Raw genomic sequence first — 56,779 nt, 5'->3', positions numbered from 1 at the left:
GCTTCTTCCAGATAGGAAATGTATTTGGCGTTGTTGACATGACCCATGCTGTCCATGTCGCGCCAGCGCACGCTGATCGGGATGCGTGCCAACACCTTGTGCTCTTCGCTCATCAGCTTGCCTTCTTCTTCGCAGTTTTCTTGGTGGCGGATTTGGCGACTTTCGCCACCTTTTCCGGTTTGATCTTGCGTGGCGGTCGCGCATCGGGCTTGTTGGCCATTGCCGCCGGGCGCGTCTCGCGCGCCTTCACCGACGGCAGCATCTTGGCCAGGAATTGCCCGGTGTAGGACGCCTTGTGTGCAGCCACCTCTTCCGGCGTGCCGGAGACCAGGATGCTGCCACCGCGGTGGCCGCCTTCCGGGCCCAGGTCCACGATCCAGTCGGCGGTCTTGATCACGTCCAGGTTGTGTTCGATCACCACCACCGTATTGCCCTCGTCGCGCAGCTTGTGCAGCACGCCGAGCAGCGCTTCGATGTCGTGGAAGTGCAGGCCGGTGGTCGGCTCGTCGAGGATGTACAAGGTGCGTCCGGTATCGCGACGCGATAGCTCCTTCGACAATTTCACGCGCTGCGCTTCACCGCCGGACAGCGTGGTCGCGCTCTGCCCCAGCTTGATGTAACTCAGGCCGACATCGACCAGCGTTTCCAGCTTGCGCGCGATCGACGGCACCGGCTCGAACAGGCGCAGCGCATCTTCCACGGTCATCTGCAACACGTCGCTGATGTTGTAGCCCTTGTAGCGGATCTCCAGCGTCTCGCGGTTGTAGCGCTTGCCGTGGCAGACATCGCAGGGCACATAGACGTCGGGCAGGAAGTGCATCTCCACCTTGATCAGGCCATCGCCCTGGCAGGCTTCGCAGCGCCCGCCACGCACATTGAAGCTGAAACGGCCCGGCGAATACCCGCGCGCGCGCGATTCCGGCACCTGTGCGAACAACTCGCGCAACGGCGTGAACATGCCGGTGTAGGTAGCCGGATTGGAGCGCGGCGTACGCCCGATCGGCGACTGGTCGATATCCACGACCTTGTCGAACAGATCGAGGTTCTCGACCTCGCGATGCGCGGCCACCGGATGCGAGGCGCCGTTGATCTCGTTGGCCGCTAGCGAAAACAGCGTGTCGTTGATCAGCGTGGACTTGCCCGAGCCGGAGACGCCGGTGATACAGGTCAGCAGGCCGGCCGGAATGTCCAGATCGACATTCTTCAGGTTGTTGCCGGTCGCCCCGCGCAGGTGCAGCATCATCTTCGGGTTGGGCTTGTGGCGCTGCTTGGGAATCTCGATGCGGCGCTTGCCCGACAGGTACTGACCGGTCAGCGAGCGCGGCGCATCCAGAATGTCCTGCAGCGTGCCTTGCGCGCAGATTTCGCCGCCGTGCACGCCGGCGCCGGGGCCGATATCCAGCACGTAATCGGCCAGGCGGATCGCGTCTTCGTCATGCTCGACCACGATCACCGTATTGCCCAGATCGCGCAGCCGCGTCAGCGTGCCGAGCAGGCGTTCGTTGTCGCGCTGATGCAGGCCGATCGAGGGCTCGTCCAGCACATACATCACACCGACCAGGCCGGCGCCGATCTGGCTGGCCAGACGAATGCGTTGCGCCTCGCCACCGGACAAGGTGTCAGCCTTGCGCTCCAGGGTCAGGTAATCCAGGCCCACATCGACCAGGAAGCCCAGCCGCTCGCCGATCTCCTTGACGATCTTGCTGGCAATCTCGCCGCGCCAACCCGGCAACGACAAGCCACGGAAAAAGCTCAGCGCCTCGTTGACCGGCAGCACCACCAACTCGGGCAGCGGGCGGTCGGCGACGAACACGTTGCGCGCGGCACGATTCAGACGCGTGCCGTTACACGCAGGGCAGGGCTGCTGGCTGACGTACTTGGTCAGCTCCTCGCGCACCGCCGGCGATTCGGTCTCGCGGTAGCGCCGTTCCAGGTTCGGCAAAATGCCTTCGAAACGGTGCTTGCGCGTGGTGCGCCCGCCCGCATCGGTGAAGTAGGTGAAGCTGATCACCTCATCGCCGCTGCCGAACAGCACTGCCTGGCGCACCTTGGCCGGCAGCGAGTTCCACACTGCGTCCACGTCGAACTTGTAGTGCTTGGCGAGCGAGGCGATCAGCTGGAAATAATAGGCATTGCGCCGATCCCAACCACGCACCGCACCGGCCGATAGCGACAGTTCCGGATGCACCACGACACGATCGGGGTCGAAGAATTCGGCCACGCCCAGGCCATCGCAACTCGGGCAGGCGCCCACCGGTGCGTTGAACGAAAACAGCCGCGGTTCCAGCTCGGGCAGCGAGTAATCGCAGACCGGGCAGCTGTACTTGGACGAGAATAGATGCGGCGCGGCGGCCGCATCGTCCAGCGACTGCACTGCGACCATGCCTTCGCCAAGCTTGAGCGCGGTCTCGAAACTTTCCGCCAGCCGCTGCTTGATGTCTTCGCGCGGACGAAAGCGGTCGATCACCGCTTCGATGGTGTGCTTCTGGCGCAGCGCCAAGGCCGGCACTGCATCGATCTCGTACAACTCGCCGTCCACGCGCACGCGCACGAAGCCCTGCGCACGCAGTTGCTCGAACACCTGCGCATGCTCGCCCTTGCGGTCGCGGATCACTGGCGCCAGCAGCATGTAGCGCTGCTCCTGGTCCTGGTTGAGCATGTGGTCGACCATCTGGCTGACCGTCTGCGCCTCCAGCGGGAAGCCGTGGTCCGGGCAGCGTGGCTGGCCGACGCGTGCGTACAGCAGACGCAGGTAGTCATAGATCTCGGTGATCGTGCCAACCGTGGAGCGCGGGTTGTGCGAGGTCGATTTTTGTTCGATCGAAATCGCCGGGGACAGACCTTCGATATGGTCCAGGTCCGGCTTTTCCATCACGCTGAGGAACTGGCGCGCATACGCCGACAGCGACTCGACGTAGCGGCGCTGGCCCTCCGCATAAATGGTGTCGAACGCCAACGACGACTTGCCCGAGCCGGACAGGCCGGTGATCACGATCAGTTTGTCGCGAGGCAGGTCGAGGTCGATGTTCTTGAGGTTGTGCGTCCGCGCGCCGCGGATGCGGATGAAATCCATCGCCATGGGGGATCCGATGTCGGGCCGGCGAACCGGCGGTGGTGCGAGCGTGCTCAGCAGGAATGAGTGGCAGTCGATCAGCCTACCCGCCGACCTAGGTGAGGGCAATTGCCCGAAATGCCAGTCTGACCGGAGCGCTGTGGCGGCCGGATGATGCGTTGCATGGAGCCGGATCGATGTCGCCTGCGGCAGGTCGACGTGCCGCCGATCGGAAACCGGCCGGCGCCCGGCTTGCGGGTTGACCCAAAACCCGATAGGCCAGTACAATCCCGCTCCTGTCTGCCCTAGGGCACGTCAGTGCGACCATAATAACTACAGAGGAAAACCTGGTCATGTACGCAGTTCTGGTAACCGGCGGTAAGCAATACCGCGTCGCGCAGGGCGAAACGCTCCGCGTGGAAAAGCTCGAAGTCGAAGCTGGCGACGAGATCAAGTTCGACACCGTCCTGATGTTGGGCGATAGCGATGGCATCAAGCTGGGCGATGCGCTGAAGGGCGCTTCGGTCACCGCAAAGGTTGTGGCCCATGGCCGCGCCGACAAGGTGCGCATCATCAAGTTCCGTCGCCGCAAGCACCACATGAAGCGTCAGGGACACCGTCAGTACTACACCGAAATCGAGATCACCGGCATTGCCGGTGGCGATAAGAAGTAAGGAGAACCAGTCATGGCACATAAAAAAGGCGTAGGTTCCTCGCGCAATGGTCGCGATTCCAACCCGAAGTACCTGGGTGTGAAGATCTTCGGTGGTCAGGCCATCGATGCCGGCAACATCATCGTGCGTCAGCGCGGCACCCAGTTCCACCCGGGTAGCGGCGTCGGCCTCGGCCGTGACCACACCCTGTTCGCCCTGGTGAACGGCAAGGTGGAGTTCTCGGTCAAGGGTGCGAAGAAGCGTCGTACCGTCAGCGTGGTTGTCGAGGCGTAATCGCCCGCTCCATGCAGGCCAGTCCGCCAGGCACCGATGCCTGACGGACGAGACGGAAAGCCCCGCTTTTGCGGGGTTTTTCGTTTGACGGCCGGGGGTGGGGATTCGGGAGTTGGGATTCGCAACGGCGGATTTCGATAGTCCCGATACCGTCGCTTCCTGCTGTTTCCGCGGCCGCCAAGCGGCGTCCTGCGGTGGTGTTACCAATCCCAAATTACGAATCCCAAATCTCATGAAGTTAGTCGACGAAGCGGAAATCCTGGTCAGTGCCGGCAATGGCGGCAATGGCTGTGTCGGCTTTCGCCGCGAGAAGTTCATCCCGCTCGGTGGGCCGGATGGTGGTGATGGCGGCAGTGGCGGCAGCGTGTGGATCGTGGCCGACGAGAACGTCAACACGCTGGTCGACTTCCGGCATGAGCGCACCTTCAAGGCGCAGCGCGGCGAGAATGGCATGGGCCGTCAGGCCTACGGCAAGGGCGGCGAAGACCGCATCATCGTGGTGCCGGTCGGCACCGTCGTGATGAATGTGCAGACCGATGAAATCATCGGCGACCTGACCCAGAACGGCGATCGTCTGCTGGTGGCCAAGGGCGGCAAGGGCGGCCTGGGCAACATGCATTTCAAGAGCTCGATCAATCGCGCCCCGCGCCAGTCCACCACCGGCGAAGAGGGCGAGGAGCGTCTGCTCAAGCTGGAGTTGAAGCTGCTGGCCGACGTCGGCCTGCTGGGCTTCCCCAATGCCGGCAAGAGCACGTTGATCCGAGCGGTGTCTTCGGCAACGCCGAAGGTGGCCGATTACCCGTTTACGACCCTGTATCCGAATCTGGGCGTGGTCAGTGTCGAGGCCTATCGCAGCTTCGTCATCGCCGACGTGCCGGGCCTGATCGAGGGCGCGGCCGATGGTGCGGGGCTAGGCACGCAGTTCCTGCGCCATCTGCAGCGCACGCGTTTGCTGCTGCACCTCGTAGACATCTCGCCCATGGAAGGTGGTGTGGATGGTGTGTCGCCGGCCGATCAGGTGCGCACCCTCGAGCGCGAGCTGGAGCGGCACGATCCGGAGTTGCTAGCCAAGCCGCGTTGGCTGGTGCTCAACAAGGCCGACTTGATGTTCGAGGACGAGGCGCGTACGGCGGCAGAGGCGATCGTGGCCGAACTTGGCTGGACCTCGCCGTGGTATCTGGTCTCGGCGTTGGGCCGCGATGGCACCTTCCCGATCATGAAGGACATCATGGCGTTCTTCGACCGTCAGCGTGAGGACGAGCTCGAGGCGCGCAATGCCGGCTGAGTGCATTCGCAGGCACACAAAAAACCCGGCCAAGGCCGGGTTTTTCTGTTCCACCGAAAGCCAGGCTTCCGGTAGTGCCGAAACCGATCGCTTACGCGGCCTTGATGGCCTTGATGCGAGCGGTCAGACGGCTCTTGTGACGCGCAGCCTTGTTCTTGTGAATCAGGCCACGGGCGCTGAAACGGTCGAGGATGGGCTGAGCAACGGCGAAAGCAGCTTCGGCGCCTGCAGCATCGTTGGCGTCAAGGGCCTTGATCACCTTCTTGACGGCGGTGCGCAGCATCGAACGCTGGCCCGTGTTGCGCTCATTGCGCACGACGGTCTGCTTGGCGCGCTTCTTGGCGGACTTGATATTGGCCACGGTGGTGGGTTCCTGAAAAATCGGTATGGTGGAAAAAGCAAGCGCGAAAGTATGATGGACCTAGTTATGTACGTCAAGTCAGATGTCAAGAGGGAGGCTGCGTGAGCAAGCCCGGTATGTTGAGAGGCCTGCTCTCGTTCAGCAGTATGACCATGGTGTCGCGGGTATTGGGGCTGGTGCGCGACCAGGTCATCACCACCACCTTCGGCACCAATGCGGTGACCGATGCGTTCTGGACGGCCTTCCGGGTCCCCAATTTCCTGCGTCGGCTATTTGCCGAAGGGTCCTTCGCCACCGCCTTCGTGCCGGTGTTCACCGAGGTCAAGGAAACCCGGCCGCATGCCGATCTGCGCGAACTGATGTCGCGCGTGGCCGGTACCCTAGGAGGAGTGCTGCTGCTGGTCACCGCACTGGCGCTGATCTTCGCGCCGCAGTTGGCCACGCTGTTCTCCAGCGGCGTGGACACCGACCCGGCCAAGCATGGCCTGCTGGTGGACCTGTTCCGTCTGACCTTCCCATTCCTGCTGTTCGTCTCGCTGACCGCGCTGGCTGGCGGGGCACTGAATAGCTTCCAGAAGTTCGCCATGCCGGCGCTGACCCCGGTGATCCTCAACCTGTGCATGATCGCCGGCGCCGTGTGGCTGGCGCCGAAGCTGGGCGGCACTCCGGAAAAGCAGATCCTCGCGCTGGGCTGGGCGGTGCTGGCGGCAGGCATGCTGCAGTTGCTGTTCCAGCTGCCTTCGCTGAAAGGCATCAACCTGCTGACCCTGCCGCGCTGGGGCTGGCAACATCCAGGCGTGCGCAAGGTGCTGACCCTGATGGTGCCGACCCTGTTCGGCTCATCGATCGCGCAGATCAACCTGCTGCTGGACACCGTCATCGCCGCCAGGCTGACCGATGGCTCGCAGTCGTGGCTGTCGCTGGCCGACCGGTTCCTGGAGCTGCCGCTGGGTGTATTCGGGGTGGCGCTGGGCACGGTGATCCTGCCGGCGCTGGCGCGCCATCACGTCAAGACCGACCGCAGCGCGTTTTCCGGTGCGCTGGATTGGGGCTTCCGCACCACGTTGTTGATCTCAGTGCCGGCAATGCTCGGCTTGCTGCTGCTGGCCGAGCCGCTGGTGGCGACGTTGTTCCAGTACGGCCAGTTCACCGCCTTCGATACGCGGATGACCGCGATGTCGGTCTACGGCCTGAGCTTCGGCCTGCCGGCCTACGCCATGCTCAAGGTGCTGCTGCCGGCGTTCTACGCCCGTCAGGACACCCGCACGCCGGTGCGCGCGGGCGTGGCGGCGCTGATCGCCAACATGGTATTCAACTTCGCGCTGCTGGCGGTGGTCTACCAGATCATGGTGCCGCCCGAGCTCAAGGCGCAGGGCGTGATGCAGGCGCTGGGCAAGCAGCCGGGCCTGCATCTGGCGCTGGGGATTGCCAGTGCGTTGTCGAGTTATCTCAACCTGGGCTTGCTGTGGTACTGGTTGGGCAAGTCCGGCGTGTACCAGCGGCGGCCGGGCTGGGGCGGCTATGCACTGCGCCTGCTGCTGGCATGTGCGGCGATGGTGGTGGTGCTGTTGGGCCTGCTGTGGTGGTTGCCCTCGTTCACCGTGATGGATAAATGGGATCGCATCGGCTGGCTGGCAGTGCTGGTCGGCAGCGGTGGGGCGACCTATCTGGTGGCGCAGCTGGCATTGGGGCTGCGGCCGCGGCATCTGCGCGAAGGGTAAGAGACTTGCGGATCTAGCCGAGCGCGCTGCAGGGCCGCCTGTGCTGTGCGGAGTTCTGACTTCGCGCAGCTGGAATGCGCGTTGCGATCAGCCAAGCGCTGCCCTGCTGGGTACTCGCCCATGCGGGTTGACAGGCACGGCTATACTTGCAGGTTATGTATCAGTGAGGGTCGGCCCGCAGGCCGGCATCTGTTTGGATCGAGGAATGAGCAGGCTGTTTAGAGACGTCGAGGGCGGGACGCTGTTCCCGCACGGAAGCGTGGTCTGCATCGGCGCCTTCGATGGCCTGCATCTGGGGCATCGGGCATTGGTGCAGCACGCGGTCGAACGCGCGCGCGCGCTGGGCGTGCCGGCAGTGGCAGTGAGCTTCGAGCCGTTGCCGCGCGAATTTTTTGCTCCGGCAGCGCCGCCGCCGCGGTTGACGCTGGCCCGCGCCAAGATCGAAGGTCTGTACGGCCTGGGCGCCGACAGCGTGGGCATGATTCGTTTCGACGGCCGCTTGGCGGCAATGAGCGCCGAGGATTTCGTACGGCTGGCATTGGTTGGCCGGTTGTGCGCCAAAGAGGTGTGGATCGGCCCGGAGTTCCGCTTCGGCCATCGGCGTGGCGGTGATATCGGCCTGCTGCGCGCGCTCGGTGAGCAGTACGGCTTCGCGGCCGGCGAGATCGCCCCGGTGCATCTGCGCGGCGAGCGTATTTCTGCCACGCGCATTCGCGAGCTGCTGGGCACGGGCGAGTTTGCGCATGCCGGCGAACTGCTCGGCCGCCCGTATGCCATCGGCGGGCGGGTGGTGCGCGGCAAGCAACTCGGCCGCACGCTGGGTTACCCCACTGCCAACTTGCGCTTTCCGCGCACGCCGGCGCTGTCGGGTATCTACGCGACCTGGGTGCATGGTGTGGCCGATCAGCCGTGGCCGTCGGTCTCGAGCTTTGGCACGCGACCGACGGTTGCTGGTGTGGAACCGCTGCTGGAAGCGCATCTGTTCGATTTTCAGGGCGATTTGTACGGCCGCCACATCGAGGTCGAATTCGTCGCCAAGCTGCGCGACGAAGAAAAGTTCGATGGCCTGGAGGCGTTGACCGTGCAGATGCATCGCGATGCCGAGCAGGCGCGTGCGGTACTTAATGCGAGTCCCTCGCAAGAACCCGCACCTCCATGTGCGGACAATAAACATGCGAGCTCCTCGCAAACGTCTGCACATGCAAGTGCAGACGCTTCAGACAACGCAGCGCAACGGTAGAGACCTGTGACCCACGACTACAAAGCCACTCTCCATCTGCCCGCGACGGAATTTCCGATGCGCGGCGACCTGCCCAAGCGCGAGCCGGCGATGCTGGAACGCTGGGAGCGCGAGGGGCTGTATGCGCAACTGCGCGCCAACGCGGCCGGGCGCCCGCTGTTCGTGCTGCACGACGGCCCGCCGTATGCCAACGGTCAGATCCATCTGGGCCATGCGGTCAACAAGATCCTCAAGGACATCATCGTCAAGTCGAAGTATCTGGCTGGCTTCGATGCGCCGTACATCCCGGGCTGGGACTGCCACGGCCTGCCGATCGAGATCGCGATCGAGAAGAAGTACGGCAAGGTCGGCGTCAAGCTGGATGCGGCGCAGTTCCGCCAGAAGTGCCGCGAATACGCCACCGAGCAGATCGATCTGCAGCGGCGCGACTTCAAGCGCCTGGGCGTGATCGGCGATTGGGACAACCCGTACAAGACGCTGGATTTCCGCTTCGAAGCCAATGAAATCCGCGCGCTGGCCAAGGTGGTCGACAACGGCCATCTGACCCGCGGCGTGAAGCCTGTGCACTGGTGCTTCGATTGCGGCTCGGCCTTGGCCGAGGCCGAGATCGAATACGCCGACAAGGTGTCGCCGACGGTGGATATCGCCTATCCGGCGCGCGATCCGGCGGCCGTCGCTGCCGCCTTCGGCGCGAGCCTGCCGGCCGGCGTGGGCGTGGCGGTGCCGATCTGGACCACCACCCCGTGGACGCTGCCGGCTTCGCTGGCGGTGAGCCTGGGCGCGGACCTGGATTACGTGCTGGTCGAAGGCCCGGCCGATCGCGGCCAGCCGCGCTGGTTGGTGATTGCCGAGGCGTTGGCCGGCAAGGCTCTGCTGCGTTATGGCGTGGAAACGGTGGTGGTGCACGGTCATGCCAAGGGCGCGGCGCTGGAACAGATGCTGCTGAACCACCCGTTCTATGCCGAGCGCGAGATTCCGCTGCTGCTGGGCGATCACGTGTCCGCCGAAGACGGTACCGGCGCTGTACATACCGCACCCGGTCATGGTCAGGAGGACTATCAGGTCTCCAAGCAGTATGGGTTGCTGGAGCGCTACGGCGCTGCGCAGATCAATCCGGTGGATGGGCGCGGCGTGTATCTGCCGTCGACGCCGCCGCTAGGCGACACCGTGTTGGCTGGGCTGCATATCTGGAAGGCCAACGACATCATCATCGATGCGTTGCGCGACACCGGCGTGCTGCTGGCCGCCAGCAAGATGGAGCACAGCTATCCGCATTGCTGGCGCCACAAGACGCCGATCGCGTTCCGTGCCACGCCGCAGTGGTTCATCTCGATGGAGCAGGCCAGCCTGCGCGCCGATGCGCTCAAGGCGATCGAAAACGTGCATTGGTATCCGTCCTGGGGCCAGGCGCGTATCGCCGGCATGGTCGATGGGCGTCCGGACTGGACGATTTCGCGCCAGCGCACCTGGGGCGTGCCGATCGCCTTGTTCGTGCATCGCGAAACCGGCGAGCCGCATCCGCGCAGTACCGAGTTGCTGCGCCAGGTGGCCGACCGCGTGGAACTGGGCGGCGTGGACGTGTGGTACACGCTGGACGCGGCCGAACTGCTGGGCGATGAGGCGGCCGATTACGACAAGATCACCGACATCCTGGACGTGTGGTTCGACTCCGGCGTGACCCATGAAACAGTGCTGGTGGATCGCGGCCTGCCCAAGCCGGCCGACCTGTATCTGGAAGGCTCCGATCAGCACCGTGGCTGGTTCCAGTCCTCGCTGCTGACCGGCGTGGCGATGGACAAGGCCGCACCGTACAAGCAGTGCCTGACCCACGGCTTCACCGTGGACGAGCACGGCCGCAAGATGTCCAAGTCGCTGGGCAACGGCATCGAGCCGCAGGACATCATGAAGACCCTGGGCGCGGACATCCTGCGCCTGTGGATCGCCTCGGCCGATTACAGCAACGAGATGTCGCTGTCGCAGGAGATCCTCAAGCGCAACGCCGATGCGTATCGCCGCCTGCGCAATACCGCGCGCTTTCTGCTCGGCAATCTGCATGGATTCGATCCGTTGCAGCATCTGGTGGCGCTGGACGACATGGTGCTGCTGGACCGCTGGATCGTGCATCGCGCGCACGAGCTGCAGGAAAAGATCGCCGCCGCGTATGCGCGCTACGACTTCGCCGAGATCGTGCAGGCGCTGCTGAATTTCTGCAGCGTGGACCTGGGTTCGCTGTATCTGGATGTGACCAAGGACCGTCTGTACACGATGGCCGAGGATGCGCGCGGCCGTCGTTCGGCGCAGAGCGCGATGTATCACGTGGCCGAGGCGTTCGTGCGCTGGATCGCGCCGGTGCTGAGCTTCACTGCCGAAGAACTGTGGGGCTATCTGCCGGGCAAGCACACCGACAACGTGCTGTTCGCCACTTGGTACGACGGCCTGGCGCCACTGCCGGCCGATGCCGCGTTGACCAGTGCCGACTTCGACAAATTGCTGGCCTTGCGCGAGCAGGTGGCCAAGGTGCTGGAGCCGATGCGTGCCAACGGGGCGATCGGTGCGGCGCTGGAAGCGGAGATCACCGTCGCCGCCGATGCGCAGACCGCTGCGCGCTGGCAGCCGCTGGCCGAGGAGCTGCGCTTTTTGTTCATCAGTGGCGATGTGACCGTCACCGCAGCCAGCACCGACGACATCTTCGTCAGCGCGCAGCCGACCACCAAGGCCAAGTGCGTGCGTTGTTGGCACCACCAGGCCAGCGTGGGCAGCGATCCGCGTCACCCGGAACTGTGCAGCCGCTGCGTGAGCAATCTCGAAGGCCCGGGCGAGCTGCGTCGCTGGTTCTGATGCGGGGCATCGACGGCACTACGCGGCGGAAGATTCCGCGGCGTAGTGCCGATGTTTTTCGTAGAACGTGCTGCGCTGGAACGGGCCGCTGCTTTATTTACAGGCTGCTGCGCTGCGCCACACGCTTACGCGGCGCTGACCGCTACGCCTGATGCGTTGTGACGCTTGCTGAAGCTCGCGCTTGCGCCAGAGCGGGGCATGGCAGCTGGCTGAAGCGTCCATGCCATCCTCGCTTGCCTGTCATCCAGCTTTGGTCATCGTTGTTTAGTTTTCGCCATCTCCAACGCCATCCAGGCATCTTCTCCGGCGTCGGAGAAATCACAACCAATTGCGACCTCTCGACATGAGTCAACGCCCCAAACCCTCCGCCCTGATCTGGTTGCTGTTGTCTGCGCTCGTGGTCGGGCTGGACCAGTGGAGCAAGGCCTGGGTGCTGTCCAGCCTGCCCGAGTACACCGCCGTGCCGGTCATCGACGGCTTCTGGAACTGGTACCGCACCTATAACACCGGCGCGGCCTTCAGCTTTCTGAGCGATGCCGGCGGCTGGCAGCTGTGGTTCTTCACCGCGCTGGCGGTGGGCATCAGCGGGCTGCTGGCGTTCTGGCTGTCGCGCACCGCGCGCGGCGAGTGGCGTAGCGCGCTGCCGTATGCGCTGGTGATCGGCGGGGCGATCGGCAACGTGATCGACCGCCTGATGCATGGCCACGTGGTCGATTTCATCCAGTGGTACATCGGCAGCCACACCTGGCCGTCGTTCAATATCGCCGACTCGGCGATCGTGGGCGGCGCCATCGGCATCGCGGTATTCGGTCTGTTCGACAAGTCTGGCAAGCGGGAGTCAGGGATCAAAAATTAGCAATCGAGGCTGAAGTGTTCCTGCGGGCGCACGCCGCCCGGTCCGATTCCTGATTCCCCATTCCCGTAGAATGCCCGCCATGGAAGTCCTGCTCGCCAATCCCCGTGGTTTTTGTGCCGGCGTCGACCGTGCGATCGAGATCGTCAAGCGTGCGATCGAGACGCTAGGCGCGCCGATCTATGTGCGCCATGAAGTCGTGCACAACCGTTTCGTGGTCGACGACCTCAAGCAGCGCGGCGCGGTCTTCGTCGAAGAACTCGACGAGGTGCCCGACAACGCCACGGTGATCTTCAGCGCACACGGCGTCTCGCAGGCGGTGCGCCTGGAGGCCGAGCGCCGCGGGCTCAAGGTGTTCGACGCGACCTGTCCGCTGGTGACCAAGGTGCACTTCGAGGTGGCGCGGCACTGCCGGGCCGGCCGCGATGTGGTGCTGATCGGCCATGCCGGGCATCCGGAAGTGGAAGGCACGATGGGGCAGTGGAGCCGTGAGCGCGGCCCGGGCACGATCTATCTGGTCGAAGACATCGAGCAGGTGGCCACGCTGCAGATCCGCCAGCCCGAAAACCTCGCCTATACCACCCAGACCACGCTGTCGGTGGACGACACCATGGGCATCATCGAGGCCCTGCGTGCACGCTTCCCGGCGATGCAGGGACCGCGCCACGACGATATCTGTTACGCCACCCAGAACCGCCAGGACGCGGTGCGCGATCTCGCGCGCCAATGCGATCTGGTGCTGGTGGTCGGTTCGCCCAATAGCTCCAACTCCAACCGTCTTAGCGAGCTGGCACGGCGCGACGGGGTGGAGTCTTACCTGATCGATAACGCCAGCGAGATCGACCCGTCCTGGATCGTCGGCAAGCAGCACATCGGCCTGACCGCCGGCGCTTCCGCGCCGCAGGTGCTGGTGGATGGGGTGCTGGCGCGGCTGCGCGAACTGGGTGCCGAGAGCGTCTCCGAGCTGGAAGGCGAGCCGGAATCGATGGTGTTCGCGCTACCCAAGGAACTGCGGTTGCGTTTGGTTAGCTGAAGCAGGGGCTTGTAAATGGGCTTGGCGAGTAGTGATTCGGTTTGGCGCGTGTGGGGTGCCTTTCAGTTGTCAGCTGACTGACCTTCTCCAGTCGCAACCCGGCGCATGACGTCGCAATGCCCGGCCCGCTCCAGCAGCGGCGATTGACCGCAGACTGGCTCCGCTCCTACAATTCACGGCTCGCCGGAATAGCTCAGTTGGTAGAGCGGCGCATTCGTAATGCGTAGGTCGTAGGTTCGATTCCTATTTCCGGCACCAAAATAAGCTAACAACAATGCAGTAAGATCAAGGGGTTGGCCGGTTTTCCGTCCAGCCCCTTTTTCATGTCGACCAACCCTCTCCCGGTAAAAACAGGGATTTCCAGGGATCTTTTTTCCCATCATTTTCCCCGCCTATGACCGGAATGCTGCCCATCCTGCGCGTAATGTTCCCCGACAAGCCGCTTTTGTCGGTCGAGGACGTAGCGCGTGTTCTCAACAAGACGGGGGCGGGCGGTTACGAACAAACCCGAGAACAGCTGGCCGCCGGCGTCATCGTTCCAGGTCTGCGCAAGCTCGGTGGCAGTTGGTTGGTGCCGGTGACGGCACTTGCTGATGCGCTGGACGGCTTGGTGGACGCAAATACTGCTGGGTTGGCTATCCCCAAGCCGTTGCCCACAAGACACACGGTCACCCGGGCCAACCCCATCGTTCCCCGCAAGGGCGGACGGGTTCCCGATCGGACCAAGTCCATGGCGCTGGCCGACATGACGTCCCTTTCCCTCGCGATGGCCACCCATCAATCGATCGCGTTCTGGCGCGAGGTGCTGGGTTTCTTGGAATACCCCACGCAGCAGCAGGCTGCGCTGATCCTCGCGCCGAGCGATGTCTTCGCCGAGCCCCAACCATGGGTGCGGCAGAACGCGCGAGTGGTGGGGCACGCGCACCTCCTGCTGGTGGAAGAGCGGGACCAGGCGTTGGATACGGGCGAGGTCTGGGAAGCGATCTTGGCTGACGCCTTGCTGGAGCCGTGGATCAGTGTCGAGGCGCGCGATCCCTTCGATGACGCCATGAAGGACGCGCTAGCTGCCTTTCAGGGCGCCCAGGACCACGCACGCAACCAAGACCGCGCTAGAGGGCTGGAGGACAGGCTGCCGCCGCCCACGGCGCCAGAGAGCACGCGCAAGCCGTTCCGGTTCTGATCGCCTACCATCAGGTTTCCTCTTGGTGGCAAGCCCACATGTCTCTTGATTCCAAGCAAGAAGTCCTCGTCAAACTGATCGAGCGTTACCGCGAGACCTACGCCCCCGGGAACCCTGAGTTCATGAGCGGCAAGGGCGTGTCATGGGCGCGCCTAAAGCGGGATGTGGAGAAAGAAGCAGTCGCTGATCACCAGGCACGCGCGGCCGCTAGAGCCGGACGCACGCGTCCGAGCGAGTCGAGGCCTTGGACGTCCGCAGAAGCGGCGGGGCTGCTTAACCTATCGCAAAAGGCTTTCCGCGAGTTGGCCAAGAGCGACAGTCCGCCGGGTCCCCTGTTGGTAGACGACGGCACGCACACCGCCGTTCCCATATCTCGGTTGCTGGAATGGGCCGATGCCCACCCCCGTGTCCGACGGTGGCGGGAAAGCCGAGAAGATGGCGAGGTGCTAGGACGGAAGGCCCCAATGCCTCCAAGCGCGCGATTCAAGGTCCTTAAGGAGGGCAAGGTCAACATCACGTTGATCGAGGGCAGGGTTTCGTCGCTGAACCTGGCGGGATGGAGCGCGGAGGAGCGTGAGGCCCTCCTGGATTTGTTCCGAGCGAAAGGCGGCGCTCTGCGGGAAGATAGCCGAGGGATCGTGATGCTTCAGCAGGCCACACTGCCCGAGGCGTTCAAGTTGCCTTGGGCCGACCTGACACTCAAAAATGAGTGGGTGAGCCAATACATAGGAGGTCTGGAAGGCATTAGAAGTGAGCTCCAAGAGCACTTGCAGCGTGTCCAGAACGTGATCCCCAATCTCACACCGGAGGAGGACAAGGTGGATGCCCAGGACGCCCACAAAGCGTTGGTGGAGCAATGGGCCGAAGAAAGCCGAGCGTTAGAGATGCAGGTCAGTGAGGTGCGCGGCGCGATCCTGGACGTGACCCTTCCGCCCGCAGGGCCTCCCATCGAGCGGCCACCGTTTCGGTTCTAAGGCAGAGGCGATCGTTGGAGCGAACGTGCGGCGGCTGCTCGCCGCCGAAGAGCGTAGGGGAAGAAGAGGCAGGGAGGCGCCAGCTTCCGCCGCCGCCAGGTCGACCTATCCAAGCCCCGGCTCACGTCCGGGGCTTTTTTGTGCCCGTCGTCAAGCCAAAGGGGCAACCGCCCCTTTCCGCCAGACGCGATTGGCGGTTCAAAGGATGCTATTCCCACACCAACACGGACCCGCCGACATGCTTCCGATCATCCTCCAGCTTGATCCCGCCGCCGCTCGTCATCACCGGGCCGCGCTCACGCCTCAGGCCCTGGCTGACGTCCTCGCCGACGCGCTTCCCCAGGCCTTGGCCCAGTTCGATGCCGGTATGGCCCAGTCGGTCATGGTGGCCTGCGGGGACATGACGGCGCTTCAGGCCCACCAGGTTCTCACCCTGCAGATCGCCACCCTGGAGCGCTTCCTTGACGTCCAGGACGCCGCCAACGACTGATGGCCTGACACGCCTGAAGTAGTCCGGGCCAAGCTTGGCCCAACCCCCAACCCTTTCGCGAACGCGGCCAGCCAGCCGTGCTGGCGGAGCTTTGCCCAACCACCAATCAAAACCGGAGATTTACCGATGAATGCTGCAAACGTCCTCGCTGATCACAACGCCCTGTCGCTGCCCAAGGCCCGCAGGAACACCTCCTCCCCACGGGCAACCAAGCTCGCGTCCGCCATGGTCGGTTACGACCGCCTGCCGGCAGCGCAGACCACGGACACGTGGCTCACGCCGCCGGAGCTGATCTGGGGCAATCCGCGCGCAGGCCACACCGGGCTGGGGCCCTTTGCTTTGGATCCTTGCACCCCCCAAGAGGGCATGCCCTGGCCGACTGCGAGCGTGATGCTCAGGCCCAGCGATGACGGCTTGGCAACGCATTGGCCTGAAGCTGCTCTGGTTTTCATGAACCCACCATTCGGTCGGGGGCAGCAAGCCTGGATGCAGAAGCTGGCCACCCACCCGGGCGGTGGCATCGCGCTGGTGTTTTCCCGGACTGACACGGCTTGGTTCCAGGACCACGTGCTCAACCACCCTGCCACGAGCGCCATCGTGTTCCAGCGGGGGAGGCTGAAGTTTTGCCGTCAGGACGGAACACCTGGGGACGCGCCGCCCTGCGGCCCGGTGTTCGTGGCTTATGGGGAGGAGGCGGCACGCCGGCTTCGCCTGGCGGTTAGCGAAGGGCAGATCCCGGGCGGTTACCTGGACATGGCCCGCGTGGGCGTGGTGGCCGGCGCTGCAGCGGCCGCCAACGGTGAGTAAGCACAGCGTCTGGGAGGAAAAAAGGCCGAAGGCATCGGCCTTTCTCTTCCGGACGCTTTTGCTTTGAGCTGCTTTTTCTTTTGTTTCTCCCGCAAGTGACAGGCGCTTATTACCAGCCACTCATTGGCAAAACCATACGGAAAAGAATCCATCCGTATCCATGTTGTTAGCGTTTCCTGCTGGTTAACGCCTCTGCTGGTTAACGCTCAAATCATAAACCAGCAGCTAAACCAGCAGCTAAAGCCTTACGGGACAAGGTTTTCAAGCTTCTGCTGGTTTGCTGGTTTATTTTTTCAAATTTCTTCTAGCGATGAAAAAAGTGAAGTAGTTCGAAAAGTATCAAACTCTCGTGAGACGCAGTGCGTGCGTAAAAGCTATTTTTTAACCAGCAAACCAGCAGTTGGCTTATTTTTTGAACAAAAATAATAAATATCAATCACTTGAAGTGTTTTTAGTTGCTGGTTTGGGTGCTGGTTTAAGAAAAAGCAGAAAACCAGCAGCAGAGTTAACCAGCAACTAAAAACTTTCTTTTCGCTTTGGGCTTGACGTTGTTCGGAAACCTGCTTTCTTGGATGTATTACACAAGCAATACGGAGATTCCATGCAGCCGCAGAAAACCCCTCAGTCCTCGATTCGAAAGGCCCCGTTCAATGCCCGAATGGAACAGGTGCTGATTGAACGGCTGAAAGCCGACGCCAAGCGTTCGGGGATTTCTCCCAGTGAAAAGCTGCGGCGCATCCTCGACAACGCCTTGCCGCAAGTCGCCTAACCCCACAAATGCGAAACCCCCGCCTGGCAGGGCGAGGGTTCGTTGGAGCTAACTACAATGTCTAAACTTAATGTGGCCGAAGATCCGTCGGCCGTCAAGCCCGCAAACGTTCATTTCCTGATCGAAAAGCACTGGGAGAAGAATCGCGAGGAGTTCTCCAGCAACCTGAAGGTGGAGCACCGGGCACTGGATCGGCACAAACAGGCCAAGCTCAACAAAGGCGAGTTGCGCCCGGAAAGCTTGGACTATCTCTACGCTCGCCACCTCCAGCTTGGCCTGGACGGCAACCTCTGGGCAAGCGTCCGCGACGAGTGGGCAACCCAGTCCACGCTGATCTATCGTTGGGAAGCCAACCACTGGTCCATGGTCCATGGCGGCAAAGGGCAGGGCCTGGCGTCCGATTGGCTGGACACCAACATCCCCGCCAAGGCCTGCGACAAGACCGCCGCCGGGCTCTGGGCCTACGCACGCACCCGGTTGGGCCAGCAAGCGCCCTTGCCGCAACTGGAAGGCCGCTCGTTGGTGCCGTGTCAGGACGCTTACCTGGAGATCAGCAAAGACAGCATCCAGGCACTGGCCCCAGCGCCACGCTATGGCATGACTCACGCGATCAACATCACCACCAACGCCGCGCATGGCCAGGCTTACACTCCCAAGCCCCTGCCTGCCGACAGCCTGCTGGCGACGTTTCTGGCCCGGGCTCTGCCTGACGAAGGCGTTCGGGACCTGGTGCAGGAACAGTGCGGCATGACGTTGCTGCCGGGCAGCTATCAGATGGCAGCCTGGTGGCACGGCGCGGCGGGCTCCGGCAAAAGCAGCCTGGCCGAAGCGGTGGAAGGCATGCACAACAAGGTAGCCCGCCTGGATCTGGCGACGTTGAGCGACGTGTTCGCGCTGGAGCACATCATCGGCGCGAACCTGATCTTGGTCGATGAGGTGGAATGCGACCGCTGGAAGGAAGGCACGTTCAAGACCCTGGTCAGTGGCAACGGCATCGGGATCAACCGCAAGCACTTGTCCGTTCTGAACTACCACTCCAAAGCGAAGTGGATCATCACGTCGAACTCCGCGCCGTTCTTCCGTGACAAGTCCGGCGGCGTGGCCCGACGCCTCTCCGTCGTGGAATGGGCACACGCGATCCCCGAGTCCGAGCGGATCCCAGACTTCCACAAAAAACTGCTTGCCGAGGAAGGACAGCTGTTCCTCGATTGGATGCTGGAAGGCGCCCGCCGGGTCGTGGCACGCGGCCGTTTCATGGCCGACCACGAGCTGCCGGAGGCTGCTCGTGCTTACAAACAAGCCGTGATCCACAACGCCGATTCCATCGCCAGTTGGGTGCATTCGGACCGAGTGTCGTTTGGCGAAGCCGCAGGCAGCGGCCATTGGAGCAGCATCAAGGCCATGCACACCCGCTACGTGTCCTGGTGCCAAAAGAAGGGCTTTGAGGCCGAGGAAATCCTCTCGCAACGCCAGTTCACCCGCGGTCTGAAGACCGCCGGGCACCTGCGCGGGCGGCCCTCCAATCGCCGGATCAACGGAGAGCAGGCCGATTGCTTCCTCTGCATCTGGCAGGGGGAGCAAACCGACCAAGAGCGTGCGGAGGAAGCCGCCCAGAAGCGCCTGGCCTCTATGACCCCCGAGCAGCGGCAGGCCGAGGTAAGCGCCATGCGCGCCGCCAACGATGAATCCAACCAGGCCAGCGTGGCCCGGGCTGAAGCCCTGTCAAAAAAGGACTGGGAGGAAACACCATCGGAGATCCGCGAGATTTTTGGGTTCAGCGCGACCACGCCGTATGAGCAGGTTCAGGCCGAACGCCGCGAGACCCGCGCAAGGCAGGCGAAGGAGGCTGCAGGTTGGGTGTCCCAGGACAAACGCGAGACGGAGGCACGGGAATGCCGCAAGGCCGAGGGCGCTAAAAAGAAAGCGGCAGGAGAGTAAGGGCGGAGGCCTTTACTTTTCCCCAGGCTGCGGTATTGCAAAGGGGTGTCCCAGCAAAGGAGCCCTAACCATGCCATCGCCCAACCCAATTCCCGAAGACGCTTTCCTGGAAGAGGCCATCGGTCTGTCCGATCTGGAAGGCCCCGAGGTTGATCCGCAGTTCCTCCTGATTCGTTCCGCATTTGGTTTGCACATCAAGCAAGGCAAGCCGGGCGACGACGGATTACGCAGCGAAAACGACATCGCCGACTTGGTGCGTCGTCTGCTGGACCAGCGTAAATCCGTAGATCTGCACTTCGAGTTCTAAACCCAACCACCCACAAGCACCTGCTTAAGAGGCGCAGGCGTTTGAAAAAGATTTGAGGCACCACCCTATGTCCAAGTATTCCGATCTCATCCAAGCCACCGCCGAGCGCATGCTCCAACTCATGCAGCAGGGCACCATTCCTTGGCGCCGGCCCTGGAACGACGCCAGCGCCCCGCAGAACGGCAGCATCAACGGGCCATACAACCCGAGCACTGGCAAAGCCTACCGCGGCTCGAACACCCTGATCTTGCGTGGAGCCCAACTGGTGCACGGATACAAGGACAACCGATGGTTGACCTTCAAGCAGGGGCTTTCCGTCGGCGCTCAGGTAAGGCGCGGCGAAAAGGGACAGCAGATCGCTTACTGGGATTTTTCGAAGACTGGCAGGGCACAGCCAGGCGAGCAACCCGAGCCATCGGAGGGCGAGGGCAAGGGCTATCAGGGCCCGTCCGTGTTCGTGGCTACCGTCTTCAACGGCTCGCAAATCGACGGCTTGTCGCCACTCCCGCCTCCGTTCGTCATGCCCGAGTCGATCCGCAACCTCCGGGTTCGAGAGCTGCTGGACCAGCACCAGCCCAAGCTCCACCACGACGGCGGCAACCGGGCGTTCTACTCAATCGTCGCAGACTCGATTCACCTGCCCAAGCGCCACGCTTTCAGCGACGAGGCGAGTTATCAGTCAACGATGCTCCACGAGCTCGCCCATTGGACCGGCGCAAAGCACCGGCTCGACCGCGACCAGTCCGGGAGGTTCGGCAGCCAAGATTATGCCAAGGAGGAGCTGGTAGCCGAGCTGTGCAGTCTCTTCATTTCCGAGCGCTTGGGCATCGCGCTGGGCAAAGAACACGAAGAGCAGCATGCCGCCTACCTGCAGTCCTGGATGAAGGCCTTGGCTGACGACCCCAGGACCCTGTTTCGCGCGGCCAGTCAGGCAGAGAAGGTCATGACGTTTCTCGACGTCCAGGCATTCGAACGCGAACCGCTACCGCAGATCATGACGGCGCAGGACACGGAGCAGAGACGCGTCAAGGGCTCCAATGAGGCGGGGAGAAGCTCCCGCATACCAGATAACGAGTGCCGGGTGGCTACTACCTGCATGGATTTCCCGTGAAGGGCTGCAGGCGGCAAGTCGTGCTTTAGCTCAGCTCTACCGCTCAGCTGGTGCCAAAGAATTGACGTCGGATGACTAGGGCTGGAGCATAAAATCCGGCCCAGATATCGGCTAGTATCCAAGAATACTCAGGGAAGAATGGCGGCCAAACGCATGAGCAATGGTGATCCTTTCCATGGAGTGGATTATGTGCTTAGCCTGGGTCAGTCCGTCGATGGTCACTCCCGTGGCGAGCACCCCGAGCATACCCTCGCGCGGCTGAGGCACGAAGAAGAACTTAGAAAGATAAACGCTCGCATGTTAGAGCTGGCGGGGCAGATTGGTGCCACCGGAGGCGGGCATGATCTCGGCAAGGGCTTTCTCGCTGGGCTCGGTGAGTTCTTGCGTGTGGCGTTTAAAGTGTCGGCCGTTTCCACTGCGGTCCTTGCGGTGGTCTTGTCTGTTCTCGTTGCAATGCCTGCGACTCGCTATCACACGCTCTGGGTGATGTCCGAACTGGTCCGAGTCCCCCTGGATGCATTTCCTGCCCATTCTCGCTATGTCTCACCAATAGAGGTGGTGTCCGAGGGACTTTCTATCAATCCCACCAAGACGCGGTTGACGGTCCATCAGTTGCGTCGTTTTGACCTCAACGTTCTCAAGGCGGGAAAGCGCTGGAAGCAGATGAGTGTTCAAGAACGCCGCATGTTGCTGGCGGCTTATCGCGGCAAGACCGCATTTGACTCCGGCGAGGAGTTCTTGTTCTTGCGTAAAGATGAAAGAGCACGGTTTGATGAGGCCTTCTCCGAGATGATCAATGATGCTGCTACACAAAGTCAGGCCGTGGCCGACCGGGCTACCCGGCTGCTGAGCGGAATCGGCGATCTGGACGATGCTGCATGGGCTCGCCTAGGGAGGACGTCCTTCTCGGGAAATTGGCGGTCTCGGATTCAATGGCTTTCGAATCAGTTGATGTTCGAAGCGGAACGCGCCAGAAGGATGCAGGGATACCTCAGTATCTCTTTTTAGTCATGAGCTCAATATTTAAGGAGTGATAAATGAAATGGATTCTGGGTTTTCCCTTATTGGTTTTGCTTCGCTGGCCTCCGGCGCCGAGCCGAAGTGGGTGAGGATATTCACGCCTGCACTGAGTGCGCCCGAAGTTTTCTACTCCCCAGCAACCGCTCGCATTGAAAGCGATCGCGGGACGAAGGTGCGGGCTGTCGACGTAAAATGCGGTTGCCGTTGATGGCCAAGAGCATCGTGAGACCTGGAAAGTCGTGGATGCAGAGTGATCATGGCCCAGCGCCATGGGTAAGCCGGAAGATGGTCTTGGCCTGGGTGCTCCACCAAGACGGGGTCATTGCCTATCCCTAAGGCCGGCACCCAGACCCCCCGTATAGGAGAACGTGGCGGCGCTGGACCTGGTGTTGTCGCACGAGGAAATTGTTGAACTGGACAAGGCTTTCCCAGCACCAAGCCGAAGGACCGCTGGAGATGATCAGACCTTCAGCGGCGCAACTACTACCTGGCCTTGTCCACCAGCCACTCAACAAAGCCAAGCTTAACGATCAGCTCTGCGAGACGATCTCGACCGATGATGTAGACGTTTGGTATCTCTGTCTGAAGATCCTGAGCAGAGTTGTGGATGTAAAACATCTTTACGCCTTCGCGCTGGGCCATTTGCTCTATGTAGCTGTCCAGTTCGGCTTGTTTAGACTTGGCTTTGATCTGGGCAAAAGCGATTTCGCCAGTCAGCGGTAGCTCGAGATCTAGATCAATGGTTTTTTCGCCGCCTCCGCGCTGATTGTTTCGACGCCACCCGCTTGCCGTGGTGATGAGGTCGGCAAGGACTTCGAAGTCCTGCCAGGTGAGTTCGCCGATCAGCGGTTTGACGGATTCAACCAGCGCCTTGTAGGCGATTTCTGCGTCTTCGACGGCCTTGGGGCTCTGGCCATTCAGACGCTGCAAGAGCTGCTTGTGGGCAGACAGCAGGTGGGTTGTGCCTTGGACCCGCGACGCAGCGTTGATGGCACCCGATAAGTTACGGCGGTTGAGGACGTTGCCTTTGCAGTCCTTGTTGGACCAGGCGCCGCGAACTTTGCGGAAACTGTAGCCTTCGGCGCTGTCAGGCAACGGCACGGGCTCTCCGGGTTCTAGGAAGCACCAATAGAGGTCCCCTGCAAAGAAGGTCACCCACAAGGTGGTGCCATCGTCTTGGAAGTAGGCCTTCAATGCGTTGGTCACGTAGGTAGGAAACCCAGCGCCCCGGTTCTCATCGAGCCAGCCATTTCTGACCCCGACCCAATCGCCGTCCCTCATCTTCTGTAGTTGCTCGGGGTCCGAGGAATCAAAGCCGAAGCACAAGATCTGTCGCTCCTTGATGCTCAGTTGCTCCCACTGGCCTCCTTTGCCAAGCTTAATGAAGCGAACGCTTGATGGCTGGATAGGGAAGGTGGGTCCGGTCATGAGGTTCAACGTCTACTTTCTGGGGCCAACAATAGCTCATGGGCAGTGCTTGTGCGCCGGACTACGAGGTTCAGCGGACCGAGGGAAGGGGAGGGAGGGATGGCGGCGAAAGCCGCCGGTTATCGCTCTGCTTCTGGCCAAAAGTCCGATGCGATCAAAGCCACGCTGGACCAAGGCTTAACTCCCCTGCGGTGGCTCGCCGTATTGGCATAGATCCGAGTGCGGGTTACAGGTTTTGCAAACGTGCATGCCTATCTATCGCTACCAAACCCCAGTCCACTGTAAGCACTCCACGGCTCCCGACGATGCGCCTCTGAAAAGGAGTCCTGGCTCCGCTTCCTAGCCCGCAAGCCTGCGGCTCCTCCTCCCCGTTTCGGCCCACCTGCGCGCGGCTGACGCGGCGCTGACTCCAGGTGCTGTTGGTCAGATCGCTCCGCTGACCGGTTCTCCCGAGGCGCATCCAGCGCCGGGAGCCAAGCGATGAAGCGCAACCTCAACGACACCTGGGCCCAGTATCAACTGCTGATGGACAAGGACGGCATCCTTCTCGCTGCGGAAGAAATCCTGCACCGCCTGGAACGCCGACGCACCATCGAATCACCGACAGAGGTCATCAGCTACCTGGCCGCCCGCTGCGCCCACTTGCCGCACGAAGTCTTTGGCCGCATGTGGCTGGATACGCGCCACCGGGTCATATTTGTTCACCGGCACCGTCGACAGCTGCGAGGTTCATCCACGCATCTTCGCCAAGCGTGCCCTGGAGCTCAACGCCGCCGCCATGGTTCTATTCCACAACCACCCCTCAGGCAACCCCGAGCCCAGCGCTGCAGTCCGCGCCATCACTGCCAAGCTCAAGCAGCTGCTGGACCTGCTGAACGTGCGGGTTTTGGACCACGTCGTCCTGGGTGGGACCCACGCCGAGAGTCTGGCGGCCAGGGGGGGGCCTCCAGATACAACAAAGCCCGCAAAACCGGGCTTGTGTTGCTGGCCCTGAGGGCCATGAACTCCCATGTCTGGAGCCCTTTATGCAGTAGCTGCTACACCGGTAACGGTGCCGATAGCGAGGTCGTATACAACAGGCAGTACGGAGCGCATTGCCTTGCCTAAGGTGGTCGACTGGATGTCCGAGGAACGACTGTTGTTGCGGTTCGAGGTGTTGGATTTCTTCATGTTCTTACTCCTAGTGGTTGATGACTTCTTCTTCCATGCCCCCATGCCGCGATTGACCAGATTCTCAATGAAACGTAAAGCCACGGCTCCTACCGAACCCACTATCAGCACCGCCGTTGTTTCGAGCAACGGCAGCTGTGCCAATGATGTGATGGTATCAAAAACCGGTCCTTAAGTCAAGCAAGTCATTGAATAGTATAATTAAAATAGATTTTTGGACGGTTGGTGTCGGCCGAGTGGCTGGCGAGGGTAAGCTGTCCCAGCAAGCGGAGACCTACCCCAGATGGACGGGACAGCAGGCATGGAATCGGCAGGACTCAACAAGCCCCGGGCAGGGGATTCTTCATCCTCGAAGCTGTAAGGGCCTAGTCGCAGCCCATGGTCTCGCCCCGTGCGACAAAGAAAGGGCAATCTAAACAGTGAGATAGGTGCAGCCAGTTGCCAGAGTGCTGGCAGCAGTAGCTGCGCCTGGCCGATACTTGGCCGCTGTATTTGGGGATGTGTTAGATGCCGCTACTGTCTTGGTTCAATCGCGACGAGGATCTCACCCGCGCCGCCGGAGCTCCGTATCGCTTGTTGGAGCCGCTTAACAGCCTGTCGTATGGCGAAGCGGACTCTCCTAACATGCTCATCCATGGCAACAACCTGGATGCGTTGAAAGCCCTGCTGCCTTACTACGCTGGGCAGGTGAAGTGCATCTTCATCGATCCGCCCTACAACACCAAAAGCGCGTTTGCCCAATACGATGACAACTTGGAGCACTCCAAGTGGCTGTCGATGATGTATCCCCAGCTGGAGCTGTTGAAAGAGCTGCTCGCTGACGATGGGTCGCTTTGGGTTTCCTTGGACGACAACGAAGCGCACTACTTCAAGGTCATCGCCGACGAGGTGTTCGGTCGAAAGAACTTCATTGCGACCATTGCCTGGCGCAAGCGCGATGGCGCGCCCAACGACCGAAAGATCGGCAGCGTCCACGACCACGTGATGGTGTGGGGCAAGTCCAAGAGCCCCACGGCCAAAGCGACGTTGGCCGAGCTGAACTTCAATCTCATGCCACGCACCGACAAGGCCAACGCCCAATACCGGGTGTTTGCAGAGCCGGATGGTCCAGACGAGCGCGGCGCCTTCCGCAAGATCGACACGACGGCCAACGGCAAAGGTGGTCGATTCGTGCAAAGCCTGTTCTACGGCATCACCAACCCCTACACCGGGGAAGAGGTATGGCCGCGTAAGGGAACCTGCTGGCGGCATTCCAAAGCCGACATGGAAGCCCTGCAGAAGGACCGGCGCCTTTACTGGGGCGTGGACGGCAAGGCCGGAACTCCAATGCGCAAGCTCTTCTTGGAAGAAGCGAAGAAGGGCATGACCACCCCGACGATGTGGGAAGACACGGGCCTCAACCAGCACGCCAGCCGAGAGATGGAGTTGCTGTTCGGCGAGAAGGCCGCGTTTGAGACCCCTAAGCCTGAAGCGCTGCTCCACCGGATCATCCATGTCGCCAGCAACCCTGGCGATATTGTGCTGGACAGTTTCCTGGGCAGCGGCACCACAACGGCAGTGGCCCACAAGATGAACCGCCGTTGGATTGGCGTGGAGTTTGGCGACCACGTTCGCACCCTCTGTCACGAGCGCATGAAGAAGGTGGTGGACGGGGAGCAGGGCGGTGCGTCGGAGCTGGTGGGTTGGGAAGGTGGCGGTGGCTTCCGCTTTTACAAACTGGGCGCTCCTGTGTTCGATGAGAACGGCCACATCCGTGAGGACATCCGGTTCGAGCACCTCGCGGCCCACGTCTGGTTTGCCGAAACAGGCTGCGCGCGTTCCAGCCGCGCTCCCAAGGTTCCGTTCTTGGGGGCGCATGGTGGTGTGGGTTACTACCTGCTGTTCAACGGGATCCTGGGCGACGAAAGCAAGACGGGGGGCAACGTGCTGACCAAGCGCGTGCTGCGCTCCCTGGAGAAGTTCGAAGGACCGAAGGTGATCTACGGCGAGTCTTGTGCGCTGTCCGACGAGCAACTGCATGAACTGGAAATCACGTTCAAGCAGACCCCTTACGACATCAAGGCCCGCTGAAGATGACGCTTGCCCTTAAGACCTATCAAACCCGTTCGCTGAACCGCCTGTCACTGTTTTTCAAGGCAGCACGGCTGGACGGCCCTGCCGATGCCTTTGCAGCATCGGTGGACGACGGGCTGATTGATACCTACAAGCCCATGCCCGGCTTGCCCGAAGTGCCCTACGTCTGCCTGCGTATTCCCACAGGTGGCGGCAAGACGGTGATGGGTGCTCACGTCATCAACACCGCGGGCACGGACTACTTGGAACGCAAGTTGCCGGTGGTCATGTGGATGGTGCCCACCACCCAGATCAAGACCCAGACCCTGGATGCCTTTCGCAACCCCAGGCACCCCTACCGTCAGGAGCTGGACAAAGCCTTTGGCGGCCAGGTCGTCGTGTTCGACGTGGCCGACTTTGCCCAAATCCGCCCGGCTGATCTGCTGACCAAGTGTTGCATCGTGGTCGCCACCGTGGCTGCGCTGCGCGTGGAGAAGACGGAAGGGCGCAAGGTCTACGACCACCACGAGGACTTGGAGCCCCATTTCGTTGGAGGCGTTGCAGACCTTCCTTATCTTGAGCGCAACGACAAGGGCAAGGTGGTGGCGTCCTTTGCCAACCTCTTGAAGCTTCATGGCCCGCTTGTGGTGATGGATGAAGCCCACAACGCCACCACCCCGTTGAGCTACGAGGTCTATGTTCGCCTGGGCCCGCGCGCGGTGGTTGAAATGACCGCCACCCCCGATATGAAGAGCTCCAACGTGCTGGTGTCGGTTTCTGCCTTTGAACTGAAGGCCGAGAACATGATCAAGTTCCCGGTGGTGTTGAAAGAGCACGAAAGCGATTGGCCCGTAGCCATCAGCAGCGCGGTGGCACGGCGCAAGGCGCTGTCGAAAATCGCTACCAACGAGCCGGACTACATTCGTCCCATCTTGCTCATCCAGGCCGAAAGCGCCAAGGGCGTCGCCACCGTCGAAGAGGTGCTCAAGCACTTGGAGGAGGTAGAGAAACTTCCCAATGACTCTGTGGCCGTTGCTACAGGCGATCACCGTGGGATTGAAGGCAAGGATCTCTTTGCCAAGGACTGCCCGATTGAGGTCATCGTCACCAAGCAGGCGCTGAAAGAAGGCTGGGATTGCAGCTTCGCTTATGTCTTTTGCTCGGTAGCCCAGGTGAAGTCCGACAAGGACATTCAGCAGTTGCTGGGGCGCGTGTTGCGCATGCCTTATGCGACTCGCCGCAAGCAAGACGAAATGAACAAGGCTTATGCCCATGTCACCACTACGAGCTTTGGCAAAGCGGCGGGAGAGCTCACCCAGTCGCTGGTGAACATTGGTTTCAACCCCTTGGAAGCCGCTGCTGCTATCCGCGGGTCCAAAACTGATGGCGGACCTCTGGAGCTCACGGGTGGGTCGATGAACACCCCAACCTTGCCAGTGACCCGGATCGAGTTGGAGAAAGCCCCCGATCTGTCCAGTGCTCCAGAGCGCGATCACGAGCGAGTGGTGTTTAAGCTGACGCAGGAAGGCGATGGAAACAGTGGTGTGGTGGAGTTGACCAACGATCTGGACGATTCCACAGTCGCGGCCATCCTCAAGTCGGTGCCGGCCAAGCGGCGCGAAGAGGTCGCTGCCCAGGTCGAACGCCACCAGATGCTCACGGCAGCCGCCAAGGCGCCCAGCGAGCACGGCATCCCGTTCCGAGTCCCACGCCTTTACACAGTAGAGCAAGGCGAGCTGGAGCTGGTTGATCGCAGCGTCGTGACCCAGGGTCTGAAATGGAACCTGGGCGATTACCCTGCGGACCTTTCCAGCTTCCACTTTGACAACGATTCGATGACCTTCGAGGTGGATCTTGAGAAAGGCAGCGTGGTCTACCACTCGATCAAGGACGACGTCGGGACTTACCTGCCAGGGTTTGCCGAGAACAAAACGGCCAACGACCTCATCGGCTTTCTGGATGGAAAGATCCGCGACATCCACATCCGGCAGCCCGAGGTGCGGGAGTGGGTGCGGGTGGCCATCGAGGGGCTCATGAACGACCGGGGTTTCTCACTGGCGCAGCTACTCCGCGGCCAGTTCGTGCTCCAGCGCAAGTTTTCCGAGCTCCTTCAGTCCACCAAAGCTGCTGTCTTGGCCAAGGGGTTTCAGCAAGCCTTGTTTGAAAGCGGCATGGAGCTGGTGGTGGACGATGGCCCGGACCACGCGTTCGAGTATCCGGCCGACATGACGAAATACCCGGCGCGGTTCTCTTACCAGGGGCCCTACCGGTTTTCCAAGCACTACTACCCGGTGCCAGGGGATCTGACCTGGAAGACGACGAAGGGCGAAGGCGAGGAATACGAGTGCGCAAAGGCCATCGACTTGCTGCCGGAGGTGGAGTTCTGGGTGCGCAACTTGGCTCACCCCTCCCAGTTCTGGATGCCCACCTCGCGCCAGCGCACCTACCCGGATTTCGTGGCGCGGTTAAAGGATCAGCGCCTCTTGGTTGTTGAATACAAGGGCAGCGATCGGTTTACCGCTGACCAAGAAAAAGAGAAGCGGATGGTCGGAGACCTTTGGGCAGCGAAGAGCAAGGGCAAAGGCGTCTACATCATGGCCGTCAAGGAGCAACATGGCCCCAGCGTCACTGATCAGATCAAGGCTGCGATCAACAAGAAGTCATAGGAAGGCACCCGCATTGGGTGCTATGGAATAAAGGAAACAGGGGGGGGCTGTGAAGATCTTTGAAGTGGTTGCCGACTCGGCAGATGGAATCGCAAACATCCGTGTTGACTCGGATGTGTTCAGGGCTTACCCGGCGATAGAGCGCTCGGCGAAGGTCATGGAGGCTTCGGAGGCGAAGAAGATTTTTGATGACTATTTGGCCGCGTTCAAGGTGGGCAAGGTGGGGGCGATGGCTTCGATGTTGCCCGTCTTAGGAGGGGTGGCTCAGATGACGACCGCACTGAGTGCTGTATATCGAACCTCAAAGCTTCAGGAAACCCCGCAAGCCATTTACAAGGCGTTGTGGGCGGACTTCCAGGCTTTTGCAAAGGAGTTCGATAAAGCCGCAGTGCCCATCCAGCGAGCAGCGGTGAACGCTCGGTTTCCGGGTAGTGCCGGCATCGGTCTGGGTTTTTACACGGTGCACCCCATGGCGGACGACCGCCTGGTCCCCGTGGAAGACTTCCACGTCGCACTGAAGGATGAAAAGGATTCCGAACTGATGGACCTGATGCGCGTCATGGGCGCCACGTCTATTTCCATCATCGACCGCATAAGCAATGAAGCAGGCGGTTCTGCGGGCGTTGCCGAAGCAACTTCCGGAGTGGGTGGCACGTTCGGTGGCGGAAGCAAGTCAGGGAACGAGTCTGTGACGAAAGCCACCATGTCTGGCCATGACGGCCCGGTGCCGGATGACCTGGTGGAGAAGTCCATTTGGTTTCGTAACGATCCGAAGGTGCAGTCCATCTTCAAGGGCAGAAAAGATGGGAATCGAATCCACAGCTTTACGCTCCAGAACACTTATACGCAGTCATTCGGGTTCGATTTCGACATGGCGCTCAAAGTGACCAAGATCGACTTGAAGGCCAAGTTTGAGAAGCTTCGCCGAGTTGAGCGTGTCTTCGAGGTTTCGTTTACTTGATCTTGCGGGTAGCAATGTGTCGGCTCGCAAGTGGTCGCAACGGAAGGTGGAGGAACAGTGTTAGGAAAATTCTGCAGCATCTCCTGCTGGCGAAAGAGGAAAGTGCTGGCCGTTCTGACGGCTTTTTCTGTCCTTGGAGGCTGGGCATGTCTGGCTCAAGCCAAGCCCAAGTGCGAGGCCGATACCTTCACCGGCAAGAAGGGCTGCGTTTACGGCACCGGCACGATTGGCATGGCTGGCGTTGGCAATCAGATCATCACTGCTGACGGGCAAATGGGATTTCAACGTGCTGTTATGTTCGTATACAAGCCTTTGGATGTCAGCTCGATTCTCTTCCGTGTCGACGGACGCCGCACCATTCGATTGAGTGCTAAAAACACCAGTCGGCCGGATGTGCGTTGTTCTGGCCAGCTTTGCACGTGGTCATGGACCGTGCTCGCGCCGATCTCTGGAGACTTTCTTAAGGAGTTGGCGAGCGCCGATGACTTGATCATGGTGATGGTGTCGGATGACCACCAGCGCAGCGAGGAAATGACGATGAAGAAGGGCGGGAAAATTTTTCGCAAGTTCCTGGAGGACATCCAGGCCAACGAGCCATCGGTCCTGGAAACCTCGAAAGCAGAGGCGTTTGTCCAAGTCGGTTCGGACCTACAGCCCTACGGTCCACACGCTTCGCCTTAAGGATTCAACGTGAGCCAGACGCCAAAGACGTTGGGGGTCCCAGTCACGCGCAGACGCAGAGGCATTTTCTGCTTCATGGCTGAAGAGATTGCATTGCAGGTCAAAGAGCAACGCTTTTACCTGGTGGAGTCCAAGGCTCGGCTCCTGCCGCCGTTTGCTTCGATTGAAGCGGAGGCGGACGCGAAGGAGAAGGAATGCAGGGAGATCCCGCCAGAATATTTCGATCCTGAAGACGGGGACATGTCCATGGTCTACGAGGCGGCGTTCCATCGCGGCCTTGAGCACTACGATCTGCTCCAGGAGATGCGCCAGCGCACCATCCTGGGCATCGCTGCCGGCATGTATCACCACTTCGACAAGAGCCTTCGCGTCCGTGTGGCGCGTGAGCTGCGCCAGTCTGGCTGGGTAGTGGGCGAAAAGACCCGCGATCAGATCTGGCGGTCGGATTGGAGCAACCTAGAATCGCTGCTTGTTGCATTGGGTTGGGACGTCCCGTCAGCGACTGGTTACCAAGACCTGGAAGCATTGCGACTGGTCGTGAACGCGTTTAAGCATGGGGAGGGCCAGTCCTTTGAGGACCTCAAGAAGTGCTTTCCCCGGTTTATCCCAACGCTAACGTCGGGGAGCCCCTGGGCATACGTGGACTACACGCACTTGTGCGTCACCGAAGACCATCTAGACGCGTTCTCCCAGGCTATTGAGAGCTTTTGGAAGGACATCCCACTCACGTTGTCCGTCAGGGAAGGTGTTGTTTTGTTGGAGCTGCCTGCGTTTTACGCGAAGGCGATGCAGAAGGATGGGGTCCCCGTCGTGATGGCCAGTCCGGGCGCTTCTACTTCACCCTGACGAGTTGATCCCACCGAGTCGTGTAGGCCGGAGACAACGCGGCCTGGTTCATCGCCCAGACCTGCTTGCGCTGCTCACCACCTCGCACCCGCTTGGCCGACGAGGCAAAGGCCATCGAGCCGCGCCCAAACTTCGCGTTGGCGCGATCCATGACCTCCATGAGCGCTTTGCTCCGTGGATCAACCCTCGAGAAGAGATCGCCCTGGTGCAAGTCGCCCGCGGTCAGGTCCAGCAGTCCGATGCCGGCCTTTTTGTAGCGGTAGCCCGGTTTCCACATCGCCTTGGTCAGCCCTTGAACGACCTTCAGCAATTCACGTGTGTCCACGGTTGGGGCCACGAAGTTGAATGCTTTGCTGGGGTGGTATTGCGGAGCACCAGGCTTGAAAGGGTTGGTGTGGAGAAACACCCAGACGCCGCCGGCCTGGAGCGTTCGACCTCGCAGCTTTTCGCAGGCCCTTTGCGCAAAGGTGGCCACCGCCTGCTGAAGGTCCTCGATGGTCGTGACCTCGCGCCCAAATGACCTGGACACCACGATCTGCTGTCGATCCGGCTCGACCTCTTCCAACCCCGAGCACGCGATGCCCTGGAGCTCGCGCTGGGTGCGGGCGAGGGTCACGCCATACCGCGACCGCAAGGTTTCAGTGTCCGCCCGGGCCAGGTCCGCGGCGGTCAAAATCCCTTCGATGTCGAGCTTGGCCCGGGTGCGATGGCCCACGCCCCACACGTCTTCCACCTCGAAGCGCTCCAGCAAAAGAGAGCCGGGCAGGGCAGTCATGACCCCAAGCACGGTCTTCTTGGCCGCCTTGTTGCCCAGCTTCGCCAACGTCTTCGTGGGCCCGATGCCGACGCAGCAGGGAATGCCGGTCCACTTCAAGATCCTGGCCCGGGCCTCCGTCGCCACGCGCTCGTGATCGCGCTCCGGGATGCCGTCGAAGGACACGAACGACTCGTCGATGGAGTAGACCTCAACCTGCGAGAAGAGTTCCCGCAAGACCGACACCACACGCCCGGACAGGTCTCCATACAGGCCGAAGTTGGCCGATAGGACCTTGAGCTGACGGCGGACCTCGGGCGGGACCTGGTGGATCGGTTGCCCCATGCCCACGCCCAAGTCCTTGGCTTCCTGACTCCGGGCACCGCGCAGCCGTCGTTGTTGGACAGCACGACGACCGGCCGCCCACTCAACGAGGGGTTGAACACCCGTTCGCAAGAGGCGTAAAAGTTGTTTCCGTCAACAAGGCCAAGCATGGAGTTCACGTGGGAAAGGAAACCAAGAAGTCATCAGCAGAGTTGGAGATTGGGAGTGACGCATGGAATGACGCGCGTTTGCGCGAGCAAGACCCAGATACATGGGCGGCAAACAAGTCGCCAAAAGCTGGCAATAGCATCCTGTATGACAGCACTCCCGCGGTAACCAAGCCCTCGACGGCAGGAGATCGGCGTATCTAGCTTCTTACCGCCTCAACTGCTTTCGAAAGCTCCAGGTCACGACTCCCCAGACATCCAGGCCCACGTCTTCCCCAACCAGGATCGGGCCGTTGGCCGGGTTGCCGGAGTGGAGCTCGAAGCGACCACCGCGTCGGCGAAGCTGCTTGATCATGAAGCCGCCCTCCCAGTTCACCATGATGATGTCGCCGTGCTTGGCTTCCAGCGAGCGGTCCACCACCAAGGTGTCGCCCGGGAAGATCCCGAAATCGACCATCGACGTGCCGGTGTCGGCTTCCACAAAAGAGGTGGCGACCGGGTTGCTGACCACGCGCTGGTTGATGTCCAGCACGTCGGACATGTAGTCCTCGGCCGGGCTTGGAAAGCCACACGTGACACGGAAGCCAAGCAACGGGAGCGGCATCTGCAATGCGCGCAGGTCTGCAGCGCCAAGAAAGCCGGGTGGGGTGTGAGCGGGGTTGAGCATGGCGGCAAGTCTCCGGGGAGTTCGGATCACCCGGTGAGACGCAACCGGTGGAACAGGCTACGACCAAGCCCGGACCCCCGCTATTAGTATTTCCCTGAACGAGCCAAGCCCCCCCCCCGCCGCTGCAAGCAGAACTCAGGCGTGGAACGCGCGCGGCGACATCTCTTGTAACGTTTCACGCGCTATCAACCCAGGAGAATCGAATGAGTTTGACGGACCGAATCATTGAAATGCAGAGCCGACCGCCTGAGCCAGACCCCGCCGCATTCTCAGATATGGCTACCCGGGAAGTGGATGACGGGTGGCTGGCCACTGCCCCTCCAAGTGAGCAGACGAAGGCAATGCGGCTTTGGTTCCTTGAGCGCTATTGCGACCCCCAGATTGAAACGCCTTACAACTCTGATGCTGGCGCCTACTTCTTCCTGCGAGGCGGTCCCCACGATCCGAACGATGTCCTCCAAGAGCGCTTTGACGACGTGGTGACCTACGAGGTGATTGCAGAGCTTGTGAATGAACTTCATCAGGAGGTAGGTGACGAGTGGGCGCCAACGGAGCTCACTGCGGAGGACGAGTGGGACGATGTCTTCGTTGATCGGCCTGACGGCCCTATTCAGCGATTGGAAGAACGGTTGGCCGAACTTCGAACGATGACCGAGCTGAATGGTCCTCCCATGACTCGAATCCTTTTGCGTCAGCTGGTGTATGCGGCAGTCATTACTACTCTGGAAACGTTTCTCTGGGAGCAGGCGGCGTATTGGTTGGAACAGGATGCTTCAGCGATAGGCCGGCTCATTCAACGAGATCCGCACACGCAACAGCGGCTGGCTCAACTGGGTGATGACAGCGAGGGCAACAGGGCCACGATTGTCGTAGAACTCAACCAGGGGTTGAAGACGAAGGTCTGGCACCGCTGGGAGAAGAACGGACGTTTTTTAGGGCATTTGCTTGGTATCACCATGCCATCGTATGCGGCCCTTGAAGCCCCCACCAAGATTCGCCATGACATAGCGCACCGCGGCGGAAAAGACACTGAGCACAACCCTCACAACATCAGCCAAGAACATGTCGATGAACTGATAGCAGTGGTCACTTCATACGCCCAAGAAGTCCAGAGGGGGATAGACGGGCGAGGAACTTGATTAAGTGAAAAGCACTGGGGGATCCACATCGCCACACTGCGCTGCTAAGGTTCAAGGGCCGCCAGGAAGGCGGCCTACAGGGGACTACCCATGAGCTTAAAAAAGATTTGCGTTGCCGCAGCACTGCTGGCCCTCTCCGCCCCCGCCTTCGCCAAGCAAGGGGAGGTGTGTTCTTCTCCAGCCCAGGTCGGCACGATGAAGCCCCTGGACAGCACCACGACGTTTCAATGCAAGGCTGGCACCCTGACCATCGCCCAGCTCTACGAGAAGGGCTGGAAAGTGGTGTCGGTGTTCAGCCAGGCCACCATGAACCCCACCAACCCCACGCAGGGCGGGTTCTTCTGGACGGTGCTCGTCGAGAAGGATTGAGCGAAATCTTTTTCAAACTCATGGCCTGACACGGGTCGGGGCAGGGTGCGCGATCACCCTGCCACCGGCGCCAGCCCATGCTTGACCTCACGACGACTGTCTGGACGCGCGCTAGGAATCCCTGCCCACCCTACGTGCGCAGGCCTGGGACGAGAGGGCGTTGCAGATGGAGTTTGCGGCCGGCGGATGTGCTTGAGGACTCCGCAAGGGCCCCACGCCTCTCGTGGCCCAGCGACTGCAGGAATGCTGATCGCCGCTGCGTTGCCTTTGGAAGAGGACATCGAGGACGTGTTGTAGTCTCAAGAACCTAACGACAGGAGTCGTGATGCTGGCCCATGACCTACTGTCAAAAGCCATTAAAACTGCCACGCCAGGCCTAGATGAAGTGCGCTCGAAGGATTTGGCGAAAGGGCTTGAGAAAGAGATCCAGTTAGGGATTTTGAAAGAGCTGAAGAAAAAGTTTGGGGATGAGGCCATGAAAGAGAAATGGCTTCACGATTACCGCGGAGAAACGGTGCTTTTTGACACCGTAAAGTCACGTATCGACATCGTCTATCCCGGAAAAACAGCGAGCCGTGTGGTGGAGATCAAGGTGGTCCGTCTCCCTCGTCTGAAAGTTGGTCAGCTGTATGACTGGGGACAAATGACGGCAGACTATGCCCGCACTCGAATGGCCAAAGGCCTTGAAGGAGGCGAGCTCGTTGCTCTGCTTTACGGGCCAATAGTAGAGGCACTAGAGGAGGCCGACTTGGCTCGGGCTTTCCACAATCACATGTTTATCGACTACGAATCCTCGAGGCGTGGTGGTGATTTGGATCCCGAGCGCGCCGGGGAGGGGACGGAGGCGTATCGAAAGATGCGCAAGATCCAGAAGAAAGCGGGAAAGCAGTTGGGATGGGATCGCCCTTACAGGAGGGGAGATAAAGCGACGGTCGCAAAGGTGGGTCGATACGCCATCGTGAGTATTCCAATCCCCGGTTCATGATCGGGATAACGGAGCCGCGTATCGCAAGCTTCAGATCGACGAATTCTGCCAGCCCACTCCTCGGCTTGCTTCACTGAGCTGGTAAATGGGAGCACTAGCGCCTTTGCGAAGCTGCATCGGCAGCTCGCGGAAGCTTTTCCTGATGGCCGAGCACAGCGACCATGCGCTGCCATGGTTGTGGTCAAGGTTTTCTGTTGTTTTGCTACCTGAGTGAATAAAGAAGTCCCCATGCTCCGAGATGATGTGGCTGGCCGCGTCCTGAAGTCGGAACCTCCTGTGCTTCGGGTGCCAGTCGCAAGCATGTGGGTAGTTCGGCGGAAATAGTATTCGAGGCAGTAATGATGGCTTGCGATTCTTGTGGGATCGCAGTGGCTCTCCCCTGTTTTATTCGCAGCAGCACCTCAAAACGGTGTGCGTATTTTTGTTAAAAGAGTAATATTGCACAAGTAGTAAACGTCAAACGCTCAAGGGGGAATCTGATGTCTGCACGCACGTTAATTTTTCTGTTCGGTTTCATGCTCCTGCCATTCTCCGTGGCTGGATCACAGTTATTTGCTGTAACTCCGAGCGGGACGCCCGAGGCGGTGTTCTTGGGTAAGGCGTCTGCGGCGGCTTCCCGCTTGTCCAGCAAGTGCATGGACGTCCAATGGACGGTCGTAAGCAGCAGCGATACAGAGGTCGTCTGCGAGTCGCCGTTGAGCGCCGGGCAGTCCATCATGGGGCAGATGCTGCTCGGGAATAGCTATTCCACGCCTCCTCGGCGCTTCTTTCGCTTCAATGTGAGTGAATTGTCCGGCCTTTCACGCGTGCAGGTGTCAGGCTGGATGGAGACGCAGATGGCCTTCGGTCAGATGCAGCGCGCCCCGTTCTCGGGGGCGGATTTCCACAATAGCATCATGAGCTTCCTGATCAGTGCGGGAGGCTCATTTCCGGCGGGAACGACGTTTCCCAACCACGCTGTGCTCGGAGTTCTGGGTAGGGTTGTTCCGGGTGGTAGAAACGCTATCTATGAGGTGGCTGAGGTTACGCCCGGTGCAGCTGCGGACCGAGCAGGCCTCAAGGCAGGGGATACCATTACTTCGGTTGCCGGAAAGAAATTCAAGACCGATAGCGACTTTTTGGACTGCTTGGCTAAAGCCACTAAGGCGCCGACCTATCCACTCGACGTGACGCGCAATGGCTCTGCGCTGGCACTCACCGTTGAACGTGACTACCGACCCGCTGCCACTCAGGTCGCTACCGTCGCTGAGGACTCAACCACAGTGACCACCCCCGTAGCTCAAGCCGTTTCGGTTGCCGATGAGTTGACCAAGCTTCTGAAGCTCAAGGAGCAGGGTATCCTCACGCAGACCGAGTTCGATTCGCAGAAGAGCAAGCTGTTGAACCAATGAGCATTCCGTCCGCCACGTTCCGTGGCCCGGACTGGACGGTTGTTTCGATCATTAGAAGATCCCTGACACGAAGCGATGGACCATTTTGAAGGCGTGGTGCTGGACTACTTACGGGCTGATCGTGCGCTGTTCGTCAACAGCCAGTGCTGCATCCAGCTCAACGAAGGCGCCAACCCGGACACCAGCGGGCCGCACTGGTATTGCGATGCGGTGGCGGTGAGCTTCAAGGAGCAGGCCACCTATCTCTGCGAAATCACCTACGCCGCACGCGCGCCGTCGCTCTTGGCGCGTCTGCGGGCCTGGGACGAGCATTGGCCAGGGGTCAGGGCAGCGCTGGCCAGGGACAGCGGTGTGCCCCTGGATTGGAGCGCCAGACCTTGGCTGTTTGTCCCCGAGGCCAACGCCAAGGGCCTCCAATACGCCATCGGCGGTTTGAAAAACCTCCCCAGCCCCCGCGTCACGTTCTTGGAGGACGTGGTGCCGTGGCGCTACCGCTCTTGGGATCGCGGTGTCTACAAGGACGTATCCCATGACTGATCTCAACATCGCGGCCACCAGCTACGCCCTACTGCAGGGCGAAACCACCTGCTGGAAGTGTTCGGCAACCATCCCCGTAACCGCGCTTTGGGTGCCAGGGTTCATCGACAACGAAGACGAGGAATACCCGCAAGAGGGCGGGCCTTCGCTGCTGAAATACATCAGCGAGCTGGACGTGGGAACGATGGCCCGGGTCCAGGTCGAGGCTCCCTGGCTCAAGCCCAATTACTCGCAAACGGCTGACCGGACCTACTTGGCCAACCACTGCCAGGCCTGCGACGCGCTGCAGGGCGATCACTTCGTCTACGGCCCAGATGGCCCGTTCTTCCCGCAAGACCGGGCCGGCGTGGACCAGCTGAAAGTCATCCCTGGTCACGGGGCCGTGATGGCGAGCGCCTCCACGGCACAGTCGGGCTGGATTGCGTGGATCGCAATCCGATTACACGGAGGGCAATGAACATGTGGGAGTGGCGTCAACGATGCGCGTGGGGCACCGAAAGAATGCGGCAAGAGCTACGAACGCGGTTCTTACACTACGCGCGAACCTTTGGAAGCCAGCGTGGGCTGGAACACTTCGAAAATGCTACCGAGCAATCGCCCAATCTCTACGTCTATTTCGCAGGGCGACATGCCGGCTACGTCCACGAATGGGTGCTGAGAGGCGCGGCGGCTACGGTCGGGCATTTTGCGGTGGCGCGGGAGCTGGAGGGAAAGGGATTTGGCGAGCCGCTGCTTCGGGGCTTTGCTGAATCAATCCAGCGTGAACTGGGGGTCGCGCGGATCGTTTTTCGTGTCCGCAAGTTTTCGCCAGCGTATCAACAGCTGTTTCAGCGAGTGGGTGCAATCGCTACCGGACGCATGGTCGATGGCATCCCCGAGTGGGAATGGTGCTTCCCCAAGCCCTAGGCGTCGCGGCTGCTGAGACATCGCTGGGGCATGGTGGCCGGGCTACTACCCTTGGAGTTGTTGTCATGGCCTTCGATGTTGAAAAGTTGAACCTGTTAGAGAAAGTTCGGGATTTTCGCTTTGCTCTCGCATTGTTGGCGTTTGCAGCGCTGGCGGATGTGCTCCTGGTGTTGATGACGGGATCCAACCTGTGGGCCTTTAAGTGGAACGACATCGCCTCGCGCCCAGGTCCCTGGTTGTTGTTGGTCCTTGCTTACAGCGTGATGATGACCCTAGGCGCTGGGTTGATTTCTTCCTTCGCAATGGCCGTGCTGGAACTGTTTGTGCCCAAGATTCAGCACTGGCTGGCAACCCCTATCCCACCGCAGAACCCGGACCCGACGCGTTACGTCCATCGGTGGGAGGCCGAGAAGGCGTTGGCCCAAGTGGCCGAGTCGGCTCGCCCGAAGGCGGTGGAGAAACAACTCGCGGAGCGCGCGATTGACGAGGGGAGGTGGCAGGCCCTGGTGGGAGCGGGCTGGGTCGGGGTGGCGTTGGTGGCATTGGACTGGAACATGGCTGGCTCCGGCATCGCGGCTCTTTCGCAATGGCATGCATGGACGCCTTGGCTGGTTTTAGCCATCCCTGCACTGCCGTGCGTCTACCATGCATGGGTTGGCGTTCCGGTGCACGACTTAATTGAGTGGCCCCAGGTGGCGGAAGACCTCTATCAAAAGAGGTCCGCTGCCCTCGTTGCTATGCAGACCTCATGAGCGCCAGCGTTCTGGCCTGGCACGGGCTACAAGGCTCGGACGGCCAAGGCTGAGTTGGCGTTGGTTACTACCAGTTCTCCCCAGTAGAACCGCCGATAGTCCGACCCACTTCGCCCTCCTGCGGTAGATGAGAGCCTGAGTTGTCCCTTTGGTTCGGAAGCTCTTAAAGGTGTGGTCGACTATCTGCGTGCTTTCAGCTACGCAGACGCCGCTCGGTGCGGATGGTTCTGATCCCCCGGGCGGATGCGGACATGCGAGGCATGCTTGCCTTAAAAGCGAATATCCACCGGTCCAGGGCGGCCTTCAGCCGTTCATTTCACATGTCGCGGTGCCAGTCCGGAGATGCCTCGAGTGTCCCACAGCGTGGCGACATTTCGTTGATATGCACGCCTCAGCTACTGCGTCAGAAATGCGCTCAGTAGGAGTGATTTTGTGGACAGACGCTCAAGGCTGCTGGTGCTGACAACGGGTCGCAAACGGCGGGGTGCTGGCAAGCGGAGACAAGGTTAGTGCAGCAGATGGCAACGGCACGCGAGCAGCATCCGGCCCACCCTTGGCTTTTCGACCATTGGCAAGGGAGTCGCACATCACCACTCTCCACCAGCGCTGGGCCTCTTGAAGGGAATCTTGGCTTCGCTGTCCCGACCTCAAGGGCGAGCCTCCTCCTCGACGCTGGCGCTCTGTTGCGGCCCTCCGTTGCGCGCCGCTTGCGCGGTGCTTACTCCCGGGTGCGGTAGGGCCGGACGCTTCGCCTGTCGGTTCCCACGAGGCGCACAACGCGCTGGTGGAGACAAATCGATGAAGCGCACCCAAGACCTGAAGGCTCAATACCAACTCCAGATGGACGAGGAGGGCATCTTGCTCGCAGCAGCCAGCATCTTGGAGCAGCGCCTCCAGCGGCTGGGCCACATCCACAGCCCCGAGCAGGCCGGCAGCTACCTGGTCGCCCGCTGCGCCCACCTGCCGCACGAAGTCTTCGGCGTCGTCTTCCTCGACACCAAGCACCACATCCTGGCCGTCGAGCACCTGTTCACTGGAACCGTAGACGGATGCGAAGTCCACAACCGAGTGGTCGCCAAGCGCGCGCTGGAGCTCAACGCAGTCGCGCTCATCCTTTTCCACAATCACCCAAGCGGAAATCCCGAGCCCAGCCAAGCCGACCGCCAAGTCACTGAGCGACTGCAGCAAGCGCTGGCGCTTCTCGACATCCGAGTTCTCGACCATCTGGTCATCGGTGGACGGCAGCACGTCAGCCTGGCCAGTAGGGGGTGGGCATAGCCCACCCTTCACCTCTCCGGTCTGCCGACGCTAGACTGCCGAGGTAAATCCACATCCATGGAGCAGGAATGAAGGCGTTCCGCGTGCGAGGAATTGTGTGGGAGACCGATGGCAAGCGTCCTGCGTTGCCGGCCGAAGCCACGGTTGAATGCGATAGCCAAGACGGTATAGCCAACGCCCTCAGTGACGCCTTTGGTTGGCTTGTAAGCGACTTTACCGTCGTAGAAGAACTTGAAGAATTAGAGTCTATTGACTGGGCGCAACGTAGGAATACGACAATGATCAATGAACCCAAGAAAGGGGCGTTCTTCCAAGTGCAGCCAGACGCTCGGCGTGGAGGAAAAGGTCATGGGGTGGTCTTTGAAAACGAGAAGGTTCTGCGAACACCCCCGCGCCTGATCGTAAAGCCAAAGGAGGGCGGGTTCCCGCCGTTGCGCGAAACCCCGCGCCTCGTTTACCACCCGAGTGAGGGTGTATTGCCTGAAGACCTAGAGGGAGGCTTCAGCGGCTATTGGTTGGTTTCCGAACGGCTGCGCCGTGTGATGGAGTCAGTGGATGCGGAAGCGTTCGCCTTCGCTGAAGCTGACTATCGTTTGGCCGATGGTTCCAAAGGTCCGACCGTCTTCCTCTGCGATGTCGTCCGCACATTGGATGCCTTGGACGAAGATGCCTCTGAGCTCAACATCGAGATCAGTGACGACTTCGAAGCGGGAAAATACTACGACCTCACAGGCGATATCCGGCTGGCCTTCCGGCGAGAGGTGCTGGGTTCTGCACACGTTTTCAGGTTGTCTTTCCATGGCGGCGTCTTCTGCGATAGAGCGTTCAAGGAGGCCGTTGAGGCGGCGGGTATTGTCACGCCCAGAAAATCCAATGGGCTTTGGTTTTATGACGTTGTGAACTGCTGATTTGCGAACACGGGCAGCAAGGAAGGAGCCTGATCTATGGCGAACTATCGGACACTTTTCCAAGACCATCACAACATCGAACAGCAGACGCTGAAGAACAGCGAGTTGTTGGCAAGGTTGCAAGAGGTCGGGAAGTTTCATATTCATGCGCCTGAGAACCGCTTGTTCCTGCCGGCTAGTCCTCAACTGGCTGACGCGCTTGGGGTGACGCCGCACAGCGGCGGCCCTTTAGCGGAATACCAAAAGGGCATGCTTGAACGGTTGAATCGCATTCAATTGACGCGGGACGGTCAGGCAGCTCTGGAAGGCGACACGGCGGCGATGGATCGGGTTGCTAAGCGCGTGGAGCAGCTGCGCGATACAGTCAAGGTCGGATTGATCAACAATGACTTAAACACCAACACGCCATTAGGTGAGGTTCCGGCGCAAACCAACCAGAGAGTTCGCCAGTTCTTTCGTGATATCCCTGCTTACTACCAAGCCCACGCCCAGCAAATCGAGGCTTTGAAGGGCTTCACGGGGGTGGACCACGGATGGGGAGCTGTTGCGCATTCCGAGTCGCGCATCGTCACCACGCTCAGCCAGATACAGGTCAGTAACACCGCCATCATTCGAGGCGGGGACATCGAGCTTCAGCGCAGCGGATTGTCGCTCGCCATCGCAAATGCTCACCACGATGGGCGCGTGGTCTTGTCTGAGCAGGGCATCCTCAAGGTCGAGCAGGTTCTCGGTGCGGAAGCCGCACATAACCTGCGCGTGCCTCGTGGCCAACGTGGCGAAGCCGCCATGGAGTTGTTGATGGGAGAGGCATCTGCTCGGGGGCTGACCCGTGCGGGTGGGCTTCTGACCACTGGCGCAGATGCGGTCATGACCGCACGCACGGCGTCGGCGTTGTTGGAGCAAGGCAACGCCACCGCCGCGCAATCCGAGGTCACCCATGCCTTGGCCCGCAACGTCGGCGGTTGGGCCGGTGGCGCGTCCACCGCAGCAGCGCTGGGCGGCAGCGGCTTCGTGCCTGCGGCCTTGGTGGTCGGCGACGCGCTGTTGATGAGCAAGGCGTTCGACAAAGGCGCCGATTTGCTGGACAACCGCGCCATCTACCACCAGACCGACAAAGCGGACGTGGAGTGGAATTTCAACGGTCGCAACTTCCAGCGCGAAGCCGCCATTGACCTCGCCCAGGATGGCCGCCGCACGTCGGGCGAGCAGCCCGTGGTTGCAAGCTATGAGAAATCGCAGGAGCTGGGTGCCCTGGCCAACGCGAAGGCGGTGGAGCTGGCGTTGGGCAAAGCACCGCCGCCCCAGAACCCGTTCAACCTCCCCGCACGGGCAAGCGACCAAGTGGGATTGGACAACCAGAATTGGGAGCGCAATCCCGAGCGTCAGACTTGGGAGCGCCAAGTCAGGACCGCCGCGTCCGGCACCGATGAGATTGGCAGTTACGCACTCCAACTCGCGCCCCCGGAACGCGTGCAGCAACTCAACCAGGAGGCGTTGGCACGCATCGAGAGCAACATCTCCACGGGGCGCGAAGCCATTGCCGCCGCTTACCTGGAAAACCACGCCGCGCAGCGCGCCGGCGACTATGGAGTGGAGGTGCCGGCGGCGGTGCGAGCTGCCCAGGCCAAGCCGGACCGGGTTCAAGGCCACGATGGTCAGGCCTACCAGCGCAACGAGGCTAGGCAGTGGCTTGGAAAGGAAGGGCTGGCGACCGGCAACCTGGCGGTGGAGCTGGAGCTCACCAACCAGATGCGCCAGCCTTCGCTGGAGCGCGCTCAGGAGACCCTGGCGGCGATTGAAGCGCGTCCCGCGCCTACGGCGGCGCAGATGGAGCAGAACGAGCTGCTGCACCGCTACCGGGCCGCAGGCGTTGATTTGAACGTCAACCCGCAGACCCAGCAGGCCGTGGAGCTGGCCGCGCAGCGGACCAGGGACGACAACGGCATCACCGGGCTGACCATGCAGCAGTTGCAGCGCAACGAGGCCGGGCAATACGGCTATGACAGCCCCATCGCACACCTGCAGCAAGGGCCCGATGGCATCGCACGCGTGGTGGCTGTCACCAGCAGCGATGACATTCGGCAGGCGCTGAGTGAGACGCAAGGCAATCGGCGAGAATCGCCGACCGTTGGGCGCGTGCTTGAGGGAACGGCAGACGCGGACACCTCGACCTCCGAGTCGTCCAATCCGCAGCAAGTGCTGGATATCCAGACACGCATGCAAGCCTCTGTCGCGGCGCAGGCGCGGCAAGAACGCGAACAGCAAGATCGCCTCGCGCAAGAGCAACACACAGCGCAGGTGCGCGAGCACCTCCAGCAGGCACAGCCTGAGCACGAAGACAGGTCACAAAGCGAACAAGCGGTCCAGGCGCACGCGGTGCTGGAAGGTCAACGCCAAGCGGAGCAGCAACGCGAACAAGAAGAGCGCCAGGTGCAGGAGCGCCAAGCGCAGACCAGCCAACAGCGCGAACTGCAGGAACATGAGGAAAGGGACGTCCAGCAACGTCAGGCGCAAGAGCGCCAGGCTCAGGACAACCAAGAGCGCGAGCAGCAGCAATACCGCCAGGTTCAAGAAGCAACGCGAATTGAGTTCCAGGAACGTCAGGCTCAGCAAGCGCAGGGGCAGGACGAATTTCAGCAAGCCTCGCAGCAACCAGACTCTCAGCTGAATGCTCAAGATGCCGCGCTGGCTCACCAAGTAACGAGTCCTCAGTCGCAACAGGAAGACGCGCGCCAGCGGCCAGAGACACAGAACCAACAGACAGGCGAAAACCTGGCGCACGACACACCTGACCCACTGAAGCAGACGCCCGGTCCAGGTGACGCGCAGCCGCATCAAGCACAAGAGGCAGAGCGCGCGCTGGAAATGCAGGCAATGGAGAGCCGCGCCGCCGCGCGCGTCCAAGTGTCTTCCTCCGAAGGCCCGGAGCCTGACAGTCAATCTTCTCAGAGCGCGCAGGCCGATGCGGGGACGTCAGCGCTGCATCACTACGGGCAAACGCCGCAAGGAGAGATGGAGCAAGCGTCGGTCCGCCAGCAAAACGCGACGCGAGAGCAGGAGGCAGCGTCGGTTCGCGTCATAGCCCCAACGGCGCCTGCGACAGCAGAACCGTTGATTGCATCGCTTTCCACAGCGTCTACCACGCCTGAGCGAGAAGCCGAGGCAGAACAGCGCCGTCCTTCAAACGCCTTGCTCGCTGATCATGGCGCGCCGGTGCTGCCCCCAGAACACCTCGCGCAAGCGCGTGAGCAATCCTTGGAAGCCAGTGCAGAGAATCGATTGCCCGTCGGATCGGCGGAAGCCGAAGACCTGCGCACCCCATCGCCCCCGGCGCAGGACCGCAGCGCCGCAGACCCGGGTGGCGCCCTGTTCCTGGAAGAGACCATGCGCTCGCTGCGCCAGCTGCAACAAGAGATTGAGGCGGCCGATCGGGAAGACGAACGCTTTCACCAGGAGTGGAAGGAGTATCGCGACCGTGGAGAACCCTATCCCTTCGTTCGCGACGACACACGAAGCGCGCAAGGCGCAAGCCTTGATGGGTTCCCGCAGCACGAGCAAGCACGACGCTCTCCCAGTGAAGCGGTCGAGCAAACCGATGCCTTCCCACCTCTAGCCCAGCGTTCTATCGGGTCAGGGGGAAGGGATGCGCCACACGACTCTTCGCAGCCTGAGCGGAAATCCATCACGGGCGACCCGGACGTGGACGAGGTGCTCTATGCGCTCGACAGCAAAAACGAGTTGGCGATCGAGCAGGCCTTGAATCGGGTGGCCAACAGCGCAGCAACGCAGGCGCTGATCAAAAGAGGCAATGAGTTCCTGGAGGCGCAGGCCCAGCAGGAGGCCCAAGAGCACGTCGCCACGCGCCAAGCGCTGGGGATGGATGTCTCAGCAGAGATCAACACCAGCCGCGGGCCGGTGATGGTGATGACCTTGCCCGAGTTTGCCAAGGGGCCGATGCAGAGCGGTCCGCAAGGGGACGGCGGTGGAGGCGGAGACGGCGGCGGTGGTGGTGGTGGGGGCGGCGGTTAGTCAAAATCGCTTCCGTGACCAGCCGAGCTCAGGAGACCTCATGGACAGGCAAGACGTCGCCGCAATGGCGGAAATGATGGCCACGTTGAATGCATCGAACGCCTCGTTGCAGGAAACGGTCAAAGTGCTGACGACGCTGGTGGCATCCACGCAGCAGCGCGAACAACGGTTGCGCGAGGTGGTCGCCGAGCAACTCCAGGTGCTCCAGCACGCGGCCAGCAGCGCCGATGCCAAGGTCAATCGGGTATTGGACAACGCACTGCCGAGGCTGACGCAGCTGACCAATCAGGCGTTGACGCAGACGCTGGAACCGGCCGCCAAGCGGTTCAACAAAGAGATGGCCCATGCGGACGAGACGTTGCAGCAAGCCACTCGACGTTATGCGCAGGCCCAGCAGTCCTTGGAGACAAGGATCACGCGGCGCATGGGCATTGCATCCGCCACGATGCTCGTGGCCGGCGTGTTGGGCCTAGGGGCGGTGGCCTACTCGGTGGGCATCATCAACGAAAAGCGAACCGAACTTGCACAGCTTCGAGCGTCCATCGATTACCTGGATCGCGTGTCGCGTGCGGACGTAGCTCCCTGTGGGGAAGGAAGGCTTTGCGCCACGCTTGAGAAGAACGGGCCGCGTTACGGCAACCAGAGGCAATACAGAGCGATCAACCTACGCACCGCATCAGACGCGCGATGATGCCCGTTTCATCCATAGCCAACGAAACTGCTTGCCCCTTCGGTTGCCGATTGGCGGCAACTCCTGGCGCCCGTGCTTGGCCTGTTCGACCAGCACTTTGCGGGTGCGTTGCGGTAGGCCAGCGTCCACACTCTTGAATAGTCAGTGGAGGGGCTTGGTCGCTTCACCAGTCTTTTACTTCATCTCCATCGCGCTTCGCGCATGGTTGGGCATCGACTACGCCTTTCGTTTCAAGGTGCTATTGGGATCCAGTGTCGCCCAGTAGTGCTCTCCATTCAGTCCACGAAGGGCGTCTTCAAAGGAGGCCAGAAGCAGTGGGTCGCTTGCCAGCTGAGCATGGGCCTTCGACAAAAAGGCGTCGCGCTCTTTCCGCAGTTCGTTCACCTTAGCCGCGATAGCCAGTCGAATATCAGGATCAGCGTGACTGCCTATGCGCTCAAAGTTCGGCAGCAGGTGACGCTCCATTGGTGTCCCGTCCGATGTTGATGGGTCGGAAAGGATGGCCTGGAGCTGGGCATACGATTTTTCATACTGTGCTCGATACTTCGGTCCCTTGGCCGCAAGACTTTTCTCTAATTCCACGGATTGCTGAGCGGACTTGAGCGCCGCGTCTAAGACGGTCTCCTCGACCATGAGCTCCCGTGATAGGTCCATCGTCGCCGATTGCAGCGCGTGTGCCCTGTCAAATTTTTGCGAGAGCCCTTCCAGGGCGTTGTTAATCTTGTTCAAGGGCGGCCTCGGGGATTTTTTCGCGGACTTTGGGGGTTTTGCTGGGTTGAAGAGGTGCGTGGCGGGGTTGCCAGATTGGGTGCGGCTGACGCTGTTGAACGTGAGCCGTTACGGGGCCGCGCCTGCATGGACGTGGTGGTGTGTTGTTTAGCGACAGAAGGCACTTCCTCGCCGCGCGCCTTCGGTTTGTAGTTGCACACAGGGAAGTTGGAGCACGAGCGGAACTCTCCATACGGACCCGTGCGCAGCACCAGAACGCCTTGCTTGCAAGCGGGGCAGGACGCTTCCTTGATAGCCTGGCCGTCGGTGTCTGTAATGACCACCGCTCGGTCATTTTCCAGTTCACGAAGGAAGGTCGAGCATTGGCCCCGAACAGTGAACATGGCCACGGAACGCCGGGCGCGGGTCAGGGCCACGTAGAACAGTCGGCGCTCTTCGCCCAGCGGGAACGTGTCTCCCTCGGGCATCGCCAGTGCCAACACCGGATCATCGGCCCGGGTGTTGGGGAAGCTTCGCCGACGTGGGGCGCTGATCATTTCCGGAAGGATGACGTAGTCCGCTTCGCTGCCCTTGGAGCGGTGGATGGTCAAGAAGGAGACGTCCACCCAGCGGTTAAACCGGTTCTGCCTTATGGGCACATACTGCCGGTCGGCGTTGTAGCGGCCCAGGATGTAAACCGACAACTTGCCGTTGCGCCCCGGAAGGCTCGTGCCATCGCGCACTCCCTCGGCCAATGTCACTACGAAGCGGTCGATCGCGTCGGCCAACTGTTCCTTGCTATCCACCTGGAATGCCTGAAGCACTGGGCCTTGAGCCGGGGTGGCCGAATGCACGCGCTTGGCGATCTGCCCGCGGTTTTTGGACACAAACGCACTAGAGACGTCGCACAGCGCCTGCGGGCAGCGGAACGTTTGCTCCAGCTTGAGCACCTGGCCATGGCCAAACCACTGGCGAAAGCTGGTCATCACCGACACGTCCGCGCCGGCAAACCGGTTGATCGACTGCCAGTCGTCGCCCACGGCAAAGAAGAAGCGGCCCTTGTCCTGGACCAATGCGCGGCACAATCGGGCCCGGGCGCGCGAGGCATCCTGGAACTCGTCGGCCATTACCAAGTCGTAGGGCGATTCCACGCGGCCGCTTTCCAGGTGGGCGGCGGCGAGGTTGACCATGTCCTCAAAGTCAATCCCATCCTCGGCCGCCAAGGCTTGGTCCCACGCCGCCATCACCGGAACGGCGATGTCCAGGAACGCCTGATGGCGCAGCTTGAAGGTGGCGGTGGGCATCGCGTCCAACCGTGTCTGTAGATCCGAGGCATTCAAGCCGTTGCTCTTGGCGTGGCTCATGAAAGTGCGCACCAACCCGATCAGCTCGATGGCCTCCATGGGCTTCTGGCCCTCGCTGGGGATCTGCCGGTCTGGGTTGGGATCGAGCACCAAGCCACGAGCGGTCAGTTCGCGACGCAGGCGGTCCAAATCGTCTCCGCAGCGCAACCCGTGGCTGGTGGTCTCAAACAGCGCGGTGCCTTTGTCCGCGTGGAGCTGTCGCTTCCAAATCACCCCGTCCAAGTAACCCTCGAAGTGCGTTGGCGGCATGCCGTCGGCGTCGAGCGCGAAGTGTTCGTGGAACAGGTCCAGATCGGGATAGTAAAAATCGGGCTTGTATTGCCGGTGCGTTTCGTCAGCGGTGCGATGGGGGTAGGGGTCCTCGTAGCGGTAATCGACCCCGTTCAAGAAGAGCAGGTTGGCGATCATCACCTCTTCCACGCTCTTCACCCGTTCGCCGCGGTTGGTCACCAGGGCGCCCTTGCCTTGTGCGTCCCATACGTCTGTCGGCTCCGATGCGCCGAAGGCTGGGAGGTCCCTTCCAAAGACAAAGCGGAATAGGTCCCATTGATGGCGGAATGTGAGCGAACGATCTTTCAAGTCGTCCACTATCTCGGTGAGCTTTCGCACCCCTTGGGCTGCCTCAGTGGCCCACTCAGGGATGTCTGGCTTTTCCCCAGTGGCTTTCCCGATGAGGCTTAGTCCCAAGGCATGGAAGGTAGATGCTTCCACTTGCACGTCCGTCATTCCTAAGCGCCCGAAGGCCTGAGTCGCACGCTCCTTGAGTTCCTCCGCAGCTGGCTTATTGAAGGCGAGTAAGACGACGCGTTTGGGATCAACGAAGCCACGGTGAATCGCGTAGGCCGCCTTGGCCACCATGGTGGAGGTCTTGCCCGAACCGGCCGAAGCCACCACCTGCACGCGGTTGTCGAAGCACACCACGGCCCGTGCCTGTTCCGGGGTGAGCGGTTTGCTCTCCACCCGGTCCAGCAAGTCCTTGCTGGCTACCAACTCGCGTTCCACATGGGCGGCGTTGAGCGCGGCCCAGGCTGGGCGGTGGTCGTCTTCCCACGCAGCCAACGAGCGTTCGATTGCCTGGGCCGCCGCTCCCAGCCGGGCCGCCACGCCCGGCTTCTTCAAACGGGCCCGAAGGGCGGCAGGATCAACCTGAGCGCGGGCAGCCAGGACGTCGGCTTGCTGCTCGTGGGTGAACCAGCGGCGTTGCTCCGAACAAGCCCGTTCTTGTTTTGCCTTGTGGTCCAGCCACGTGTCGATCGTGCGTTGCTCTCCCTTGAGGAACGTCACGTCCTCGCGCAGACGCTTTTCCGCCAACGCAACGCTCAACGCTTGGACCAAGGCAGCGCCTCGGGCGTTGGGCAACCCATCGGCCTTCACTTCCCGGTTCTGCCCCGGGTAGAACGTGATGTCGGTCCAGAAGGTGCCGGCGTTGACGCGGTAACTGGCTTCGTCCTCGACGTTGACCCGGTGGGTGCGGTCCTCCAACGCCAAGGCGAGCTCCAGGCCCTCCAAGCGCAAGCGCCACTCCGATGATCCCGTTACGTGGTGGCCCATCCACGACGGGACCCATTCCTTTGCCATTTCTTATCCCGCATGTCCCCTGGAAATGCCGGTGGGGATGCGTCACCGCACCGACGGTTCCATGGTAATCGCTTGGGCATGGCCGGAGACGGCCAATCGGGGGCGGGGAAAGTGCCACTTTCCCTTTGCCATCCGTTTCTGGACGTGGATGCGATACACCTCCGGTGAGGGAGCTGGGGTGGGGCGCTTGTGACGGCGCTGATTGCAGAGGTGGCAAGCGGCCACGATATTGCCCGCCACGCCCTTCCCGCCGTCCTGGCGAGCCAGCAGGTGTTCGGCCGTGCATCGGAAAGGGGCGACCGAACGGGGGCGCAAGCCCAGCTCGTGAGGCGAGGCGAGCCACATTGAGAGGCCGCAATAGAAACAGCAGCCCGACTGGGCGTGAAAAGCACGGATACGAAGAGATTTGAGGCGCTTGTTGCTCATAGAAGGCTCCGGAATCAAAGGACGATTCCCGTGCCTCTAGAAGAGAACTTCGGGCACCCGGAGCCTAGTGGCTATGCGGGCACAACACCTGGGCTTTAGCCGAGCAGGCAAGTGCTTTGTAGCGCAAGCCGAATCCGACCGCAAGTTAGGAAAAATCCGAGCCTCTGTCGTGCTTGAGTCCGATAGCGGAGCGGATCGGCAGTGTTCAATCTATCCATGTCGTCCAGACCACCAGCACCCAAGCAACGGATAGAACGAATAAGAACGGAACCCCTCACGAAACCTTCGGTCACGTGAGCCGGGAAGGGGGGCGGGGGAGTAACAACCCCCATTCAAGTGCCGACGACCAAACCCTGGTGAAAGCCGGGGTTTGTTTTTGCCGATGACCGCCGACACCTCGTTGCTGCGCTCACGCCCTGACACTGTTGGACTGGCTCAATGCCCGGATTGCGGCACTGATGCCTGGGGCGTTGCTGCCGCCCGGGTGGCCGCTTTACATCCGCCGATTGCACGGTAGAACCTGGGGATGGACACGCAAACATCCCCAGGCATCACCGAGCTGCTCGAAACGCTCGAACACCCGGCATGGGCATCGCCCCCGACCTCGATCATCGCCAACCACGTCCGATCCCAGTTGGGCGAGGGCGACCATCACCCCGCCCACGTCTTCCATGCCGCCGTTGCGTTTCTTCAGCAGCCGGCAGATGGCGTGGACGGCTCCGGGGCGTTGACTTGGACCGCAGGGGGCGCCGAGCAAGGGTGGCCATGGGTGAAGCTGGTGCTGGATTGCCAAGGCGAAAGGGAAGAGATCCTTATGCTGGGGCCCATCACTCCGGAGAGCGTGGACATGGCCCTCCACGACGGCGACGTGGCCCCGGTGAGCGGCGTGATCTTGGATTACCTGGATGAGCAGCTGGTCAGACAGGACCGCGCCGACACCCTCGCAGCCATCGCGATGGATGGCATCGCATTCCGCGAGCGGCAGCACCACGCGCAGCACCTCCAGCAGACCTGCGGGCGTCAAGCATTCCTGGACGAGGCGGTTGAGAAGGGCGATGCAGGATTGCTGAAAGCGGCGTTGGGGCTTGGGGCGGCGGTCAATGCGCCAGGCGCGGGCGGGAACACGGCCCTGCACCAAGCCATCCTCAACGGGCACCCAGGCCTGGTGGTGCCACTGCTGGAGGCCGGGGCTTGGCGAGGGAGTTTCAACCACAACGGCCAGACGCCCCTGCACTTGGCGGCGCAGGTCAGGGACACGGAGAGCTGTTTGCGGTTGATTGCCGCGGGCGTGGATCCCTCGTTGTGCGATTTCCGGGGGAAAAGCCCTTTGGAACTGGCAGTAGGAAAAGAAAAGCAGGGGTTGGAAAGGTAAGCCTTGTTTTCAACCCGCTGAACAGGCAGGATCGGTGTTCTTTTTTACAAATGCATGGGTGAAACATGGCTCGCACTCTGAAAGACATCGCTGCTGAAAAAGCCAAGGCGCAGGCACTTCTCGTAAAGCTGGAACAAGAGGCCAAAGACATTGCCAAAGCCGAAGCCACGAAACGCTTTCCAGAGGTGGTGGAGTTCTTAAGCACCTACGCAGAGCACTACACGACGCAGCAGAAGCGAGAGCTGGGCGCGCTGCTGGGATTCGTCGAGAAGAAAGCCGGGAAAGTGGGCGGAACGGCAACTCGGACGCCGAAATATCAGATCGCGGACGGCACGACCTGGGCAGGAAATGGCAAGCACCCGACCAAGTTTTTGAACTGGCTAGCGACGGCCGAGGGCAAAGCTTGGCAGAAGAAGCACCCGAACGAAAAATACCCCGCATACCCTTACACGCCGGATTGATCGGGGCGATGGGTTGAACTGGAGCCCTGGGAAACCGGGGCTTTTTTGTGGGCGTGAGGTTTGGAACAAAGAGCAAAAGCGGATAAGGCAAGAGCCGGCGGCGCTGCCGCCGAGTCTTGGAAGAGAAGGGGGAAGAGCGGCAGCGGCTTCCGCCACGCCTGCGGTCTGGCAGGAAATGGGAAGTAGTGCAAAGATTTTCAGAATATTCTTTTCAATCGTCAGATTTAATATTTAGTCTTAAAAAGAATCTATAGAACTATTGCGAATTATTTATGGTGTTATAACCTGGTTGTGTAGAGGGGAAGCGCCTTCCACTCAAATCATTTATTAGGACGCTGACATGCACATTCGCACTCTCGCAACCGACGGAACCCAGGTCATCGCCATTACCCAAGCCGCTTCTAGCGGCGGCGGCAGGTATGGAAATCTCGTTATGCTTTCAGCGATTAGTTTTGACTTGGCTTCATTCGACAAGGCGATTGAAGAGTTGAATACGAAAGGTCATCGCCATGCCAAAAACTTCGAAGTGATCGAGCGTTGGAAGGTGGACTCACGGAACCAGGGGCCTCGCTCCCGCTTCGGCAAGACCTTGGCTGCCTTGCGCGATGAAGTCGGCGACAACCTGAAAGGCAAAGTGATGTTTGCGACGGACGACGACGCGAAAGACGCGGTGGAATCGTTCAAGCCCATGGTTCGCGCCGTCGGCCTCCATGCCACCCTGCCAGCCGCCAGCTCCCTCGCAGCCCGGGCGCGCTTCTAATGGCCCGTCACCATGCCAGCCCTACCCAGCATGAGGCCGCCGATGGCCTCTGCGGGACTGCGCGGACTTCGTATATGGCGGAACGACGTCGACGCTACTACGCCTACGAACGCCGCTCTGGCTCGGTTTGCTATTTCGATAAAGCTATGCACGAGCACCTGCAACGCTACCCGCACACCCAGGCTTACTTCCACCTGGCCCGGTGCCTCCACACCTCGTCGCTGCTGACCCAGGAGGAGGCCAACCGTCAGGCCTGGCTGCCACGACCCGGCCCGAGGACCCCATGACGCCCCGCTACACGCTCAAGCCGCAGCCAAAAACTCAACGCCGGGTGGAGACCATCCATCCGGTGAAAATAGATCTGGTCACGAAAGCCGCGTTTGATGACTTGGCCCAATCGCAGGGCTTGAGCTCACGTGCGGCGCTGGCGCAGCTGATCACCCTCCATGCCCAACTCCGCCAGCCCTTCGAGCCCCGCACCCCGCGTCCGTGGGGCATCAATGCCGCTCTGGATCGCACGACCTACAACGCCGCTCTGCCAGCCGTCCAAGTGTCCCCAGAGGACGGCATGGCTCTGTTGATCGACGCCAACCGGGCTGGCATCCGCATGACTGAGGCCGTGCGCCAGCTGGTCGTGAGGTGTGTCCAGGCGGGCGGTTGATGGGCTGAGGGTTGGCGGGGACGGGGCAGCGATGGCCGCCTTTTTTGCGCCTGGCGATCCGCTGCTGCAGGAAAGGGCAGCTGCCCCTTTCGATGGGACAGGCGAGCGTGGGGCAGGGATAGTGCAGCGGTGGCCGGGGCGGGAGCCCTGGCTCGGTGCCTCCCTCTCTCAAAATGCTTTTGGCTGTTTAGCGCGGCAACGCCGCGTTCTTTTAGAGCAAAGAGCAAGAGCGGCTAAAAGCGTCTTGGGATGAGAGGCGGAGAAAAGCGGCAGATTCCGCCTTGCATGCGGTTTGGTAGAAAATGTGAGACGGTGCAAAGGTTTGGTGGAACTGCTTTTGGTTCGTCAATTTAAATATTTAGTCTTAAAAAGAATCTATAAACGTATTGCCAAAATTCTTTTTTCTAATACCCTGAAGTCAGGGAAGGGAAATTTTTTCCTGCTAGTAAAAAGAAACCAAGGAATGCTCACTATCACTCTCGCTGTTTACACCGCAAGCCTGCTCATTGGCCTTGTTGCTGGCCTCGCCATCGCTGATTGCATCGAATCCAACCCCTATTTCAACTAAGGAAACCCTAATGAAACTTCAGTTCCTACACCAAGAAGGCATTGCCGCAGCCACTGCATACGAAGCGGAACGCAATCGGCTCAATGAAAAGCTCGAAGCCCAGGTTGAGGCTCTCAAGTTGGCTCAAGGGTCCGCAGGAGACGAGGCCTGTAGCAACGTCCGAGATTTCCTTGCTCCCCTTGAAGACCATTTCGTTGAAAAGATTCGCGAGGCGAGTGCGCGCCGAGACGAGCTCGGCTTTGCGGACTACCAGCTTTATAACTTCGCTTACAACGAGCTTCGGGAGCAGGTGCTGAATCTCCAGCTGGAAGCACTGTTGGAGCTGAAAAGCGCTGGAGGGAATGCATGAGCACCACCGCCAGCCACTTGAAAAAGATTCCCCAGCACCCGCCAGCCTCAACCCCTTTGGCCCTGCTCCACTTCCTCGTCCTTGGGGTCAGCGGCCTGGCCATCGGCCAGATGGGCTGGCAACTGCTCACCGGGCCGTGGTCCAGCCTCAAACACATCGCCACCGGCCTGCTGCTCAGCCTGGTGCCGGTCGTGGTCATCGCCGTGTGGTCGCTATGCCTCTTTGGCATCGCCCAGCACGTCCAACTCAACTGAAATCGAACACCTGATCCGGGAGGAAACCAGCCATGCGCAAGATCTTCAACAAGCTTCTCAACATCGCCATCTTCGGAGTGGTCATCTTCGCCCTGGACAAGGTTCCGGAGCGTCTTGATCGCATGACGCATACCGCCCAAAACTTGGCTCAGAACGTCGGCTACTCGGGACCAATGGCTGGGATTCCCAATGGGATGCCTGACGACATCGACTGGTAAGAATGGATAGATCGATCTACCCATTGAAGGACCTGTTGGCCTGCGCCCAAGCCGCAGGGACCGATGATCTGGCGTTTGCGCAACTCAAGCGCTGGGTGGAGGGTGGGGCAAATCTTTTTCAACCGCTTGCCCGCATGGACGTGGACCAGGATCCGTTTGTGGAGGCCGGGGACACGGTCGCTGGAGTGATCTTCCGCGAGCTTGGTGCGGGTCTGGCTGGAGAAGGTCATCCGAGCCAGAGCAATGGACGCGGCGTTACCGGCATAAGTGGGACACAACAAACGCACGCGCTTCTGACTCGAATCCCACATTGAGCCGCCGGGCACATGCGCCCATCAAGCCCACGCTTCTGCAATGACTGGGCCCAAGGAACGAGGTGCCGCACGGAGGATGAGCCGGGTCTACGGGTTGCCTTTTGCCGCCGCTTCGGCGCGCTTGTTGAACTCCTTCGTCCACTCCAGCATCGCTTGCACGTCTGCCAATAAATCATCTGGCTCTGGGAGCCAACTGGGGGTGTCCGTGGGTTGCGAGTGCTCAAACGCGGAATACTTGGACATCATCCCATCGATCAACGCGCAGTCCGCTGGGGTGATGGCGTTGAGCCGCTTGAGCTTGTTGAGTGTTTTGATCTCGCGCCGGTAGCGGTTGACGATGCCGGAACAGAGGTCGTCTTCCACGGACCGCTCGACCAGGATTCGGAAGTTGCTGCAGGCTGCCTTCAACGCGAGTTCTTTCAAGGGCGCATCCAGCTTCTTGAGCTGCCCAATGTTGCCGACCATTTGGCCAAAGCCGGATTGGGGCTTGAGCGAGAACGTGTTGATCTGCGCCGGCATGCCGGTTCTGCTGCCATCGCGGGCGATCGATTCAACCGAGACCTTGACCGCAGGCTGATCGAGCTTGGCCCGTTGTTCAGCGGCATTCTGGAGAAGGACCATCAGCGACAGTCGGTGCGTGAACACGATCACCTGACGATGCTCGGCCAAGTCCACCAAGCGTTTAGCCACCGTCTCCTCGTAACGTTGATCCAACGAGGAAATAGGATCGTCGAAGATGACCGGCATTCCTTGCTTAAGACCCGTCGCGTCGGCCAGGAACGCGGCCAAGGTGACGATGCGTTGCTCGCCTTCGCTCAAGATCTCCCGGTTTTTCACCCCGCCGGTCGCGTCCTTGAGTTCGATGTAGAAGGTGAACGCGCCCTTGCCTACGGCCCGGTGGGCCATGCGGACGGGAAGCAAGTTGCCCCCCAAGGCCTGAAGCTCGGCATTGAATCGATCGCAGTAGCCTTGGGCCAGCTCGGACTCACCAATATCGTTGCTCTTGGACGTCAGCTGATTGGTCGATGTGGATCGAACGGCGGTTTCCACCGTTGCCACGCGCTTGAGGCGAACCACATCGGCCCAAACCGCGTCGCGCTGGCCGGCCAGCCATTGTCG

Annotated in this window: 54 protein-coding genes, 1 tRNA gene and 2 pseudogenes (2 of these 57 only partly in view); 46 read left to right on the top strand and 11 right to left on the bottom strand. The window is 61.0% G+C overall.

Annotation, left to right across the window (positions count from 1 at the left end):
- Positions 1 to 113: the 5' end (the start) of an acyl-CoA thioesterase gene (locus AC1KVG_RS14550; RefSeq protein WP_481094857.1), read on the bottom strand. 295 nt of this gene lie to the left of the window's left edge; the window shows 113 of its 408 coding nt (coding positions 1-113); its start codon is at positions 111 to 113; its stop codon lies off the left edge, out of view.
- A complete protein-coding gene (uvrA, locus tag AC1KVG_RS14545; protein ID WP_481094856.1) occupies positions 113 to 3,079 on the bottom strand; it encodes an excinuclease ABC subunit UvrA in 2,967 nt (988 codons plus the stop codon). The genes AC1KVG_RS14550 and uvrA overlap by 1 nt, the downstream gene beginning before the upstream one ends.
- A gap of 326 nt (positions 3,080 to 3,405) precedes the next feature.
- Here uvrA and rplU point away from each other — a divergent pair, with 326 nt between their 5' ends.
- The 3 genes from rplU to obgE all read left to right on the top strand — a co-directional run bounded on the left by rplU (position 3,406) and on the right by obgE (position 5,284).
- Positions 3,406 to 3,726, top strand: a complete 321-nt coding sequence (rplU, locus tag AC1KVG_RS14540; RefSeq protein WP_006450001.1) for a 50S ribosomal protein L21 — start codon at positions 3,406 to 3,408, stop codon at positions 3,724 to 3,726.
- A 12-nt stretch (positions 3,727 to 3,738) separates the two neighbouring features.
- Positions 3,739 to 3,999 (top strand): 50S ribosomal protein L27, encoded by a 261-nt coding sequence (rpmA, locus tag AC1KVG_RS14535; RefSeq protein WP_006450000.1) that lies wholly within the window; start codon positions 3,739 to 3,741, stop codon positions 3,997 to 3,999.
- A gap of 232 nt (positions 4,000 to 4,231) precedes the next feature.
- On the top strand, positions 4,232 to 5,284 hold the full coding sequence (obgE, locus tag AC1KVG_RS14530; protein WP_006449999.1) for a GTPase ObgE: 1,053 nt from the start codon (positions 4,232 to 4,234) through the stop codon (positions 5,282 to 5,284).
- Positions 5,285 to 5,375: 91 nt separating this feature from the next.
- Here the strand turns inward: obgE and rpsT are convergent, their stop codons facing one another.
- On the bottom strand, positions 5,376 to 5,645 hold the full coding sequence (gene rpsT / locus AC1KVG_RS14525; RefSeq protein WP_002807888.1) for a 30S ribosomal protein S20: 270 nt from the start codon (positions 5,643 to 5,645) through the stop codon (positions 5,376 to 5,378).
- Positions 5,646 to 5,761: 116 nt separating this feature from the next.
- Between rpsT and murJ the strand changes: the two genes are divergently transcribed.
- The 16 genes from murJ to AC1KVG_RS14445 all read left to right on the top strand — a co-directional run bounded on the left by murJ (position 5,762) and on the right by AC1KVG_RS14445 (position 21,914).
- Positions 5,762 to 7,366, top strand: a complete 1,605-nt coding sequence (gene murJ / locus AC1KVG_RS14520; protein WP_481094868.1) for a murein biosynthesis integral membrane protein MurJ — start codon at positions 5,762 to 5,764, stop codon at positions 7,364 to 7,366.
- A 205-nt stretch (positions 7,367 to 7,571) separates the two neighbouring features.
- Complete coding sequence (locus AC1KVG_RS14515; RefSeq protein ID WP_481094855.1) at positions 7,572 to 8,606, top strand: bifunctional riboflavin kinase/FAD synthetase; 1,035 nt, start codon at positions 7,572 to 7,574, stop codon at positions 8,604 to 8,606.
- 6 nt (positions 8,607 to 8,612) lie between these two features.
- Positions 8,613 to 11,444, top strand: coding sequence for an isoleucine--tRNA ligase (gene ileS, locus AC1KVG_RS14510; RefSeq protein WP_481094854.1), 2,832 nt, complete (start codon positions 8,613 to 8,615; stop codon positions 11,442 to 11,444).
- Positions 11,445 to 11,787: 343 nt separating this feature from the next.
- Positions 11,788 to 12,300, top strand: a complete 513-nt coding sequence (lspA, locus tag AC1KVG_RS14505) for a signal peptidase II (protein WP_006450190.1) — start codon at positions 11,788 to 11,790, stop codon at positions 12,298 to 12,300.
- Between the two features lie 79 nt (positions 12,301 to 12,379).
- Complete coding sequence (ispH, locus tag AC1KVG_RS14500) at positions 12,380 to 13,330, top strand: 4-hydroxy-3-methylbut-2-enyl diphosphate reductase (RefSeq protein ID WP_481094853.1); 951 nt, start codon at positions 12,380 to 12,382, stop codon at positions 13,328 to 13,330.
- A 182-nt stretch (positions 13,331 to 13,512) separates the two neighbouring features.
- Positions 13,513 to 13,588: transfer RNA gene (locus AC1KVG_RS14495), tRNA-Thr, on the top strand.
- A gap of 145 nt (positions 13,589 to 13,733) precedes the next feature.
- Complete coding sequence (locus AC1KVG_RS14490) at positions 13,734 to 14,510, top strand: hypothetical protein (protein ID WP_481094852.1); 777 nt, start codon at positions 13,734 to 13,736, stop codon at positions 14,508 to 14,510.
- 38 nt (positions 14,511 to 14,548) lie between these two features.
- Positions 14,549 to 15,484, top strand: a complete 936-nt coding sequence (locus AC1KVG_RS14485) for a hypothetical protein (protein ID WP_323538041.1) — start codon at positions 14,549 to 14,551, stop codon at positions 15,482 to 15,484.
- 238 nt (positions 15,485 to 15,722) lie between these two features.
- Positions 15,723 to 15,974: a hypothetical protein gene (locus AC1KVG_RS14480; RefSeq protein WP_104567469.1), complete on the top strand. Its 252-nt coding sequence runs from the start codon at positions 15,723 to 15,725 to the stop codon at positions 15,972 to 15,974.
- A 126-nt stretch (positions 15,975 to 16,100) separates the two neighbouring features.
- Entirely contained in the window at positions 16,101 to 16,781 is a 681-nt protein-coding gene (locus AC1KVG_RS14475) for a DNA N-6-adenine-methyltransferase (RefSeq protein WP_407364944.1), read from the top strand.
- 123 nt (positions 16,782 to 16,904) lie between these two features.
- Positions 16,905 to 17,207, top strand: coding sequence for a hypothetical protein (locus AC1KVG_RS14470; RefSeq protein ID WP_146091518.1), 303 nt, complete (start codon positions 16,905 to 16,907; stop codon positions 17,205 to 17,207).
- Positions 17,208 to 17,382: 175 nt separating this feature from the next.
- Positions 17,383 to 17,550, top strand: a complete 168-nt coding sequence (locus AC1KVG_RS14465; RefSeq protein ID WP_146091519.1) for a DUF3450 domain-containing protein — start codon at positions 17,383 to 17,385, stop codon at positions 17,548 to 17,550.
- Between the two features lie 57 nt (positions 17,551 to 17,607).
- Entirely contained in the window at positions 17,608 to 19,488 is a 1,881-nt protein-coding gene (locus AC1KVG_RS14460) for a DUF5906 domain-containing protein (RefSeq protein WP_407364943.1), read from the top strand.
- Positions 19,489 to 19,558: 70 nt separating this feature from the next.
- Positions 19,559 to 19,795, top strand: a complete 237-nt coding sequence (locus AC1KVG_RS14455) for a hypothetical protein (protein WP_481094851.1) — start codon at positions 19,559 to 19,561, stop codon at positions 19,793 to 19,795.
- Positions 19,796 to 19,862: 67 nt separating this feature from the next.
- On the top strand, positions 19,863 to 20,906 hold the full coding sequence (locus AC1KVG_RS14450) for an ArdC family protein (protein WP_407364941.1): 1,044 nt from the start codon (positions 19,863 to 19,865) through the stop codon (positions 20,904 to 20,906).
- A 138-nt stretch (positions 20,907 to 21,044) separates the two neighbouring features.
- Positions 21,045 to 21,914, top strand: a complete 870-nt coding sequence (locus AC1KVG_RS14445; RefSeq protein WP_407364940.1) for a hypothetical protein — start codon at positions 21,045 to 21,047, stop codon at positions 21,912 to 21,914.
- Positions 21,915 to 22,409: 495 nt separating this feature from the next.
- On the opposite strand, the gene AC1KVG_RS14440 is transcribed toward AC1KVG_RS14445, so the two are convergent.
- Entirely contained in the window at positions 22,410 to 23,354 is a 945-nt protein-coding gene (locus AC1KVG_RS14440) for a hypothetical protein (protein WP_407364939.1), read from the bottom strand.
- Between the two features lie 480 nt (positions 23,355 to 23,834).
- On the opposite strand from AC1KVG_RS14440, the pseudogene AC1KVG_RS14435 reads away from it, so the two are divergent.
- Positions 23,835 to 24,348, top strand: a pseudogene (locus AC1KVG_RS14435) (JAB domain-containing protein).
- Positions 24,349 to 24,377: 29 nt separating this feature from the next.
- Here AC1KVG_RS14435 and AC1KVG_RS14430 read toward each other — a convergent pair.
- Positions 24,378 to 24,524 (bottom strand): hypothetical protein, encoded by a 147-nt coding sequence (locus AC1KVG_RS14430; RefSeq protein ID WP_407364978.1) that lies wholly within the window; start codon positions 24,522 to 24,524, stop codon positions 24,378 to 24,380.
- Positions 24,525 to 25,031: 507 nt separating this feature from the next.
- On the opposite strand from AC1KVG_RS14430, the gene AC1KVG_RS14425 reads away from it, so the two are divergent.
- The 5 genes from AC1KVG_RS14425 (at position 25,032) to AC1KVG_RS14405 (ending at position 31,730) form a co-directional block, all read left to right on the top strand.
- Positions 25,032 to 26,594, top strand: a complete 1,563-nt coding sequence (locus AC1KVG_RS14425) for a site-specific DNA-methyltransferase (RefSeq protein ID WP_407364937.1) — start codon at positions 25,032 to 25,034, stop codon at positions 26,592 to 26,594.
- A gap of 2 nt (positions 26,595 to 26,596) precedes the next feature.
- Positions 26,597 to 29,242, top strand: a complete 2,646-nt coding sequence (locus AC1KVG_RS14420) for a DEAD/DEAH box helicase (protein WP_407364936.1) — start codon at positions 26,597 to 26,599, stop codon at positions 29,240 to 29,242.
- Positions 29,243 to 29,291: 49 nt separating this feature from the next.
- Positions 29,292 to 30,203, top strand: a complete 912-nt coding sequence (locus AC1KVG_RS14415) for a hypothetical protein (RefSeq protein WP_481094850.1) — start codon at positions 29,292 to 29,294, stop codon at positions 30,201 to 30,203.
- A 102-nt stretch (positions 30,204 to 30,305) separates the two neighbouring features.
- Complete coding sequence (locus AC1KVG_RS14410; protein ID WP_407364933.1) at positions 30,306 to 30,884, top strand: hypothetical protein; 579 nt, start codon at positions 30,306 to 30,308, stop codon at positions 30,882 to 30,884.
- A gap of 75 nt (positions 30,885 to 30,959) precedes the next feature.
- A complete protein-coding gene (locus AC1KVG_RS14405; protein WP_407364932.1) occupies positions 30,960 to 31,730 on the top strand; it encodes a hypothetical protein in 771 nt (256 codons plus the stop codon).
- On the opposite strand, the gene AC1KVG_RS14400 is transcribed toward AC1KVG_RS14405, so the two are convergent.
- The 3 genes and pseudogenes from AC1KVG_RS14400 to AC1KVG_RS14390 form a co-directional block, all read right to left on the bottom strand.
- Positions 31,717 to 32,829 (bottom strand): Y-family DNA polymerase, encoded by a 1,113-nt coding sequence (locus AC1KVG_RS14400; RefSeq protein WP_407364931.1) that lies wholly within the window; start codon positions 32,827 to 32,829, stop codon positions 31,717 to 31,719. The two genes, AC1KVG_RS14405 and AC1KVG_RS14400, sit on opposite strands and share 14 nt — an antisense overlap.
- 86 nt (positions 32,830 to 32,915) lie before the next feature.
- Positions 32,916 to 32,978, bottom strand: a pseudogene (locus tag AC1KVG_RS14395) (hypothetical protein); the annotation flags it as partial.
- 205 nt (positions 32,979 to 33,183) lie between these two features.
- Complete coding sequence (locus AC1KVG_RS14390) at positions 33,184 to 33,642, bottom strand: LexA family protein (protein ID WP_407364930.1); 459 nt, start codon at positions 33,640 to 33,642, stop codon at positions 33,184 to 33,186.
- Between the two features lie 203 nt (positions 33,643 to 33,845).
- Here AC1KVG_RS14390 and AC1KVG_RS14385 point away from each other — a divergent pair, with 203 nt between their 5' ends.
- From AC1KVG_RS14385 to AC1KVG_RS14330, 12 genes are all read left to right on the top strand, one after another.
- The gene (locus AC1KVG_RS14385; protein WP_407364928.1) at positions 33,846 to 34,781 is read left to right on the top strand and encodes a hypothetical protein; all 936 of its coding nucleotides are present in this window, start codon (positions 33,846 to 33,848) and stop codon (positions 34,779 to 34,781) included.
- A 90-nt stretch (positions 34,782 to 34,871) separates the two neighbouring features.
- The gene (locus AC1KVG_RS14380; RefSeq protein ID WP_254806840.1) at positions 34,872 to 35,150 is read left to right on the top strand and encodes a hypothetical protein; all 279 of its coding nucleotides are present in this window, start codon (positions 34,872 to 34,874) and stop codon (positions 35,148 to 35,150) included.
- A 325-nt stretch (positions 35,151 to 35,475) separates the two neighbouring features.
- On the top strand, positions 35,476 to 36,135 hold the full coding sequence (locus AC1KVG_RS14375) for a hypothetical protein (RefSeq protein WP_407364927.1): 660 nt from the start codon (positions 35,476 to 35,478) through the stop codon (positions 36,133 to 36,135).
- Between the two features lie 479 nt (positions 36,136 to 36,614).
- A complete protein-coding gene (locus AC1KVG_RS14370) occupies positions 36,615 to 37,526 on the top strand; it encodes an SHOCT domain-containing protein (RefSeq protein WP_481094849.1) in 912 nt (303 codons plus the stop codon).
- A gap of 75 nt (positions 37,527 to 37,601) precedes the next feature.
- On the top strand, positions 37,602 to 38,063 hold the full coding sequence (locus tag AC1KVG_RS14365) for a hypothetical protein (protein WP_323536183.1): 462 nt from the start codon (positions 37,602 to 37,604) through the stop codon (positions 38,061 to 38,063).
- Positions 38,056 to 38,520: a hypothetical protein gene (locus AC1KVG_RS14360; protein ID WP_254806836.1), complete on the top strand. Its 465-nt coding sequence runs from the start codon at positions 38,056 to 38,058 to the stop codon at positions 38,518 to 38,520. Before AC1KVG_RS14365 ends, AC1KVG_RS14360 begins: the two co-directional genes overlap by 8 nt.
- Positions 38,517 to 38,969: an N-acetyltransferase gene (locus AC1KVG_RS14355; RefSeq protein ID WP_254806835.1), complete on the top strand. Its 453-nt coding sequence runs from the start codon at positions 38,517 to 38,519 to the stop codon at positions 38,967 to 38,969. The genes AC1KVG_RS14360 and AC1KVG_RS14355 overlap by 4 nt, the downstream gene beginning before the upstream one ends.
- A gap of 65 nt (positions 38,970 to 39,034) precedes the next feature.
- Positions 39,035 to 39,721 carry a hypothetical protein gene (locus AC1KVG_RS14350; protein ID WP_481094848.1) on the top strand — a complete coding sequence of 229 codons (687 nt, stop codon included), beginning with the start codon at positions 39,035 to 39,037 and terminating at the stop codon, positions 39,719 to 39,721.
- 798 nt (positions 39,722 to 40,519) lie between these two features.
- Positions 40,520 to 40,999 (top strand): JAB domain-containing protein, encoded by a 480-nt coding sequence (locus AC1KVG_RS14345; RefSeq protein WP_481094847.1) that lies wholly within the window; start codon positions 40,520 to 40,522, stop codon positions 40,997 to 40,999.
- A gap of 248 nt (positions 41,000 to 41,247) precedes the next feature.
- Entirely contained in the window at positions 41,248 to 41,907 is a 660-nt protein-coding gene (locus tag AC1KVG_RS14340; RefSeq protein ID WP_323536240.1) for a DUF1629 domain-containing protein, read from the top strand.
- 36 nt (positions 41,908 to 41,943) lie between these two features.
- The gene (locus tag AC1KVG_RS14335) at positions 41,944 to 45,936 is read left to right on the top strand and encodes a hypothetical protein (RefSeq protein ID WP_481094846.1); all 3,993 of its coding nucleotides are present in this window, start codon (positions 41,944 to 41,946) and stop codon (positions 45,934 to 45,936) included.
- Between the two features lie 40 nt (positions 45,937 to 45,976).
- The gene (locus tag AC1KVG_RS14330) at positions 45,977 to 46,627 is read left to right on the top strand and encodes a hypothetical protein (RefSeq protein ID WP_481094845.1); all 651 of its coding nucleotides are present in this window, start codon (positions 45,977 to 45,979) and stop codon (positions 46,625 to 46,627) included.
- A 216-nt stretch (positions 46,628 to 46,843) separates the two neighbouring features.
- Here AC1KVG_RS14330 and AC1KVG_RS14325 read toward each other — a convergent pair whose 3' ends face one another.
- Together AC1KVG_RS14325 and AC1KVG_RS14320 are read right to left on the bottom strand one after the other, a co-directional pair.
- The gene (locus AC1KVG_RS14325) at positions 46,844 to 47,356 is read right to left on the bottom strand and encodes a hypothetical protein (RefSeq protein WP_481094844.1); all 513 of its coding nucleotides are present in this window, start codon (positions 47,354 to 47,356) and stop codon (positions 46,844 to 46,846) included.
- Complete coding sequence (locus tag AC1KVG_RS14320; RefSeq protein ID WP_481094843.1) at positions 47,353 to 50,277, bottom strand: UvrD-helicase domain-containing protein; 2,925 nt, start codon at positions 50,275 to 50,277, stop codon at positions 47,353 to 47,355. Before AC1KVG_RS14320 ends, AC1KVG_RS14325 begins: the two co-directional genes overlap by 4 nt.
- 952 nt (positions 50,278 to 51,229) lie before the next feature.
- On the opposite strand from AC1KVG_RS14320, the gene AC1KVG_RS14315 reads away from it, so the two are divergent.
- The 9 genes from AC1KVG_RS14315 to AC1KVG_RS14275 all read left to right on the top strand — a co-directional run bounded on the left by AC1KVG_RS14315 (position 51,230) and on the right by AC1KVG_RS14275 (position 55,660).
- Positions 51,230 to 52,075 carry an ankyrin repeat domain-containing protein gene (locus AC1KVG_RS14315; RefSeq protein ID WP_481094842.1) on the top strand — a complete coding sequence of 282 codons (846 nt, stop codon included), beginning with the start codon at positions 51,230 to 51,232 and terminating at the stop codon, positions 52,073 to 52,075.
- A gap of 65 nt (positions 52,076 to 52,140) precedes the next feature.
- Entirely contained in the window at positions 52,141 to 52,536 is a 396-nt protein-coding gene (locus tag AC1KVG_RS14310; protein WP_435815263.1) for a hypothetical protein, read from the top strand.
- Between the two features lie 340 nt (positions 52,537 to 52,876).
- Entirely contained in the window at positions 52,877 to 53,296 is a 420-nt protein-coding gene (locus AC1KVG_RS14305) for a hypothetical protein (RefSeq protein WP_481094841.1), read from the top strand.
- Positions 53,297 to 53,579: 283 nt separating this feature from the next.
- Complete coding sequence (locus tag AC1KVG_RS14300; protein ID WP_254806826.1) at positions 53,580 to 53,957, top strand: hypothetical protein; 378 nt, start codon at positions 53,580 to 53,582, stop codon at positions 53,955 to 53,957.
- A gap of 325 nt (positions 53,958 to 54,282) precedes the next feature.
- Positions 54,283 to 54,525, top strand: coding sequence for a hypothetical protein (locus AC1KVG_RS14295; protein WP_323538064.1), 243 nt, complete (start codon positions 54,283 to 54,285; stop codon positions 54,523 to 54,525).
- Between the two features lie 10 nt (positions 54,526 to 54,535).
- Positions 54,536 to 54,874 (top strand): hypothetical protein, encoded by a 339-nt coding sequence (locus AC1KVG_RS14290; protein WP_481094840.1) that lies wholly within the window; start codon positions 54,536 to 54,538, stop codon positions 54,872 to 54,874.
- Positions 54,871 to 55,128 (top strand): hypothetical protein, encoded by a 258-nt coding sequence (locus AC1KVG_RS14285; protein WP_481094839.1) that lies wholly within the window; start codon positions 54,871 to 54,873, stop codon positions 55,126 to 55,128. Before AC1KVG_RS14290 ends, AC1KVG_RS14285 begins: the two co-directional genes overlap by 4 nt.
- Before the next feature lie 32 nt (positions 55,129 to 55,160).
- Positions 55,161 to 55,346, top strand: coding sequence for a hypothetical protein (locus AC1KVG_RS14280; RefSeq protein WP_039810225.1), 186 nt, complete (start codon positions 55,161 to 55,163; stop codon positions 55,344 to 55,346).
- Between the two features lie 23 nt (positions 55,347 to 55,369).
- Positions 55,370 to 55,660, top strand: a complete 291-nt coding sequence (locus tag AC1KVG_RS14275; RefSeq protein WP_481094838.1) for a hypothetical protein — start codon at positions 55,370 to 55,372, stop codon at positions 55,658 to 55,660.
- Between the two features lie 87 nt (positions 55,661 to 55,747).
- Here AC1KVG_RS14275 and AC1KVG_RS14270 read toward each other — a convergent pair whose 3' ends face one another.
- Positions 55,748 to 56,779 carry the end of an AAA family ATPase gene (locus AC1KVG_RS14270; RefSeq protein ID WP_481094837.1) on the bottom strand. 1,575 nt of this gene lie beyond the right edge of the window, so the window shows 1,032 of its 2,607 coding nt (coding positions 1,576-2,607); its start codon lies beyond the right edge, outside the window — the gene reads right to left on this strand; it ends in the stop codon at positions 55,748 to 55,750.

This window comes from Xanthomonas sp. NCPPB 3959, assembly GCF_056675575.1.
Note: the sequence above shows the minus strand (reverse complement) of the source record. Positions and strands in the feature narration are given on the sequence as shown.

Coding starts and splice junctions, on each gene's coding strand:
- uvrA (WP_481094856.1), bottom strand. CDS start 3,079: ATGGCGATGGATTTCATCCGCATCCGCGGCGCGCGGACGCACAACCTC.
- rplU (WP_006450001.1), top strand. CDS start 3,406: ATGTACGCAGTTCTGGTAACCGGCGGTAAGCAATACCGCGTCGCGCAG.
- rpmA (WP_006450000.1), top strand. CDS start 3,739: ATGGCACATAAAAAAGGCGTAGGTTCCTCGCGCAATGGTCGCGATTCC.
- obgE (WP_006449999.1), top strand. CDS start 4,232: ATGAAGTTAGTCGACGAAGCGGAAATCCTGGTCAGTGCCGGCAATGGC.
- murJ (WP_481094868.1), top strand. CDS start 5,762: ATGTTGAGAGGCCTGCTCTCGTTCAGCAGTATGACCATGGTGTCGCGG.
- AC1KVG_RS14515 (WP_481094855.1), top strand. CDS start 7,572: ATGAGCAGGCTGTTTAGAGACGTCGAGGGCGGGACGCTGTTCCCGCAC.
- lspA (WP_006450190.1), top strand. CDS start 11,788: ATGAGTCAACGCCCCAAACCCTCCGCCCTGATCTGGTTGCTGTTGTCT.
- ispH (WP_481094853.1), top strand. CDS start 12,380: ATGGAAGTCCTGCTCGCCAATCCCCGTGGTTTTTGTGCCGGCGTCGAC.
- AC1KVG_RS14490 (WP_481094852.1), top strand. CDS start 13,734: ATGCTGCCCATCCTGCGCGTAATGTTCCCCGACAAGCCGCTTTTGTCG.
- AC1KVG_RS14485 (WP_323538041.1), top strand. CDS start 14,549: ATGTCTCTTGATTCCAAGCAAGAAGTCCTCGTCAAACTGATCGAGCGT.
- AC1KVG_RS14480 (WP_104567469.1), top strand. CDS start 15,723: ATGCTTCCGATCATCCTCCAGCTTGATCCCGCCGCCGCTCGTCATCAC.
- AC1KVG_RS14475 (WP_407364944.1), top strand. CDS start 16,101: ATGAATGCTGCAAACGTCCTCGCTGATCACAACGCCCTGTCGCTGCCC.
- AC1KVG_RS14465 (WP_146091519.1), top strand. CDS start 17,383: ATGCAGCCGCAGAAAACCCCTCAGTCCTCGATTCGAAAGGCCCCGTTC.
- AC1KVG_RS14460 (WP_407364943.1), top strand. CDS start 17,608: ATGTCTAAACTTAATGTGGCCGAAGATCCGTCGGCCGTCAAGCCCGCA.
- AC1KVG_RS14455 (WP_481094851.1), top strand. CDS start 19,559: ATGCCATCGCCCAACCCAATTCCCGAAGACGCTTTCCTGGAAGAGGCC.
- AC1KVG_RS14450 (WP_407364941.1), top strand. CDS start 19,863: ATGTCCAAGTATTCCGATCTCATCCAAGCCACCGCCGAGCGCATGCTC.
- AC1KVG_RS14445 (WP_407364940.1), top strand. CDS start 21,045: ATGGCGGCCAAACGCATGAGCAATGGTGATCCTTTCCATGGAGTGGAT.
- AC1KVG_RS14440 (WP_407364939.1), bottom strand. CDS start 23,354: ATGACCGGACCCACCTTCCCTATCCAGCCATCAAGCGTTCGCTTCATT.
- AC1KVG_RS14430 (WP_407364978.1), bottom strand. CDS start 24,524: ATGAAGAAATCCAACACCTCGAACCGCAACAACAGTCGTTCCTCGGAC.
- AC1KVG_RS14425 (WP_407364937.1), top strand. CDS start 25,032: ATGCCGCTACTGTCTTGGTTCAATCGCGACGAGGATCTCACCCGCGCC.
- AC1KVG_RS14420 (WP_407364936.1), top strand. CDS start 26,597: ATGACGCTTGCCCTTAAGACCTATCAAACCCGTTCGCTGAACCGCCTG.
- AC1KVG_RS14405 (WP_407364932.1), top strand. CDS start 30,960: ATGGCTGAAGAGATTGCATTGCAGGTCAAAGAGCAACGCTTTTACCTG.
- AC1KVG_RS14400 (WP_407364931.1), bottom strand. CDS start 32,829: ATGGGGCAACCGATCCACCAGGTCCCGCCCGAGGTCCGCCGTCAGCTC.
- AC1KVG_RS14390 (WP_407364930.1), bottom strand. CDS start 33,642: ATGCTCAACCCCGCTCACACCCCACCCGGCTTTCTTGGCGCTGCAGAC.
- AC1KVG_RS14385 (WP_407364928.1), top strand. CDS start 33,846: ATGAGTTTGACGGACCGAATCATTGAAATGCAGAGCCGACCGCCTGAG.
- AC1KVG_RS14380 (WP_254806840.1), top strand. CDS start 34,872: ATGAGCTTAAAAAAGATTTGCGTTGCCGCAGCACTGCTGGCCCTCTCC.
- AC1KVG_RS14375 (WP_407364927.1), top strand. CDS start 35,476: ATGCTGGCCCATGACCTACTGTCAAAAGCCATTAAAACTGCCACGCCA.
- AC1KVG_RS14370 (WP_481094849.1), top strand. CDS start 36,615: ATGTCTGCACGCACGTTAATTTTTCTGTTCGGTTTCATGCTCCTGCCA.
- AC1KVG_RS14365 (WP_323536183.1), top strand. CDS start 37,602: ATGGACCATTTTGAAGGCGTGGTGCTGGACTACTTACGGGCTGATCGT.
- AC1KVG_RS14360 (WP_254806836.1), top strand. CDS start 38,056: ATGACTGATCTCAACATCGCGGCCACCAGCTACGCCCTACTGCAGGGC.
- AC1KVG_RS14355 (WP_254806835.1), top strand. CDS start 38,517: ATGAACATGTGGGAGTGGCGTCAACGATGCGCGTGGGGCACCGAAAGA.
- AC1KVG_RS14350 (WP_481094848.1), top strand. CDS start 39,035: ATGGCCTTCGATGTTGAAAAGTTGAACCTGTTAGAGAAAGTTCGGGAT.
- AC1KVG_RS14345 (WP_481094847.1), top strand. CDS start 40,520: ATGAAGCGCACCCAAGACCTGAAGGCTCAATACCAACTCCAGATGGAC.
- AC1KVG_RS14335 (WP_481094846.1), top strand. CDS start 41,944: ATGGCGAACTATCGGACACTTTTCCAAGACCATCACAACATCGAACAG.
- AC1KVG_RS14330 (WP_481094845.1), top strand. CDS start 45,977: ATGGACAGGCAAGACGTCGCCGCAATGGCGGAAATGATGGCCACGTTG.
- AC1KVG_RS14320 (WP_481094843.1), bottom strand. CDS start 50,277: ATGGCAAAGGAATGGGTCCCGTCGTGGATGGGCCACCACGTAACGGGA.
- AC1KVG_RS14315 (WP_481094842.1), top strand. CDS start 51,230: ATGGACACGCAAACATCCCCAGGCATCACCGAGCTGCTCGAAACGCTC.
- AC1KVG_RS14310 (WP_435815263.1), top strand. CDS start 52,141: ATGGCTCGCACTCTGAAAGACATCGCTGCTGAAAAAGCCAAGGCGCAG.
- AC1KVG_RS14305 (WP_481094841.1), top strand. CDS start 52,877: ATGCACATTCGCACTCTCGCAACCGACGGAACCCAGGTCATCGCCATT.
- AC1KVG_RS14300 (WP_254806826.1), top strand. CDS start 53,580: ATGACGCCCCGCTACACGCTCAAGCCGCAGCCAAAAACTCAACGCCGG.
- AC1KVG_RS14290 (WP_481094840.1), top strand. CDS start 54,536: ATGAAACTTCAGTTCCTACACCAAGAAGGCATTGCCGCAGCCACTGCA.
- AC1KVG_RS14285 (WP_481094839.1), top strand. CDS start 54,871: ATGAGCACCACCGCCAGCCACTTGAAAAAGATTCCCCAGCACCCGCCA.
- AC1KVG_RS14280 (WP_039810225.1), top strand. CDS start 55,161: ATGCGCAAGATCTTCAACAAGCTTCTCAACATCGCCATCTTCGGAGTG.